The organism is Marisediminitalea oceani, from assembly GCF_003731635.1.
Lineage (GTDB): Bacteria > Pseudomonadota > Gammaproteobacteria > Enterobacterales > Alteromonadaceae > Alteromonas > Alteromonas oceani.
This window is the reverse complement of the sequence record NZ_RCUA01000012.1, coordinates 57,672-115,342: the sequence shown is the minus strand read 5'-3', so window position 1 is coordinate 115,342 and position 57,671 is coordinate 57,672. Positions and strand designations below refer to the sequence as shown.

Here is a 57,671-nt window from a genome sequence, read left to right as displayed (position 1 = left end):
AGACTTCCCCGGCTAAATCCAGATCGGTAACAGTTACCTCAAGTGTCTGACCTTCCGGTAAGGCTTCAGCCAGTTTATTAAAGTATTCATCCAGCGACTTAAATACGCGGTTACGAAAACTTTTGCGCGATTCGTTACTTGGTCTGACATCGGTATATGACTTGGGGTCTTGCCAGGTAATTTCGACTTTCGTCTCTGCCGCTTCAGCAGTGCTTTTTTGGGCCAGAGTGGCGCCAGAAAATACCATGAGCGCAGGTACCAATAGCCACGACGCTTTTATATTTCGCATTGTAGGGTCCCCCCGAAGGTGTGATTCGAAGTCAGAGTATATACGTACTCAGTTAACTATTAGAACAATAAACCGCCAAAAAGTTTAACGGTTTATCGTATCTTTGAGCCTATCAGTCTTCACCTGAACCGGGGATGAACAGGAGCAATCAGCTATTTTGCGTGTCGGTATTCAACACCGGTGAACGGCGAATCTCAGAGCAAAACGTGTGAAGCGTCACGCCGTGGATGTAAGGATTTCTGTCTGTATTTTCACAATAAGCATCATAGAATTGCAGCGTTCTGACTCGTGAGGACAGTACCGTATCGAGATAATCTTTCTGATAAGGACGCATTGCCGAATACTGCACTGCCAGACTGTCTTTAATTTCAGCCAGCTGCTGGCGCTCTTCACGCGTAGCGATCTCTTCCATCCAGTCACTCAGCGTAGCCTGAACGTCAGAAAATAAATACTGAACAAACGGTAGCTGTAATACCACTACCAAAATAGCGATTTCAATGATGACAGCGATTGAACGAAACATGCTTTATACTTCTCCCAAACTAGTGAGCCAAGTTTATCCCACGTCTAACCATTTAATAAGGTACGTGTTTTATACGTAGTTATTAAGTGTTATAGCTGTACTGGATAGTTCATTTTTTCGCCTGACCCGTTTGTCGCTGCCCAGGCACCAAGTGTGTACACCTAAAAAATACGTTACACTGTAGCTGCGGCGAATCAGACTGCGATTGATCTATATTAAGTAAAATTAATATATGACAGGTATACTGCTGCCGTAATCATGTTTAGCTTCAGTGAAGGTAGTCCCATGAACGACCAGATCCCGGTGAAAAATGTTACTCCGGTAAAAGTTCACAAACCCGAAAAACTCGACGAGTCAAAACGCTATACGGCGCGCGACCGAATCTATGTGCGGTCGGTTAAAGGCCCGCTGGAAAACTTCCGTCGATTCTTCGGCTTCTTTTTTATTGCCTTATTCGTTGCCATCCCCTGGATCCAGTATGACGGCCATCAGGCTGTGCTGCTGAATATTGTGGATCAGCGTTTTACGATTTTTTCACTGACCCTGTGGCCACAGGATCTGACGCTGCTGGCCTATATCTTTATTGTGTCTGCCTTCGCTCTGTTTTTTGTAACGACCTTTGCAGGCCGGGTTTGGTGTGGCTTTATGTGCCCGCAAACTACCTGGACTTACATCTACGTGTGGTTTGAAGAATTCTTCGAAGGTAACCGCAACAAGCGCATTAAGCTGGACGAACGCCCAATGGACTTCGATAAGTTCTGGCGCAAAGCAGCCAAGCATACCGCCTGGGTTCTGGTTGCATTGCTCACAGCGATGACCTTTGTTGGCTACTTCACACCGGTAGCTCAGTTGTACGTTGACTTTTTCACTTTTAATACCAGTTTCTGGGCCGGCTTCTCAATTATCTTCTTTACCGTGTGTACCTATGCTAACGCGGGCTGGATGCGCGAAATCATGTGTACCCACATGTGTCCATACGCCCGCTTCCAGTCAGCGATGTTTGATAAAGATACCTTTACCGTTTCTTATGATGCCAGCCGCGGTGAGCAGCGTGGCCCGCGTTCGCGTAAACTGGCCCATGAAGATTTAGCCGACAAGGGCCTCGGTGAATGTATCGACTGTAACCTGTGTGTGCAGGTTTGCCCTACCGGTATCGATATCCGTAACGGCTTGCAATATGAGTGCATCAACTGTGGTGCCTGTGTGGATGCTTGTAACGGCGTAATGGAAAAAATGAATTATCCCAAAGGGCTTATCAGTTTTACCTCAGAGCACGAACTGGCTGGCGGGACCACCCATATCGTTCGCCCTAAACTGGTGGGCTACCTGGTGGTACTGCTGGTAATGTGCGGTCTGCTGGTTGCAGATATTGTAACGAGAGTACCTCTGGAAGTGGATATTATTCGCGACCGTAACTCACTGTATCGCGAGAATATGAACGGCGACATTGAGAATGTGTACACCCTTAAAGTCCTCAATAAATCACAAACTGAGCACACTTATACAATTAAGGTAGAAGGTTTGGCGGAATACGAGTACATTGGCGAACAAGTTGTTACCGTGGGTGGCGGCGAGGTATACAGCCTGCCTGTATCAGTCGCAACTGACCCCTATAATCTGTCTGGCCGGGTTACCGAAATATACTTTAATGTTTCCACCACCGAAGCAGACGGTACTGTTGTAGAGGTTAGCGAGCCATCGAAATTCCTTTATCGATAAACAGGCCTTAATGTGAGTGACTTTACCTTTGCCGAACTGTCACCCGATATGATCCTTGCCGCACTGGAACAGTGCGGCATTTTTCCTCAATCAGGACTCTTAGCGCTTAACAGTTACGAAAACCGCGTCTACCAGTTTTTAAGTGATGAACAAAAGCGCTATGTAGTGAAGTTCTATCGCCCCCAGCGATGGAGTAACGAACAGATTCTGGAAGAGCATGCCTTCAGCCAGGCGCTTGCCGATGCTGAAATCCCGGTGGTTGCCCCCCTTGTCCATCAGGGCGAAACACTGCATTTTGCTGAGCAATATCGCTTTGCACTATTCAACTCTGTAGGCGGCCGTCAGTTTGAACTGGATAATCTCGATCATCTGGAGTGGATGGGCCGGTTTATTGGCCGCATGCATAAGGTAGCAAGCAGTGCGCCTTTCACGCACCGTCCGACCATGGATATTGAAAGCTATCTAACTATTCCACGGCAAAAACTGGCCAACAGTAAACTGTTACCGGAATCACTGCATACCGCTTTTTTCACCATTCTCGATCAGGTTATTGAGCTCACCAAAGAGTTATATCAACCGGGTAAACTGATTCGTCTGCACGGCGATTGCCACGCCGGAAATATTCTGTGGCGTGACGGTCCGATGTTTGTCGACCTGGATGACAGTCGCATGGGTCCGGCGGTTCAGGACTTATGGATGATGCTCAACGGCGACCGCGCGCAGCAGCAGATGCAGCTTGAAACACTAATAGAATCTTACGAGGAGTTCTGTGAGTTCGACAGTAAGGAACTGGCATTGTTGGAGCCATTGCGGGCCATGCGAATGGTGCATTACATGGCGTGGCTGTCTGACCGGTGGGAAGACCCAGCGTTCCCACGAGCCTTTCCCTGGTTTGCCGAACAGCGCTACTGGGAGCAGCAAATCCTGGCACTGAAAGAGCAGTTTGCTACATTGCAGGAGCCGCCATTATCTTTGGTGCCATACTAAGCACACCACCAACAAGCCGGAGAATTGTTCCTCCGGCTTTGTTTTTGTTGAGCGCTGAAGGTTAAAATGCCGATTACATCAGACTGACATGAACCAACAGCTTACTCGCCAACCGTTCTGAACAGGTTAGTTTGTGCTTCACTACTTGTTGTATACAGCAAAGCACCATGCTGAATATCAAAATGACCTGTTTGAGATCCAACCAGTACTTCCAGCTCGTTGGTAAGTCCATCGTACCTGTAGATCTGGCCTTCGTCTTTGCGGCTATACCAAAACCACTGCTCACCTCGCTTTCGTAGGTTCCACTGCCTGCCGTTAAGCAGCGCAGATCCAGGTATTTCCGAACGGCTTAATTCAATACGCGCATTGGAATAAAAAAGCCGGTTATCGACCGAATACCATAATGTATTTTGCTCGTTGGCGCTGTATTGAATGTACGACCATGTCGGCGCTTCTGCCGTAATTGCGTGGGTGATAAGATGATAGGTATAAACGCGCCAGCGCTCGCCTTCTTTAGCACTGAAGCTCAGCTCAGATGCAGATTTAAACGACACACCGCGAATTTCAGTTTGCGGAAAATCAACAATGGATATCTCGCCGGTAGTAGAGTCAATCAAGTGCAACTCGTTAAAGGTAAGCCCGGCTATATAGCGGTCGTCCGGAGACCAGTGTAAATCCAGGTAATGGCGACTGTCGGTAAACGCGGTGATTTTTCTGCGTTCTCCCGAGGCCAGATCGTATTTCCAGACCTGCTCTTTACCAGAAGCCATACTAATGTAGCCGATGACCTGATGATTAGTAGAGAATGTCGCCAGCAGCTCATCGACCGTATCGTTAGCAATACTGCCCACTTCACCACTCTCTAAATCAAGAATTTGAATGTCCGTGTGCTTATCGCCAGACAAAAATACGTAGTCAGCTCCATTGTTAAACCGGCGGGGTAAACTTATGCGGCGACTGCCTGAAAAGATAACCTGCTTATTGTTTCCCGCTAAATCATAACTAAGTAATTGATAAGCAGGATGTTCCCCCATGAGGATGACATTCTCTCCCGCATGATCCCAAATGCCACAACAGATATAAGCATCCTGTTTAAATAACAGATCGAGTTTGTTGGTTGTTAAATCCAGCGCATAAAAGCCCTCCCATTGTTGCTTATCTGGCGAGGAAATAAGCAACTTATCATTATGGGGGTGCAAATCAAACTGGCTGTTGCCAGATAAATAAAGGTCCGGCTGATTTAGGCGACGTTTACTTTGGGTTGTTAAATCCAGCTCATAGATAGAGTAAGGCGTTCCCGGACCAGCATTCTCACTGAACACCACTCGCTGATCATTATGGGTAAACAAGACTTTACCGTAACTGCCGGCCGGACAACGGTGGATAAGTCGCGGCTCACCTATGATTAAACCTTTTATCTCAACGATATAGTATTCACACCGCTGTGCTGATGCGGCGAGGTAAACCAGCTTGTCACCCTGTTTGCTCCAATCACCTGGCCCGGTATTCAACCCATCGGGGTGGTTTATTTCAGTGCTATTACCGTTGTGTAAGTCTTTGATCATCAGCCGTAAACGCTGTGCCTTAACCGACATAAACGCCATTCGACGCCCATCAGCGCTAAACGACGGAAAGACTTCATTACCATCCATAGAAGTGAGCGCGCGGGCAAACCTTGCTGACGGTTGCGGCGCTTGCCACACTTGCCAGAAGACCATTACCAAGATTACAACGAGAAGCACGGCAATAAAGGGAAGTTTCAGAAAGGACCAACCGGCCTCAGCAGTCTTTTCGTCGGTCTCAGGTCGCGTCACCTGCGCGCCATCAGGCATTAAAGATTGAGCATCATATTCATCAATCCTCGCTACCGGGGCCACAAACTTGTAGCCCTTCTTAGGAAATGTCGCAATAAACTTAGGTTGTCTGACATCGTCTGCAAAGGCGCGGCGCAATTTGGTGATCAGTCGGCTAACCGCATTGTCGGTGACAACCCGGCCCTGCCAGACCTGGTCAATCAGTTGATCAACACTAATGATTTCATTGGGGTGCCGACAAAAATAAGCCAACAGCTCTACCATCAAAGGTTCAAGCTGCAACATCTCAGAAGACGAAGAGAGCGTCTGCTGCTGTTCACAAAACTGATAATTGGCTATTTGCCAGCGCATGAGAGTGCCCTGCTTCACTGTTTGGCTAAAAATACCACGTTGGTTTGCATCGGATCATTATAAATCATCAAAAATCATCGTTTGGTCATGCGTTTTTTCCCTTTTTATTTAGGCTGTTACCCATCAAATAACGGTACCTGAACTAAAGGAGATCGACGTGTTAACGTTAGCGTGTTGTACCTTAAACCACATCAAAACCTGGCTTATTCTGGCGCTTTTCTACTTATTTGTGTTTGCCAGTATGACGCAGAGTAGCCTGGCAGCCGGCAATAACGCACCTACCCCAGCGGCTTTAACAGAAAGTGAACTCTCCAGCGAGAGTGCAGCAATCAGCCTGTTAAACAATACGGCTTTTAACCAGCAACTTGTGGCGCTTGCCACGAATTTGCCAGCTGACACAATCAATAGCCAGACACTATTTAACCGGGTTGCTTTGCTTTCCATATTAAATCAGCATCAGGTTTTACTCACTTTGCTGGATAGTGAAAAAAATGGCGTATCTTATAGTCATTATCGTTTATTTCACGAAGCTCTGAGGCAACATCCTAACGCGCCAAAGCCTGTTTTTGCCGACAAACTCAGGGAACATATCCAGCAACAAGTAAGTATACTCAGCAACGAGAGTTTATATCAGTTACAAGATTCGCTTGGCTGGTCAGTGCAAAGGGCGCTTGATTATGTCATTAACCTGTTAAAACAGTATCAGGCGCTCCCTTCTCTGGATGAAGAGCAAGTGATATCACTGGTTACCAACGTTCATCTCTACCATGTGCTGAAATCAGTGATCCCGGTAAGCAGTGAGATAATTGCCGCTGAAAACCAACACCGCTATCGCATCGAACCGGCCAGGCTGGTGAAGTTAGCCGGGGGCGTTGAGTTAACGCTCACCATCGTGCAGCCAAAACAATCAGCCACTACATTACCCACCGCAATGCAATTCACGATATACGCCGACGAGCGCTCACACCTTACTATGGCGATTCATGCTGCTTCCCACGGTTATGTTGGCGTTATAGCGAATTCCAGAGGGAAACGCCTTAGTAGCAACCCCATTACCCCCTGGGAACATGAAGGTGAAGACGCAGCAGCTGTCATTGAGTGGATTAGCCACCAGCCCTGGAGCAATGGTGACGTGGTGATGTACGGAGGCAGTTACAACGGTTTTACTCAGTGGGCCGCCGCTAAACACATGCCGAAAGCACTAAAAGCCATCGCCCCGTATGCAGCAGCCAGCCTGATCACCGGCCTGCCTTACGAAAACAACATTGTATTAACTGCCAATTATGAGTGGGCTTTTCATGTTACCAATAACAAGACTATGGATGACACCGTGTATGCCGACTGGGCCAAACGAAATGAGCTGCTGAGCCAGTTTTACCAAAGCGGGCTACCGATAACCAAATTGCCAGAACTCGACGGCACACCGAACCCTTGGTGGCAACGCTGGATGGCTCACCCTGACTTCGATGAGTACTACCAGTCGATGGTGCCGGTAGGAGAAGAGTATCGTCATATCACGATCCCGGTACTGACCGTGACCGGCTACTTCGATGGTGGGCAGATATCAGCGCTGGATTACATGAAGCGTCATCAGCAGTTTAACCCCGATGCCGATCACAGATTACTGATTGGCCCGTACTCCCACGGCACTGCACAGGGTAAGGTGTGGGAAAGCTTCAGTAATTACACACTCGATCCGGTGGCGCTCGACAAAGACACTGAAGAGCTTGTGTTTGGTTGGTTTGATCATTTGTTATTCAACAAGAAGATCCCAACACTACTCAGTCATCCGGTTAACTATCAGTTGATGGGCAGCAATCAGTGGCGGCATGCAGAATCACTCGCCGGGTTAAATTCCCGGGGCGTGCAGTATTATCTCGGTACCACTCAACAAGCAAATGGTCAGTACCGGTTACTCACCCGCCAGGAGCATCTGCCAGCCAGTATCGAAATGACGGTTGATATGGGCGATCGCACCACCCAAAGGAATGTCAGCCCCTGGCCATTGATTCAGGACAAGATCAACGATGAAACCGGCTTAGTGTATGTCACCGAAGCTTTTACATCACCAATGGAACTGGCCGGCGCTATAACCGGCAATATTGTGATAAGCACCAACAAACAGGATGTTGATATAGGCTATAACTTTAATGCCATATCGGCAGAAGGTGAGGTGTTTCACTTAAATACCTATCGCAGCAGGGCCAGCTATGCCCACTCTATGCAACAACGACAATTACTTACACCGGGAGAGAAAACGTCCCTGCCTATAGTGAATGCGCGGATGACGGCTAAGCTGCTTGAGCCAGGAAGCCGACTGGCGATCGTGCTAGACGTTAACAAAAATCAGGATGCCCAGGTGAATCATGGCTCCGGTAAGCCGGTTAATCACGAAAGCAGCGCCGATGCCGGTGAGCCGCTAACTATAAAATGGCACAATGACACGCAAATCATGCTGCCTTTAAAGCCCTGGCCCAATCAATGAAGGCGCATAAAGTCATAGGATCACAGCGCGGATCAGCTTGCATTTTTACGCACGGGGCTATTTATCCGATGGCGCTCCCGTTATAATCCCGACCGCTCAGGTGCCTGATGCACGTTCATCGGGATAATCGGGAAGTAAGTGAAAAGCTTACGCTGCCCCCGCAACGGTAATCACGTATTGCATGCACATGTTAATACGATTCCCCTACGCCACCGACTATCGGGAAGGCGGGAATTCATGCCACGGCATGACTGAAAGCCCGGAGACCGGCCTGCGCTGCGTCGGCAACTGCTCATAACGGGCCGGTTGCCACTTCTTATCCGTCTTAGCACTCGGCGGGAGTGCTGTTAAAAGAGCCTTTTATGAAAATTCGATCCCTTTCCTGTGCGGTAGCCCTTGCGTGCGCCGCGAACATTGCCTGTGCCCAGCAATCCTCGGTAGAAACCATTACTGTTACCGGTTCTCGTTTACCGGTTAGCCTGGACAAACTGGCGGCCTCAGTCTCAGTCCTCACCGAAGAAGATATTCAGGCTGCAGGTGCTACCCAGTTAACTGATTTATTACGCGGTATGCCCGGCGTGAGTCTGAGTCAGTCGGGTAGCCCTGGTTCACTAACCGAACTGCGTTTGCGTGGTAGCGAAACCAATCACCTGTTGGTATTGATCGACGGCGTGATTGTGAATGACCTCAGCCAGGGCGGTCTGGTAGATTTTGCCCACCTCACCGCAGATAACATTGCCAGAGTTGAATTGCTCCGTGGTGCACAAAGTGCACTGTGGGGCAGTGGTGCGGTGTCTGGTGTACTTAGCATCACAACTAAAGCGGGCAGTGAGAGTAATGACAACACGTCACTGAGTGCTGGTATTGGTAACGCCAGCACCTATCGTGCTTCCGTCTCAACACAGCAGTCGCTGGACAACCTGAGCGTGTCTCTGTACGCCAATCACTTTAATACCGATGGCGACAATGTGTCGCGTAGCGGCGGCGAAGATGATGGTTACCGCAATACCACCGCCGGTTTTGGACTGAACTGGCAGGCAACCGCCAGTAACACCTTTATGGCCGGTGCACGCATGGTTGATTATCGCAACGACTATGATGCAAGCGACTTCACTACCGGCCTGCCAGCCGATGCCGACAACGTTACCGATGGCGACCAGTTAACCTCCTACTTACAGTGGAACCTGGCTATCGCTGAGTTAGGCTATACCAGCGAACTTAAAGCCCAGTACCACAAGGATGATAACGACAACCTGACCAGCGGTTTTGACGCTGGTGGTACCACCGGAGAGCGTAAGCAGCTGAACTGGACTCAGTTTATCACTACCGACGTGGCCCAGTTTGCTATTGGCACTGAGTTACTTCGTCGCGAGTTCGAACAACGAGGACCATCTGACTGGGGCGATCCGAACTATCGTGGCGATGACAGCACCAGCAGTATTTTTGCAGAGTTAACCGGGCTGGGCACAGATGAGCTGACTACGCAGTTCAGTGTACGCTACGACGATAACGATCGCTTCGAAAAGGCCTGGAGTTATCGCGCCGGTGCACACTATGCCCTGAGCCGTCAGGTTAATGTTTTTGCCAGCATCAGCCAGGCTGTTAAAACACCAAACTTCACTGAGCTGTACGGCTATTATCCGGCCCAGTTTATTGGTAACCCTGATCTCAAGCCAGAACAAAGCAGGGAGTTTGAAGTGGGACTGCAAAGCCAGTTCAGCCGTCAGCTTTCAGCCGATTTCAGCGTATTTACTACGCGCCTGGAAAACGAAATCACCAGTGTATGGGACAGCGCCAGTGGCTTAAGCTCGGTGGCCAATGCCAGTCAGGATTCCCGCCGCGACGGCTTTGAAGCATCGCTGCAATGGGTTGCTGATACCTGGCAGTTCACTGCCCACTACAGCTATCTGGATGCCACCAGCGGTGATGGTGCCGATCAGGCGGTTGAACTGCGTCGCCCTAACCATACCGGCTCGGTGACCTACCGCCATTCATTAGCGGTTCAGGGTTTATCTGTTTATATCAAAGCAGATTACACCGGCGTGCGTCAGGATATCTTTTACCCGCCCACGTCATTCAGCGGCGAAGTTGTCAGTCTTGATCCGTACTGGCTAACCAGCATAAACGTGAACTATGACTGGAACCAACAGTGGCAGTTTGGGGTCCGAGTGGATAATGCATTGTCTGAAGACTATGAAGATATCATTGGCTACCGCGGTGCCCAGCGGCGTTTCCTGGTGCATACCAGCTATCGCTTTTAACCGTTAATCGCCGTTTAATTCGCCTGGTCGTCACTGACTAGGCGATTATGTAGCGGTATGATAATCTCAATGTTTATTTGAATTAGAAAGGAAAACACTCGAATGAAGAAGTTTGCTTTGTGGGTTGTACTAGCATTGCTGATTCCATTACAGGCCTCTGCCGCTGTTAAGTGGGAAGAAGGTAAACATTACGAAGAAATCGATAAGCCTTTAAGTGACTCGCCACAAGTCGTCGAGTTTTTCTCCTACTGGTGTCCGCACTGCTACCGCACAGAGCCATTCGTGGCCGATCTGAAAAAGTCGCTGGATGAAGGTGTTAAGTTCGAAAAAGTACACGTTAACTTCATGCCTTACGCCAGCCAGGAAGTGCAGGATGAAGTGACCACAGGTATGTTAATCGCAAAAGCACTGAAGCAGGAAGACAAGCTGAGCGCCGCAATCTTTAACTATATTCATAAACAACGTGCCACCATTACTGACATGAAAGACATCCGTAACATCTTTATTATCAACGGTGTGGATTCAGCAAAATTCGATAAGCTGGCTAAAAGCTTTGGCGTTAAATCAATGCTGGGCAAAAACAATAAAGTCGTAGAAGACTACCGCCGCGAAGTGCGCTCGGTGCCTACCTTCATTGTTAACGGTAAATACAAAGTACAGATTGGCCGTGACCTGACGCCAACTGAACGCCTGGAACTATTTAACTACCTGGCAGCCAAACGCGACTAAAAGCACTTTGCTCCTAATCAAGGGGTCTAATCAAGGTAATCAAGGGGTCAGAGTAATAATTTACTCTGACCCCTTGATTTTTTTAGGCCAGCTTGTCGGTTGCTACACGGTAGCGAGGATCTTCGTTAACGTTTATCTCAACGAATTTACCGGCCTTGTTAAGCAAGCTCTGGCATTCCTGACTAACGTGACGGATATGCAGTTTCTTTCCCGCCTGCTCGTATTTATCGGCCAGACCATCCAGCGCATCAATGCCTGATGAATCCCAGATCCGGCTGTTCTTAAAGTCGATAACCACATCTTCCGGGTCATTAGCCACGTCAAACAGCTCTTTGAAGTGACTTACGGAACCAAAGAATACCGGGCCACGCAGCTCGTAGACTTTCCAGCCATCGTCATCGATATGTGTTTTCGAATCAACGTAGCGAGCAGCTTTCCAGGCAAACACCAGCGCAGAAACGATTACCCCAACTACCACGGCAATGGCCAGGTCGGCAATAACGGTAACGGCGGTTACCAGGAACAAGACAAAAGCATCTTCCTTGTTAACGCCACGGATTATGCGGAACGATGCCCACTCGAAGGTGCCTATTACTACCACAAACATTACACCAACCAGTGCTGCCAGCGGGATCATCTCAATCAGCGGTGCAGCGAATAAAATAAAGCCCAGTAATACTACAGCTGCGGTGATGCCTGATAAGCGTCCGCGACCACCAGAGTTAATGTTAATCATGCTCTGGCCAATCATGGCACAACCACCCATACCACCAAAGAAACCGTTCACGGTGTTAGCAACACCCTGACCAATACACTCTTTATTGCCACGGCCACGAGTGTCGGTCATTTCATCAATCAGAGTGAGGGTTAACAGTGACTCAATCAGACCCACCAGACACAAAATGACCGAGGTTGGTAAGATAATCATCAGCGTATTCCAGTTAAATGGCACCATAGGAATAGCAAACGTTGGCAACTCGCCGGCAAGGGTGGCGCTGTCGCGTTGATCAACCGGCAGCATGTCGCGCACGAAGTCGATAACCGTGCGGGCTTCCAGATCCAGCCCGTGCACTAACAATGTAATAGTGATAATCGCCGCCAGCGATGCGGGGACTGCTTTGGTCAGTTTTGGCAATAAGTAGATGATTGCCATGGTTAATGCTACCAACCCCAGCATGATATAGAGCATAGTACCGCTCATCCACTCCTGGGTACCCAGCGCGCCAGTGACTTTAAACTGCCCCAACTGGGCCAGGAAAATCACAATAGCCAGCCCGTTCACAAAGCCCAGCATTACCGGGTAAGGCACCAGCCGAATAAACTTCCCTAAGCGAAATACACCGCACAATATTTGCAACAAACCGGCCAATAACACTGCGGCAAACAGATATTGGACGCCGTGTTCAGCGACCAGGGCAACCATAACAACTGCCATCGCGCCGGTTGCACCGGAAATCATGCCAGGACGGCCACCAATGGCAGAGGTAATCAGCCCCATCATAAAGGCCGCATAAAGGCCTATCATCGGCTCAACGCCGGCAACAAATGCAAAAGCAACGGCTTCGGGAACCAATGCCAGGGCAACGGTTATTCCTGAGAGCACGTCATTCTTTACGTTACTTTCTTTACTCGTGATGATATCAAACATTACTATCTCAGCACTGAGGTGGTTAAAAATCGGTCGGCGATCCTACCATTACCAGGCTCGTTTGTCCTTTAACAGTTTGTAAAAATCTGCCGCCCGATGCGATAAACGCTGTCAAAGCTGCCCCGTACAACATTGTCTGGGCCGGGTAAGCAGTTACCATAGTCGTTAACACCTCAGATAGTAAAAACTTCATGTCTCTCAATAACAAACAGCAAAAGACTCAGGCCATAATCAAAGCGGCTTGTCATTATTTTCTGCAGTACGGTTACAATGGCGCCACTACCGATCTGATCCAGAAAAAAGCCGGCGTTTCCAAAGCCACCTTATACAATCACTTTCCCACCAAAGAGAGTTTATTTGCCTCGGTGGTGAATACCCGGTGCAAACTCTTTATTGAACAGGTCAGAGCCATTAGTTTGCCCGATACACATTTTTCAGAATCGCTGTTTCGTATTGGTGAAGCGTACTTAACCTTATTACTGGCACCAGAGAATCAGGCCTTATTTCGCGCCATGGTTGCCGAAGCGCCACGCTTCCCGGGGCTTGCGAAAACTTTTTACGATGCCGGGCCCGCCAGTATCCTGCCGGTGATAGCTGAAGCAGTTAACCGTGCCCTGCAAAAACATGAGCTGGCTGATAACGGTTGCGAGCCGCTGCGTCTGGCGACCAATTTTATTACTGTTTTGCGGGGTAAATCGCAGATGTATTGTTTGCTGCATCCGGATTTTATCCCCGACCAGAACACTATTGCTGGGTGGGTTTCTGAAGCCGTGGATATCTTAATGAATCCGGTTCGCCTGCCGTAGGATTGCATTGTGAATTCGCTGCGCCTACACTTTGCAGCAAAAATAACGTCGAAACGTCAGTTATGGATATTAAAGAATACATCGACCAATTCCCGGAAATCGCCGATCGCGAACGTCATGAGCAGTTTACCTTGCTGGAGAAAGCCCGCGACACCAGTTTCAATCCCCCGGCAAAACGCCTGTTCCAAATGTATTGCTGGCTGTTACCGGTATTTATGATTTTTGGCCTGGGTGGTATTTTGTATTCGTTTTTTGGTTACGGCAGCTGGCTGCCCATAGCTGCATTATTGCTTGGCCTAATTATCTCCCGGCAAATGATTAATCAACGCCGCACCGCACTTATGCAGAAAGGACTACAGGAAGTACTCGCAACAGAGTCACCCTCTGCGACATCTGAGTAATTTTGGCTGTTACTGCTTCGATACCAGATTCATACATTCGCGTAAAAAGCGTTCAGCTACAAAGCTCAGCTGCGGAGCTGTAGCTCTTTCACTTTTTCACAACCTGATGCAAGGATTAATGCATTAACCTTGCCCGGTGCCCGCTAATTGGTGGTATGCTGTTGTTTCAAAATCGCTTTCACTGCCTTCTCGGGGTTCTCAACCGCTATGCAAGCATCCACCTTTGATTTTGCCATTACTGTTATTGGCCCGGTCCTCGTTTTACTTATCATGGGAAATGTATTACTGCGCGCCAAACTCATTAATGATGAGTTTGTGGCTAGCGGCTCAAAACTGGTTTTCACCGTGGCCCTGCCAGCCTTACTGTTTATCTCCATCAGTCAGGCTGATTTCAGTAAAGCGGCGAATCCGGTGCTTATCATTACCGGCTTAACCGGTACGCTGGGCTATTTTCTGGTGCTGATGTTAGCCAGTCATCTGATGGTACCGAATCGCCAGGCAACCGGGGTAGTCACCCAGGGCGGCTTCAGGGCCAATATGGGGATTATTGGTCTGGCCTACTGTGCACAGACCTACGGCAATGATGGCCTGGCGGCAGCCTCAGTTTATCTGGGCATGGTCACTATTTTGTTTAATGTATTATCGGTATTCATTCTCAATTTCTACCAGGAAGGCAAGCGCTCACTTACCTCACAGGTTAAAGGCATTGTGAAAAACCCGCTAATAATAGCCATTGTTATTGCATTACCGTTCTCATATTTCGACTGGCGTCTGCCTGTATTGCTAACCACCACCGGTGAATACTTCGCGCAACTTACCTTACCGCTGGCCCTGCTGTGTACCGGGGCCTCGTTGCAGTTCCGCTCATTCAGTGCAGACTGGTTTAATATTAGTCTTAGTTCGTTGAGTAAATGCGTGTTTTATCCGGCTGTGATGGTGGGAGTAGCCTATGCTGCCGGGCTGCGCGGTATGCCTTTGGGCATTGTTTTACTAATGACTATCGCACCCACTGCCGCTGCCAGTTACGTTATGGTACGCACGCTTGGCGGGGATTACCGACTGGCGGCCAGCATCATCGCCATCACCACGGTATTATCATTGCCCCTGACGATTGCGGCGTTCGATTTTCTGTCTGGTCAGGGGCTGCTTTAATCGTTAATACGCTTAACGGTAGTCAGCCGAGTTTGCTGCCGCCCAGACAAGCAGGCGAATCTGCCGAGGTCTGATTACGCTTTTGCCATTCGGCCGGGGTATAAGTGTGCAGAGCCAGGGCGTGTACCGGCCCTGCCAGTGCTTCAGCCACCAGCGCATTCACCTGACGGTGACGGGCAATGAGGCGAAGTCCCTCGAAGGCCTCACTGACAACGGTAACCTTAAAGTGACTTTGCGCGCCATCCGGCACATTATGCATGTAACTTTCATCCAGCACTTCAAGGTACTGTGGTGCGAGTTCATTAGTTAATTGCTGCTCTATAAAGGGTTTTACCTGCATCATTTATGGCTCACCTGCATCGGAGTTTTCAGCCCCGGGAATATATCGAAAGGTTAGATTAATTCTACCACCGATAGGTTTGCGCGTCTTGCTGAGTCCGTGATGATAGTGATGCTGCGTATCGCCAGCCATCACCAACAGGCTGCCGGGCTCCAGCATGAGTTCGCTGCGCTCGCCGCTGCGCAAATGCTTAAAACTAAAGCGCCGGATGCTGCCCAGTGAGATTGACGCTATCACCGGGCGCGGGCCGACTTCGGGTTCATCATCGGCGTGCATTCCCATTCCATCATTGCCATCGCGGTACCAGTTGGCCAAAACACAATTAAACGGCGTATTCAGTTCTGCGCTCAGTCGTTGCTGCAATTGCGTTAAACTGGCTGTCATGGGATGCGGTGGCATGCGTAAATTGGAATAGGTATATTCACAATGCGGGGCGCCGTGCCACGATTGTAAACGTGGAATTTTTACCTCTCGGCCGTACAATTTGATAGTATCCTGCCGCCAGGGTAATTCCTGCTGGAGTTGAAGGTACAGGTCTTGTGCCTGCATTGGCGATAGCCAGTCAGACTGATAACGAATATCGGCATCGGGCAGTGACACAGGCGCTAATGCCGCCGCCTGACTGGCAAATAAATTATATTGCATTATCGATAACACCGGGCAAACCACACATCATGAACACAGAGTTTACACTATCTGACCGCACATTGACGCTGATCCGCTATCCGGCTAAACATCAGCACAAGAGTCTGCAGGCCTGGGACAGCGCTGACGAACTGCTCATAGAGCATATCGCGCAGGAGTTACCGGCGTTATCAGGCAGCCAGCAGCCGTGGATAGTATTTAACGATGATTTCGGTGCGCTGGGATGTCGGTTTGCTGAAGAACAGCCGGTGTGGGTGTCTGACTCAAAGATTGCCGAACTTTCCTTTACTGAAAACCTGGCAACCAACCAACTGCCCGCAGTAACTATGCAGGACTGCCTCGCGCCTTTACCTAACTCACCGGCACTGGTTATCCTCAAAATCCCCCGTACCCTGGCACTACTGGAAAGTCAGTTACTGGCGCTGCGCAAAGTGGCCGGCCCGCAAACCGTTATCGTCGCCGGGGCAAAAGTAAAAACCGTGACTCGCTCTGTGCTGGCGTTGTTTGAAAAGCTTATTGGCCCCACTAAAACGTCACTGGCGAAAAAGAAATCCCGCCTGATTTTTTGTCAGCCGGATCCCGAAGTGCTCAGCCGCGAAATTAAAAATCCGTACCCCACAGTGTGGCCTTGCCGACTCCCCAATGGCCAAACGGTGCAGATCGCCAATCATGCCAACGTGTTTTCCCGCCAGTCGCTGGATATCGGTGCGCGTTTTCTACTCGAGCATATGCAGGTCAGCGACCATGACAACCTGCTCGACCTCGGCTGCGGTAACGGTGTATTAGGGCTTAACGCACTGAGTATGGCACCAAACGCTAAGGTCACCTTTGTGGATGAGTCATACATGGCGATTGCTTCGGCCCGCCTGAATGTTGAAAGCAATTTCCCGGAACAGATTGGCCAGTGCCGTTTTATAGCCAGTAACTGTCTGGAATCCTTACTCGACCAGCCAGCCCGCCCCAGCTTTACCAAAGTGCTGTGTAACCCGCCGTTTCACCAGCAAAATACCATTACTGACCATATTGCCTGGCAGATGTTTCATGACGCTTATGAACTGCTGGACAAAGGCGGTCATCTGATTGTGGTAGCCAACCGGCATCTGGATTATTACCATACCCTTAAACGCTTGTTTGGCGGCGTTACTACCCTTGCCAGTCAGAACAAGTTTGTTATTTTTAGTGCTGCAAAACGATAAGGATAACCCATGCTAAGAGCTCTGCTATTTTCACTGCTGATTTTTACTGTGTCTGCTCAGGCCGCCAAAAAAGAGGCGGATGACGGCTCTCAAATCCAACCTGATAATTACTACCCACGGGTTAAGCTGGAAACCACCATGGGTGATATTGTCATCGAGCTGGATCGTCGCCGTGCGCCCATCACAGTAAACAACTTTCTGCGTTATGTAGATAAGCGAAGTTTCGAAGGCACCATTTTCCAGCGCATTATCCCAGGTTATATCGTTCAGGGCGGTGGTTACACAGTGGATTACGAAGAGAAATCGTCTTATCCGGCCATCTTTAACGAGTCAGGCAACGGCCTGAAAAATACCATGTACTCGGTAGCCATGGCCCGCCAGAACGACCCGCATACCGCAACCCGTCAGTTTTTCTTTAATCTGGATGAAAACGATAATCTCGACCCGGGCAGTTCATGGGGCTATGCGGTCTTTGGAGCCGTAGTGGAAGGCTATGAAGTGGTTGATGCCATGGGCGAAGTAGAAACCGAATATAAAGCGACCATTGGTTTTGCCGATGCACCGGTAGAGCCAATTATCATCAATAAAGTAGAGCTGCTGCCACCTCAGTTTTGATCCACCTGAAGTTTTTCGGGTTTATAAGACAGCCAGTCACTGGCGAAGGTAATACAACTTTCGCCAGTGGCTTTAGAACTATACATGGCTTTATCCGCCAGACTCAACAGTTCCTGCTCATTGGTCGCATCGTCAGGAAAACAGGCCACACCGATGCTGGCACCTACCTCAACCAGCACCTCCTGAATAAGGTACGGTTTACAAATCGCATCCATAACTTTGTCCACCAGCGTCTTACACATATCATAAGAGTGTATATCAGTGATCAGCAGCGTAAACTCATCACCGCCAAGCCTTGCCACCGTGTCGGAATCCCTCACAGTTTGCTTCATTCTGACGGCAACACGCCCCAGCAATAAATCCCCAAACTTATGACCATAGCGGTCGTTAACGCCTTTAAATCCGTTGAGGTCGATAAACAACAGGGCGATTTTTTCATTGCGGCGCAGGGCGTGTTTTATTTCTACCGACAAGCGGTCATTAAACAGGTGGCGATTGGGTAAATCCGTTAACTGATCGTGATAAGCCAGCAACGTAAGTTCCTGCTGCTGGGCTTGTTGCTGGCTGTCATCAATAATGGTGTACACAGTTGCCGGACGGTTGCCGATCAAAACCTGGCTGACTTCTACCTGACAATGATACTGTTCGCCTACCTTTCGTACACCATACATTTCGCCTTCATGCTCATACAGTATCGAATTTACTCTGCGGCCTTGCAGCTCAGTCATAAGGTAACCGGTCATATTTTCCACGAGCTTGTTGGCCCTGATAATCTTACCGCTTTCATCGGCCACCAAAATACCGGCTGCAACCTGATTCATTATGTTGCCCACAAAATCCAGTGAGTGGTTTGCCTTACGCACTCGCAGTCGGTACATCAAAATTGCCAGGGAAAAGTTAATAATGGCCAGGAAAAAAGCCAGTCCCTGATAAAAGCGAATCGACATGGCTTCTGCCTGGGTTTCGTGCTCAAGCTCAACAGTCAGCTTATTCATTAAATCGAGTAAGCTGAGGTTCTTCCGCTGTGCCACATCGATGGCTTGCTGCAGAAGTAACTGGTCATACTCGCGGCCAATCAGTTGCCTGACTTTTTGTCTTAGCGGTGACCACTCCAGTAACGCCTGCTGCACTATTTGGGTGGTAGCAGCGCTAGTTAGGGGAGCTACTTCAATAACATTGTTCTCGGCCGAAAGTGTTCGCCCACCACGATGGAAGCTATCGAGAGTAAGGTCGAAACGCTTATAGGTTTCCCTGAGTTCTGCCAGCGCAGCACTGTACACTTCTTCGTTAGTGTAGGCGTTTTCCATCATCAGCAGGTTTTTCACCAGCCGCTGACTCAGCATCCGCTGCCTGCCGGAAAGGTTGATATTGATGGCGGCCGCTTCAATGCGATAAGACAGCCAGACATTGAGCGAGAGGGCAATAAAGTCGAACGTTAAAAACAACACCACCGCCAATAGCGTTAGCGTTCTGCCATAACGCTGGCTAATAAAGGTTAGTTTGCTTTTGATAGATGCAAATAAGCCCAAGACGTCCCTGCTCCCTGCTTAAATGAATATGAAAAGACATAGAATAATACTGACTAAAGTATAACATATACCTCGCAAATTAAAGCTGAATTGGCCTGTTCAGTCGAAGCCAGCAAGCAGACTACAAAGGGTGCAAAAAGAAATCGTGAGGCAGTTGCTGCGGCTGAAAAAGCTTTCCCATGCGTTTAAACCCCGCACGCTGCAGCACTGCCAGCGAAGCAAGGTTATCCGGCCGGCAAATAGCGCTGACCTGGCGCTCATTAGTATGAGAGGTAGCCCAGCTTAACACCAGGTTTACCGCTTCGGATGCATAGCCTTTGCCGCGCCCCCGGGGTAAAAAAGCATAGCCCAGATCAGGGCAAGTCAGAAAGGGGCGACGAATAAAGCCACACAATCCAATCCGCTGATCGCCCTTTGCTTCAATGGCTTCAACCAGCCATAAGCCATAACCTTTGGCAGCAAAGCTGTCACTGGCTACGGTTATATACTGGCTGGCCTGACCGTCGTCGTTAATACCGCGATCGCCGATAAACGTCAGCCATTGTTTGTCGTTAGTTACCGCCAGAATAAAATCCACATCATCCCGGCTCAGCCGTCGCAGCTTCAGCCGCTCAGACTCAATAATCATGACGGGTTATCCAGTAACTGATCAATCACTGCAAAGTAAGCCGGGTTGACCACTGCCGCCCGCGGGTAGCGGGGCGCTTCGCGATCGTTAACCCGGTGATGCTGCCAACCTGTGGTTGAGGCTATAAAACGCCGGGCGGCCGCTTCGCCGCCTAACTCCAGGCAACCGGCCAGACAGGTGTCGATATAGCTTTGATGGACCGGATAGTCGGCGCTTGAGGGCTCAACCTTTAACGACTCACAAATCCAGATATCGCGCAGTTTTAACCAATCAATCAATCGCTCGGTGAGGTCGTCAGCCAGTTCAAAGTTTAACTGGTCGATAGTCACCGGCGTAAAGCGGTAGTCCTGCTCCCGCTTTTGCAGCGCCGGATCAAGATGGGTAGGCACAAGCTGCGCATTCAGCCAGCCATCTTTTTTCTGATAGGCGCCAACGTAGGTTTGCAGTTCGGGTTCAGAGCGCGTGATCCAGCCCCGCTCGAAACCAAATACCTCAACCTCAACGCCATCGTGGGGAATCCCTGAATGACGACTCCGGGAATCGCCGTTCATCAGACTGCCATAGCCCAGCACAATATGGGGCTCAGAAATGGCCGTCATCCAACGTTCGAGCTGGGCTATGCTTTCCATCGCTTAGTACCTTAAAGGCCGCGCTGGCGGACAATCTCGTATAAACACACCCCGGTAGCCACCGACACATTTAAGCTGGATACACTGCCAGCCATGGGCAGTTTTACCAGTTCGTCACAGGTTTCGCGAGTTAACCGGCGCATGCCCTTGCCTTCGGCACCCATCACCAACGCCATAGGGCCGCTGAGCTTGCAATCATAAATCAGTTGTTCGGCTTCGCCGGCGGTACCAATTACCCAAACCCCTTTATCCTGCAGCTGTTTTAAGGTTCGCGACAGATTAGTGACCTGTATAAAAGGCACCACTTCAGCGGCACCACAAGCGACTTTGCGGGCCGTGCCGGTAAGCCCGCCAGACTTATCTTTAGGCACGATCAGCGCGTGGGCACCGGCCGCGTCGGCGGTACGCAGGCAAGCGCCTATATTGTGCGGATCGGTCACACCATCAAGCACCAGCAATAAGGGCACGGGGGTTGAATCCAGCAGCCGGTCCAAATCGCTTTCATCGAGCGTTTTGGCTGGCTTCGCCCGGGCCACGATGCCCTGGTGCTGCTCACCTTTAACCTTATCGTCGAGCACTTTACGGTTACAAAACTGCACCGCAACGCCAAATCGACGAGCCTGATTAACAATATTAATCAACCGCTCATCATCACGCCCTTTCAATACCCAGATTTCAATTAATCGTTCGGGTTCGTTTTCAATTACCGCCTGCATGGCGTGCAGGCCGTATAACCATTCTTGCTGTGCCATTAACCTTTGTTACCTTTTGCCGGTCGCCCCTTCTTGGAGCTACCGCGCTTATTAGCTGTACTGCCAGATTTTCCCGCTGGCTTACGTCGTGATTTACCTGATTTTTTCGCACCGCTTTTATCGCCGTCTTTAGCACTACGACGCTGGCGGCCAGCCGATTTTTCATCACCACTGCGCTTATTGACTACTTTGACCTTTTTACCGCCAGTGGAACGCAACCACTTATTATCGAGCACCAGATCGATTTTACGCTCATCCAGGTTCACTGCCGCTACTATTACTTCCAGCTGATCGCCTAAGCGGTACTGGCGCGCTCCGCTCTCGCCGCTCAGGGTTTGCTTCACTTCGTCGTAACGGTAGTAGTCATCGTCGAGGGAGGTAATATGTACCAGACCATCGATATGGTATTCGGTGATGCGCACGAAAATACCAAAGCCGGTCACCGAACTCACCACGCCTTCAAAGGTTTCACCCACGTGATCCTGCATAAACTCACATTTGAGCCAGTCGCTGACATCCCGGGTAGCATCATCGGCGCGGCGTTCAGTCATGGAGCATTGTTCGCCTAACTGCTCGACTTCCTCTTCACTGTAAGACTTGGCACCATGAACCGTCTGCCCTTGTTTTTTAAGGATCGATTTAAGCGTTCTGTGCACCACCAGATCCGGATACCGGCGAATCGGCGAGGTAAAGTGAGCGTAGGCATCCAGCGCCAGGCCAAAGTGACCAATGTTGTCGCCATCGTAGATAGCCTGCTTCATGGAACGCAGCAGCATGGTCTGGATCAGTTCCTGATCAGGGCGACCACGGGTTTTGCTGACCACCGCAGTAAAATCGGCCGGCGAGGCGCCCTCTACAATGCTGTGCGGGATCCCTACTTCGCCCAGATAAGAGGTAAACGCAGTCAGTCTGTCTGCATCAGGTTTGTCATGCACCCGAAACAGTGAATGCGCATTATTGTTTTCAATGTACAAGGCCGCACTCACGTTGGCCATGATCATACATTCTTCAATCAGCTTATGGGCATCATTACGCTCAATGGGCACGATGTTTTCAATCTTGCGCTGGGCATTGAAAACAAATTTACTTTCCTGAGTTTCAAACTCAATGGCACCGCGCTGAGCACGGGCTTTTTTAAGTGCGCGATACAGATCGTGTAAATGACGCAGGTGAGGCACAAATTCTTCATAACGCTGATGCAGCTCTTTGTTACCGCTTAAAATCTGCCACACTTTGCTGTAGGTAAAGCGAGCGTGAGAATTCATCACCGCTTCGTAAAACTGGTAATTCTCCAGTTTACCTGCCGGGCTGATGGTCATTTCACATACCATGCACAGCCGGTCAACCTCAGGATTCAGTGAGCATAAACCGTTCGATAACACTTCCGGCAACATGGGGATAACCTGCTCAGGAAAGTACACCGAGTTACCGCGCTCCAGCGCTTCGGCGTCCAGCGCACTGCCGGGCGTCACATACTGACTGACATCAGCAATGGCGACCCATAACTGCCAGCCCCCGTTATCCAGCGGCTCACAGAATACGGCGTCGTCGAAGTCTCTTGCGTCTTCACCGTCGATGGTTACCAGTGGTAACTGACGCAGGTCAACGCGGCCGGTTTTGTCTTCTTCCTTAACACTGTCGGTTAACCCTTCAATCTGACGGGTAACCCCTTTGGGCCACTGATGGGGAATATCGAAGGTGCGCAGGGCCATTTCAATTTCCATCCCCGGCGCCATATGCTCGCCGAGCACTTCAATAATCCGGCCAACCGGGCTAACGCGCCGACGGGGGCGCTGAGTAATTTCCACCACCACCACGTTGCCTTGTCTGGCACCGTGGGCGTGTTCTGGTGGAATAATGATCTCAAAGTTGATGCGGCTGTCATCAGGAATAACCACCCCCATGCCATGTTCGGTAAAATACCGGCCAACAATGGGCTCCTTACGGGGCTCTATCACCTGATTTATGTAGGCTTCGCGACGACCACGGCGGTCTGTACCGCTCTCACGGGCTTCCACCCTGTCGTCGTGCATAAACATTTGCATCTGCCCGGCACTGATAAACAAATCGCCGGAATTGTCATCGGGGCGCAGGAAACCGTAACCGTCACGGTGACCTATTATTCGCCCGCGGATGAGCTGTTCCTGTTGCAGAACGGCATACCGCTTTTGTTTGGTAAATTGAATTTGCCCCTCGCGCTCCATAGCACGCAGGCGTCGTTGAATGCCAATCCGGCTGTCTTCGTCCTGGGCATTTACGCTTTGGCAAATGTCCATAAAGGTCATGGGTTTGCCATACTCTTTAAGGGTTTCCAGCAAATATTCGCGGCTTGCTACCGGATTTTCGTACTTGGCTTTTTCCCGCTCGTAGTGCGGATCATCTGTCATATAAACTCTGTGGTTTGATGTATTGCTGCCAGTATAATACTAATCTGGCTCATTAAATACTCAATTGCGTATAAGAATTGTAGTGGCATCAGTATATAACGGACGACGCTATAAAAAAACGGTGGCAAAGGCCACCGTTTTTGATTGTGTTGCAGTAAAGCGCTTGTGGCTTATTGTTTTTTCATCGACTCGTGAAAGCCAGCCAGATCTTCAACCTGTGTGGCCCCTTTGATATCTGCAAAAGGTTGTTCCACAAAGCTGGTACCTCGCAGCTGTACAGAGATCCGCGCAGCGTTGTCGTTAAGCATAGTTTGCTGGTAAAACGCCTTAACATCTTCCAGGGTCACTTTCTCAACCGCGGCAATGAGTTTCTGCTTGCTGTCGAAGTCATACTTCTCACGATACCAGTCTGAAATAAACGGTACCACTTCGTCGCGCATATTTTTTGGCGCTTCTTTCAGCGCCACCAGTGCACTGGTTTTTAACTTGGCAAATTCGTCTTCAGTTAATGCGTTAAGCGCTTCCTGATACTCTGTTTTGAAGGTATCGAAGCGGGCCTGCATAGCAGCTACATCTTTAACCGGGGTCTGAATAAACATGGCAAAACCGGTATAGTCACCAATGCTGGTTGCCATACCGCCTACCGCGTAAGCCAGTTGCTCTTCGGTACGCAGCTTGTCAAAAGCAACGGTTCTGAAGTGGCCACGCAATACCGTGCCGGCAGCCCGGGTATCAAAACCTGGTGTTGGATGCACCATCACATCAATCAGCGCCACATCGGCAACGGTCAAATCCTGCTGCCAGACCAGAGTCTGTTCAGCCTGTGGCTGCCAGAATTCACGCATATCGTAATCTACGCTGGTACGATCATCCGGCAGAGCGCCTTTCACTAACGCTACCGCGTCGTCCAGATCAGCCTTGTCGTAGTTACCAAAGGCAAAAATACGTAACTGGTTTTCACTCAGCAGCGCCTGCATAAACGCCTGCATATCGGCAACCGTTAACGACTCAGCCGCGCTGATAAGGGCGTCAGTATTGAAGTTACCTTCACGGATCAGGTTGTTATACGCATCAAATGCCTGATAGAAGGGGAATTTTTTGCCCGCATTCTGCAAACCACGTACGTAGCGGTCGACTGCCTGGGCAAAGTTCTGCTGGTTAACGTCAACTACCAGTGCATCAAGGGCTTTAGTCAGTAGCTCTGGCTGTTTATCGGTAAAACCACCAATGGCCAGACTGATACCGTTACCATCGTTAAAGCGCAGCGACATGCCGGCAATGCTGGCCTCGGTCATCAGTGCGCTTTGCTGCAGGCTGTACAAGTCTTTCCACAGGGCCGTCATTACCGTAGCTTTAACATCTGACTCAGGCACACCTGAATTGATATAAACGGTCATTTCACCGCGCGGTTGCTCAGTAAATGCCTGACTCGGGAACGACCACACCTTAACGCCATTTTCATCAATCACCAGCTCAGGTTTTTCCTGTGGTGTTTGCGGCTTCAGGGTAAACTCTTCCGGTAGTAGCGTATTGACTGCCGGTAAATTCAGCGCGATTTGCGCAGGCTGCTGCCAGCTGGCAATTTCTTCGTCGCTGATGGTATCAACCTGATACTTTCCGTCGTAGAAGTGCAGTTGGCTGTCTGATGGCTCATTCTTGCTGATGTACCAGATGCGAACGCGCTCAGGCGTTAACTGTGCCAGTACCTCTTCGATAGCCTCAGCATCGAAGGATTCATAGTAATACGGCGAGGATACCGCAAACTTAGCCGGTACTTCCTGCATCGCTGCCGCCAGATTCGACACATAGCCAAATTCATCGGATTTCTGCAGGAAGCGGAAGCGGTTGTTCAGGCTGGTCTGAATTTCGCTGAAGTATTTAGCATCAACGCCTTTTTCACGGATCAGGTCGATGTACTGCATCACCACAGCCACTATGGCTTCGCGGTTTTGCATACCGGCATCGGTGAGGTCGATGTTGATGCTGAACGAACCGTAGTTACCATACATGTTCGGCGACGCAGAGGCAGACAGATTAGAAATCAGCCCCATGGCTTTTAACTGATAAGCCGGCGTACCAGGCATCTCTGAGCCAATCAGGTAAGTTAAGAACTGGTTAGGCTTAGTGGCAAACTCATCGCTGTTATCACTGATGGTGAAGTCGATGTTGAGTTTTTTAACGTCTTCATTGGGTACGTAATGAATTCGCTTGCCGCCTACTTTGGCAAAGTCGAGCTTATCGTCAACTGTCGGGTTATCGATGTTTTTGTTTTCAATATTGCCGAAGTACTCTTCTGCCAGCGCTTTCATTTCGTCCAGTGGACGGTTGCTGATCATCGCCAGCTTCATAATATTGGCCGAGTAGTAACGCTCGTAGAAGTTCACCGTTTCGGTGTGTAGTTTGCTGCCTTCCTTATCGCCGAGGGTTTCCAGGTTACCAATCAGGAAGCGATTGGCCGGATGGTCGCCCATCAGGCTGCGCGCCAGTTTAAACTGACCAAAGTAATCCATCTCGCGGCGCATGGACCATTCCGCATTGACCGCATTTTTCTCTTTGTCGGTATACTCCGGGTAAAGCTTGGGCGCTTTGAAGAAATCAGAAAAACGATCCAGCGCTTCACCGTAGGCATCGTTATTGATTTTAAACATGTAGTTGGTGATATCCAGCCACGTATAGGCATTGTGCTGGCCACCGTTAGCGGTCATAAACTCGGTGTACCCTTTGGTATCCGGGTAACGTTCAGTCCCTAAGAACAGCATATGTTCAAGATAGTGCGCCATACCCTGCTGTGACATCGGGTCGTGTAGCAAGCCTACACTCACGCTCAGTGATGCGGCCGATTTTTCGGCTGTCGGGTCAGACACCAGCATCACTTCTAATTGATTGGGTAAAGTAAAAGTATCGTACTGTCTGTCGTCGTTAGGCGATACCATTACGCTCTCTGGCGTAGCAACCGGACTGGCCGGCGCCTGAGCTTTTTCTGTGGCACATCCGCCAAGCAGTGCAGCGGAAACTACACCTGCAAGCAAAAGCTTTTTCATTAAAATGTTACCTTATGCAGCGTTAATAAAGTGAATTGAAACTTTCACACCGACCCGATTCCTGATAATGCAACTGTCGGAACGAATTTTCACGCAGCACACCATAAAGAAAAGCGCCGCAAGGCACCAGTCACCGGTTACACAGGATTGTAAACAAATATGTCAGCGATGCTACTGAACTGATATGCAGTTTTGTTTACCGCAATTCAGACATGCTGATCAATCAGGATGGCGTTGCCGTCGGGATCTTTCATGGCGATGCTGTCAGGCCCGGATGAGTCTGATTTAGTTTTCTTGGTCAGGATTACCCCGGCATCAGTCAGGGCAGATTCTATATCCTGCACCGACGTAAATGACTCCAGTGGATGGCAGTCCTGATCCCAACCGGGGTTGAAGGTCAGTATATTGCCTTCAAACATGCCCTGAAACAGTCCGATAACATTTTTTCCATTGCGCATTATCAGCCAGTTCTGATTAATGTCACCGCCAGACTCGCTAAAGCCCAGCTTCTCGTAAAATGCCTTAGAAGTATGGATATCTTTCACCGATAAGCTTACCGAAAATGCGCCGAGTTCCATATGCTGCCCTCACTGATTAGCCAAAGTGTAATGTTAACTATCGTCCAGCCCGAGCTAAATTGCAATGCATTACGATTGGCGACAGAAGGTAGGCAAGCGGGGCCAGTTAAGCTACAGTGAGCATTCTTTTTCTTTAGTTATTAAAGCGCCATGGACAGACGACATTTTATTAAACTTTCTTCTTTACTCGGCGGTACTCTTACTCTGTCGACCCAGTTAACCGGTTGTGCATCAGCCCCCGAAACCAAAGAATATTTCCCGGCCGTTGAATTTACTCACGGCGTAGCCAGTGGTGATCCAACTCCCAGTGCCGTGATCCTGTGGACCAGAGCGGTACCGGCAGACAATGACGACAGCGGTTATGTACGCTGGCAAATTGCCACCTCGCCGGACTTTACTTCACCGCTGCGAGACGGCGTGGCAAAAACCACGCGCAACAACGATTTTACGGTTAAAATTGATGTTCAGGACTTGCCCTCGGGAAGGTCGTTCTATTACCGCTTTTTTACCAGTGAAAACCGCTCCGTAACCGGTACCACCAGCACTCTGGCGACGGGTGTAATGGATAAGCTGAAGTTTGCTGTTTTTTCCTGCGCTAATTATCCGGCCGGTTACTTTAATGCCTATAAAGCAGCCGCAGAAGATAATGAAGTTGATGTAGTGCTGCACCTTGGCGATTACATTTATGAATACCCGAAAGGCGGCTATGCCACGGCCAACGCAGAATCCATAGGCCGCGACTTTATGCCGGGTAACGAAGGGGAGCTGCTAACGCTCAAGGATTACCGGTTGCGCTATGCAACCTACCGACAGGACAACGGGTTGCAATTACTGCATCAGCGTAAGCCCTTTATCGCTATTTGGGATGATCACGAAATTGCCAACGATACCTATATGTCGGGTGCACAGAACCACTCGGCCGACGAAGGCGATTTTTTTGCCCGGCGCACCGCAGCTATTCAGGCCTATTACGAATGGTTACCGATTCGTCCGCCCATGGGCTATGATAACCCGCAGATTTATCGCAGCTTTGAATTTGGCAATCTGGTAAACCTGTACATGCTTGATACGCGGGTAATTGGTCGTGAAAAGCAGCTTAACATGGCCGATTATAAGCAGGCCGATGGTCAGTTTGATGGCAAAGCATTTATGCAGGCGCTACATAATCCGGATCGCACATTGTTGGGCAGGGCCCAGTTTAACTGGCTGGCCGATGAAGTTAAGCAAAGCAGTGCCCGCTGGCAGGTGCTGGGGCAGCAGATCCTGATGGGTAAGATGCATTATCCTGCTGAGGTACTAACCAGCGAGCGTGAAGCCGTGGCAGGTGCTATTGAAGGTCTGCTTGGTCTGCTCAAAAAGCAACAGGCGGGCGCTACCCTGAGCAAAGTAGAACAGGCCCGTTTAGCCACCAAACTCCCTTACAATCTTGATGCCTGGGATGGTTATGCCGCAGAGCGTGACAAAGTACTCAGCATGTTCTCGGATGCGCAAAAATCGTTACTGGTAATTGCCGGGGATACCCATAATGGCTGGGTGAATAAGCTTACTAACAACCGCGGCGAGACCGTGGCTATGGAGTATGCGACGCCAAGCGTTTCGTCACCCGGCATGGAAGATTATCTGGGGCTAAACACAGCACAGGCTAAACGACTGGCCGATGCTTTGCCCCTGTTAATTGACGATCTCAGTTACTGCAATCTTCATGAGCGGGGCTACATGACCATGACATTTACCCTCTCCATGGTCACCACCCAGTGGCACTATGTAAGTAACATCAGCAACGAAAACTACACCGTTTTCACCCGCCACACCGAGCGGTTTGTCAATTAAGCACTTTACGCAAAGGGCCTCAACCGGCCCTTTGTTGATATCATGACAGACTCAACGAATATACATCTGCGCAAAATCCGGGATCCGGTATTCTGCACAAATCTGTTCAAAGCCTACACTTAACACCGAATAAATTTCATCCAGCGCACTTTTATCATTGGTGGTTTTCGCCAGCATATTAAGCAGCTGTTTGGCTTTATCAGGCTCTCCATAACAACCAAACTCCGATGCCACATGGATCTTCGCATAAATATCGCCTTCGTCGGCGGCTTGCTGGATCAGGCTTAAGCCGTTCTCGTTATAGGTAAGCCGACCCAGAATAAACTTCGCCCTCACATTACCGCGCTCTTCGCTGAGGTAAGACAAGACGCGCTTTGCTTTGTAGTCAGACTTTGGATAACGGGTGTAGCGGTTGCCACTTTTGTTTGGCAGCTGGCCGGCAAAAAAAGCAAAAGCGTGACGCATTGCTTCGTCGGTCGGCAGCGTATCAAGGTGGGCAGATGTCACCTCAATTGCCCGTGCCTCAAAGGCTTCACGCTCAGCCATCCGGTTTTCGTGATGGGATTGCGTGGCGCGGAAAATCTCAAAACCGGTTAAAGCGAATAAAGAAACGGTGAGGGTCAGGCAACACCCTGAAAGCGCCAGCGGCGTAGTTATAAACCAACGATTTCTCAGCCGCCTGCTACTGTCGTGTGGGGCTTCTTCGGTGAGGACGTAAAATGCCCGGTGCTGCTCGAAGGGAATAGTTAATCTGCCGATGTAGGCTGCCGACCAGGCGCCAACGCCGTACAGGCCCGCTAAAATAAAAGCCCGGACCGATTGGCCCTCACCGAGGCTGAGGCCAAACATAAAAGCCGCCACTACCACAGCAAGATGGGCCATAAATGCCATTACAGCGAAGGAAAGTTGATAACCACGGCCGTAGAACCGCACCACAATTCCAATTGCCGCGCCACTGAGTGCCAGCATAATCGGTGCGAAGCGGTCGTCATACAAATAAAGCCCGTACCATAGTACCAGAATGGGTACCGACCAGAATGCCACGGCCAGCGCCGCTTTTAATCCATGTTGCCCATTAAGCTTTGCTTCAACGGCATCGATTTCCTGTTGGTTTACCTGCACTGCCCTATTCCAAATATCATTTAATCCTATGATTTTGTTGAAGTATACAGGAAACCAACTACACTGCGGCAGTTTCTTTTACTGGCTCAAACCGGCATCGGGATTACGAATCGAGGGGAGTTCGTGCGGCCCTCACTGCCCGGGGATGCATAAGCTTTTCAAGCTCTTTCAGATAGGTAGCAATAGTTTGATGAGTTTGCTTATCTGCCGTAACGGCGTTGTACAACCACTGATAAGCATCCTGATAATCATAGGGAGAGCCGTAACCGTCGATAAACAGTTCGGCCAGTTGCATCTGAGCTTTGAGGTTTCCCAGTGCTGAGGCTTCGCGCAGAAATATCACCGCCCTTTTGCGGTCTTGCTGCACCAGCGTGCCTTTGCTGTAATAGCGACCAAGTTGCTCAAGTGCGGCCGGCAGTCCCTGGTCGGCGGCCTGACGCATAAAGTCAACGCCCCTTTCCGGATCGGCTTCAACACAAACCCCCCAGGCCAGCATATCGCCCCATAAAAACTGATAAGCAGGTACTTTGAGCACTTCAGCCCGGGCTTCAATATCCTGGTTTAACTGGCAGCGATCCATCACCACCCGGTTGAGATGCTCGTTACGGTTGATCATGTTGATCAGCTCGTCCTGAGTATAAAGCTGTACCGCTTTAATCTCCTGCGCCTGCACTGCGCTACCGACTCCCAGCCACAGGACTGAGAGCATCAGTAATAAACCACCTTTGTTCTGCATATCACATTCTTCCAGCTAACTCGTCGCCTCTTGGCGTTTTATCGGCCGCGGTTCGAAAAACCTAATTAATTATACAAACCATAACACATAGGTCCTGTACCAATCAGATTAGCTTCTAGCAAAACACACAGAGCTACTCAGATAGATTTTAAAGCCAAGCAAGCTTTAAAGGAATTATTCCGAACCTTAAGTTCAGTATAGCAACTACGAGATAATAGAACAGAGATTGGGCCATGCACGAAGTTAAGGCTCGGAAGAGAGAAATCAGCTAATGTGTGAAAAAGGAAATTAGTATCTGCGCCAGGTTCGTCGCAATTCGATTCACACAAAAAATGCTTGATATGCTGAAGCGAAACGCGGTTAGCCTGGCGCATGATGCAACACTAAGGCTGCATGATTATTTTATGAACGCTTTGCTTTACGAACAGCAATTCCAGCAATAGCCAGCGCTAGTAATGCAAAGGCCTGAGGCGCGGGAACAGGACTTACATCACCGGAGAGTACAAAATTATCAATTCCAGCATTATTACCAGGACCAGTCCCAGAAGCTGTAATTCGTAAAGTATATTCGGTGTCTTGCTGCAACAACACAGCTAAATTGTCAAAGCTGATGTTTTTCACAGGCTGAGAATTTGAACCATTTGCAGCAAAAATATTATTTTGCGCATAAGAAAAAATCGGGCCCAATGCTAAATCGTCAAACAGCTCAACTGTAAAATCCAAATCACGCTGTACGCCTTGTACGTTACCGCTATTATTAAAAATAATGGAATCAAATGAGACACTTGAAAGACTTACAGAAGCAAAGTCATTAGCCATCATGAAAGTAATGTCAGTGAACCAGTTGCCTTCATTGTGCAAGTTACGGTCTACAGCGAAACGGTCTTGTGCTGCTGCAGTATCGAAAAGTGAAAACGAATCTGACCCTGAATTTGCGGCTAATACTCCAGGTGCTATAACACCATTTGTAGTCCATGTTAGATCACTGGCTGTGTTACCGCTGACTGTACGGCCGTCGAAATCGGTTGAGAGAATAACCGTTGCGCTTGCCGCAGAACTGGCCAGAATACCAGTGACCAACAACGCACTTTTGCATAATTTTTTGAAGTTCATTACTACAGTTCCTTAACTACGGAGACACAGCTTTATTTAGTCTCACTTCTTGAACACGAACAAAATAGATAGCCTGCTGATTTACCATCCATAATCATCTGCCCAGAATTTATAGCACAGAACATGCCAAAAAATAAATTCAATATTTACAACCACTTGAAATCCCACTCAATTCAAAGTGTAAAGCATGCTGACACCCTAGAGCGGCTTTTGCTGCCTTTAGTTAACCAATTGAAAGCATCTAATTCATAGGTAAAAGTACTGTAGTGAAATTAACTCAGTAGGAACTCATATCCCGCCGCAAAACGCCCGAGTGAAACCTAATTAAATTTGATATTCATGGCGCTGTTAATGCGCCGCGTGTGCTCTACCACATCAATACCAAGATCGGTGAGATAGCCCCCGTCCACCTGGGTTATCAGGCCTTTGGAATACAGACGGGCTGCCGCCTCAACAATGGATTGGGTGGCATCGTGGTGAATTTTTAAACCCTGCATCAGACTTTCAGCAGGAAACTTCAGTAACAGGTTTAGCTCTTCGATGACATCGTGTGAAAAAGCCATAAGGACTCCAGGCAACTATTCTCTTTTATTTGTATAGCCAGTATGCGCTTGTTTAGCCAACAAGTCATGACGATATTTAGCGCTCACCAACCGGTTTTTAAAACCTTTCACTCAATGTTTATATAATACCCTTATTAACAAAAACGCAACCAGCGTATACCGCCTATGGCAAGAATACGCAGAATCGACGCCCGGGAGTGATCGGCTCAGGGTCTTTAATGGTATACTCCTGAAAATAATCCTGTTTTGATGGGTATCATAAAAACCCAAAGCACGCTGCTGGGATAGCCACAAACTATGAAGTATAAAGATTTACGCGACTTTATCAGTCAGTTAGAAAAAAACGGCGATTTAGTGCGCATTACCAAGCCAATCAGTACCAAACTGGAAATGACCGAAATAGCCGACCGTACCCTGCGTGCCGGCGGCCCTGCTCTGTTGTTTGAAAACCCGGTGGATTTTGACATTCCGGTATTAATGAACCTGTTTGGTACACCAGAGCGAGTGGCTCTGGGAATGGGGCAAAGCTCGGTAACAGCCCTGCGTGAAGTCGGAAAGCTGCTGGCCTATTTAAAGGAGCCAGAGCCGCCTAAAGGACTCAAGGATCTGTGGGAAAAACTCCCGGTTTTTAAGCAGGTCCTGAATATGCCTGCCAAGGAAGTGCGCAAGGCGCCTTGTCAGGAAGTAGTGTTAAGTGGCGATGAGGTTGATCTCACCCGCCTGCCTGTACAGCACTGCTGGCCGGGCGATGCTGCGCCGCTGATCACCTGGGGACTCACTGTCACCCGTGGCCCGCACAAGAAACGCCAGAACCTGGGTATCTACCGTCAGCAGGTGCTGGGTAAAAACAAACTCATTATGCGCTGGTTGTCGCACCGCGGCGGCGCGCTGGATTTTCGCGAGTGGTGTCAGACCCATCCCGGCGAACCTTATCCTGTTTCTGTAGCTTTAGGCGCCGATCCGGCCACTATACTTGGTGCGGTTACGCCGGTACCGGATACCCTTTCTGAATATGCCTTTGCCGGACTGTTACGCGGCGATAAAACCGAAGTGGTTAAGTCGGTGAGCAATGATTTGCAGGTACCTGCCAGTGCCGAATTTGTACTGGAAGGTTACATCGCGCAGGACGAAACAGCGCCGGAAGGACCCTATGGCGATCACACCGGCTACTATAACGAGGTAGACGAATTCCCGGTATTTACGGTGACTCATATCACTCACCGTAAGGATCCGATTTATCACTCAACCTACACCGGCCGTCCGCCGGATGAACCTGCTGTGCTTGGTGTGGCATTGAATGAAGTTTTTGTGCCCATCCTGCAAAAACAGTTCCCTGAGATTGTTGATTTTTATCTACCGCCGGAAGGCTGTTCCTATCGTATGGCGGTAGTAACGATGAAAAAACAGTATCCCGGACACGCTAAACGGGTGATGATGGGCGTTTGGTCGTTCTTACGTCAGTTTATGTACACCAAGTTTGTTGTGGTGTGCGATGACGATGTTAATGCGCGCGACTGGCAGGATGTGATTTGGGCGATTACTACCCGAATGGATCCCGCCCGTGATACAGTAATGATAGAAAACACGCCCATCGATTATCTTGATTTCGCCTCGCCGGTATCAGGGCTGGGTTCCAAAATGGGCCTGGATGCCACCAATAAAATGCCTGGCGAGACTGACCGGGAATGGGGCGAACCCATCGTTATGGAGCAAGCGGTAAAAGACCGGGTGGATGCAATCTGGGATGAACTCGGTATCATGAACAGCGCAAATTCCGGACAATAAAGTAAACCTACAAACATTAAGAGATTCTGAATACATGTCACAAATTAGATGCCAGGTTGAAGGTATAGCACCACTGACCAAGACGGTTTATCGGGTTGATCTGACCCCTGATGTTTCTCTCGACTTCCAATCGGGACAGTACGTTTTGGTACACATGGCTGAAGACGATAAACGTCCTTTCTCTATTGCCAATGCGGCGCACGACAACAACCGCCTGGAACTGCACATTGGTGCCGAACCGGGTAACAGCTATGCTGGCGAAGTGCTCGAACGCATGCGTCAGGAAAAAGCCATTTTCATCTCCGGCGGGCATGGCCAGGCCACCCTGCAAGACGGCGATACGCCAATGATTCTGGTGGCTGGCGGAACCGGCTTTTCTTACACCTATTCAATTTTAATGCAATCACTGAAGGTCAATCCAAACCGTGAAATCACCCTGTACTGGGGCGGCAAGCACCTTGAGGATCTGTATTATCACAAGGAACTGATTTCACTGGCTGCACACCATCCGCACCTGACCTACATTCCGGTAGTCGAAAACGCTGCCGATGACTGGGACGGTCGTAAGGGTTGGGTACACCATGCCGTGCTGGCAGATTACGCCGACCTGTCCGGCGTACAGGTCTATATTGCCGGGCGCTTCGACATGGCCAAGGTAGCCCGCGACGATTTCTTTGAGCGTGGCCTGACTAAAGAAAACCTGTTTGGCGACGCCTACGCGTTTATTTAATTTCATGCACCGACGGTGGTTATAATGAAAATAATACGTCCACTTACTTTACTGGCATTTAGCGCCACTCTGTCATTGCAGGCTGCCCAGCCTGAGTATGTTGATCAGCCGCAATTACATGATATTGCAGCCAATGTTTCTGCCCAGCGGATAGAACAGGATATTGAGAAGCTGGTAAGCTTTGGCACCCGCCACACACTCTCTGAAACTGAGTCTGAGACACGCGGCATTGGTGCCGCACGCCGCTGGATCAAAGCCGAGTTTGAGCGCATTTCTGCCGCCTGTGGCAATTGCCTGGAAGTGTATTACAGCTCTGCTACCATCAGTGGTGAAAAACGCATTCCTGATCCGGTTGAGGTCGTCAGTGTGATTGCTGTACAACGCGGTGTCAGCGATCCGGACCGCTATGTATTGATGTCGGGAGACATTGATTCGCGGGTATCTGATGTGATGGATGCCACTTCAGACTCTCCCGGCGCGAACGACAATGCCTCAGGAGTAGCCGGCACGCTGGAAGCTGCCCGCGTACTCAGCCAGTATCGTTTTAACGGCAGCATTGTTTATGCCGCACTGTCTGGTGAAGAGCAGGGCTTATTTGGCGGTAAAATTCTGGCTGAACAAGCCGCTAAAGATGGCTGGCGGTTAAAAGCCGTGCTGAATAACGACATGATTGGCAACATTGAAGGGATCAATGGCGTTATAAACAACACCACTGCCCGGATTTTTGCCGAAGGCACGCGTCAGACTGAAACTGACCGCGAAGCCACCATTCGTCGCTTTACCGGCGGTGAGGTAGACTCACCGAGTCGCAACCTGGCCCGTTATATTGATTTAGTCGCTGACCGCTATATTCCTAATCTGGATACCATGGTGGTTTACCGCCTCGACAGATTCGGCCGCGGTGGGCACCACCGTCCGTTTAACGACCTCGGCTTTCCTGGCGTTCGAATAATGGAAACCAACGAAAACTACGTGCGCCAGCACCAGGACTTGCGCGAAGAGAACGGTATCAAATACGGCGATACCATTGACGGGGTTAACTTTGATTACGCTGCTAAACTTACTGCACTGAATGCGGTAAGCCTGGCCAGTATGGCGTGGGCTCCCAATCCGCCTGCCGAGGTGAGCATTAAAGGAGCGGTAGAACCTTCTACTACCCTGAGTTGGCAGGCTTTGGACAAAGCCCAAAATCCGCATCTGGCCGGCTATAAGATTTACTGGCGCTACACCGACGCCCCGCAGTGGCAGTTTAGTCGATTTGTCGGCGATGTGACCGAATTTACCCTGGAGAACGTAGTGATAGATAACTATTTCTTCGGCGTAGCCAGTGTCAGTAAAGATGGCTTTGAGAGCCCGGTTGTGTTTCCGGGTGCGGCCGGAGCGTTTGGCGAGTAATGATTAAAGAGGTGTGGTTAATATGCAATTAAACGGTGTGGTGATTGGCCTTTTGTCAGCGTGGTTAATGGTATTAACCTTCTCTGCTGCGGCGCAATCGTCCATCACCCTGGTTGCTAACCCCTTACCCACACTGGTTAGCGAAGAGACCGACAATGCCAGGCTCAATCAACTGGTTGAGCAGGCATTCAGCGAGCTCGGCGTAGAAGTCACACTGGCAGTAGACCGCCCTGCTTTTTCTGGCAGCGGTTTGCTCACTGGCAAATATGATGGCGAATTTGCTCACCTTACCCTGCAGGAACAGCGGGACAACCTGCTCTACAGCAAAGCCTATCTACCCGCCCTGCTGTATGTCGCCAGCCGTAAATATCCACTCGACGAAGTCACCCAGTTTTCTCACATTCGCAATAGTCGGGTGGCAACCACCAACCGAATCGCCAACACGCCGGCAATGCGCAATATCAAGGCAGTATCCTGGGTGCGTAATCCGGCCCTTTTCGACATGTTCAGTCAACTGTCAGAAAAACGTGCAGATTATGTTTTTGAAGACTGGCTGGTAATCGCCGAATTTAACCGGATGCTTACTAACAATGGTGAAAAGCCTTTATATGTCTCACCTTATCCGTTGGTCAAATCAGCGGTAGCAATCAGCCTGCGCAAGGATTATCCCAATGCCCGACAGCTGCTGGATAAATTTGATAGTTACATTCACGATATCCAGCGCGATGGCCGTTTTAACCTTGCTATGGCAGTAGGCTGGACCAGCATGGATATCAATGGTGACGGCACAGCAGACTGGATAACCAGCGCGCAAATGCACCATGACGATGTACCGCCGATGTCGCAGAAGGGCGTGCTGCCACTGGATAAAACCAAACCAGGCGAAGCCTCTTTGTTTGTAATAAATGGTGAGCAATTCACTAGCTGGCCTGATGCCCAGGCAAAGCTTAACGACCAACCGGTACTGCCCCGCACCACTCTACTGGATCGCGAAGTCTACAAGCGCATGCTACAGCGTTGGTAAACGTTAAATCAGCCAGTTTATTGATATCCGGCAAGTCCTTCTTCTCGCTGCAGCGAGCCTACGCACAAACCTTTTGATGTAACGTAAGCCGGCGCCTGGCAAGAAGCCGGGCGAGAGTTACCCGTAATTTCGGTCAGACAAAGTTTATAAGTATTCACACACCACCCTGCGGTTTTCGCTTTTCTATGCGGGCCTTTGAACGGATCTGTATATGACCCATCACCTTCTGATGGATCGGATGGATGGGGCTCCACTAAGGCACCTTTTGTCTCGATGAACGACCGCCAGCAGTTCGACATCAATGTGTCGTCAAGAGACATGACGCTGTTTGCTACCAGCAGGTCAGAAAACTGAACACCATCAATGCTGGAAAGCAAGGGATGTATCTTAAAATCTAACTCAGGATTATGGCTCGAAGCGTTAAACCCGCCCGCAGCAGAAACTTCAAAGGTAATAGCATTTCCTTCTCCATAGATTCTGGTGGCTCTTAGCGACTGTTTTGTTGGATCAGGACTAATAAAAAACGAGCCATCAGCCAGCGAAAGCTCAAATGACGGTTTGTTGGAAAAGGCTGTATTAACAAACCGGCTCCAACTCCTGCCATCCATTCTGACCAGAATGTCCTGAGTAATTTGCTGGAAAACGGTTTGCCGCCTTTCCAGTGAATTGAGTAACTCGGTAGGATGATGTCGGCATGCGCTCTCTTCGCTCTTTGCGTGCTCGCTGGTAAGCGAGGTAGCTTTAGCTACACTGCCTGTGGCCAGATACGCTGATAGGATAAATGCCCCTAATTTCTTCACAAGAATTCCTTTTTATTATGAAGTTTAAACGCCAGTATCGGCAAAAGGGGCTATTTGTCAATCGATTAGCAATTTGAAAGCAGTACCTCAAAAAAGTCAGAAAGAAGGTTTACCACTGCGAGCCACGCCACTGACCAACCCACTCGCCGTTTTGCAGGATTTCTTCAACACTGCTGAAGGGGTCTGTAGTAGTAGCCATAAACAGCCGGAACTCGCCGCGACTGTCTTCAAACACGTAGGTCCCTTTGGCGTCGGGACCGGCAATGAGTTTTAGTCGGGTTGATACGCTTTGTTGCACTGTACCTTGTGAGTACGTTTGTGACATGGTGCTTGCCTTTATGATTGGTTCATTTTAACAGACCGTGCCTACTGCCAATTTCTTTCAACGTTAAAAAAATGACTGTAAGCCGGTTTGCGCACGGCCGAGTATCAGGCCATGAATATCGTAAGTTCCTTCGTAAGTATTCACTGTTTCCAGATTCAGCATGTGCCGCATAATGTGGTATTCGTCAGAGATCCCATTACCACCGTGCATATCCCGCGCTTTTCTGGCAATTTCCAGCGCTTTACCACAGTTATTGCGCTTTATCAGGGATATCATAGCCGGATCAAACTGCCCTGTATCGATCAATTGACCGACTCTGAGTGCCGCCTGTAAACCAAGCGTAATTTCGGTTTGCATATCTGCCAGTTTAGTTTGAAACAACTGAGTTTGCGCCAGTGGCTTGCCAAATTGTTTACGATCCAGACCATACTGCCGGGCCGCATGCCAGCAAAACTCAGCCGCGCCCATGGAGCCCCAGGCGATACCATAACGGGCCATATTCAAACAGCTGAAAGGCCCTTTCAGACCGCTTACCCCGGGCAGCCTATTTTGCTCAGGTACAAACACCTCGTCCATGACTATTTCGCCGGTGATAGAGGCTTTAAGCGACAACTTACCGCTAATTTCTGGTGTAGACAGCCCTTGCATACCGCGCTCAAGAATAAAGCCACAGATCGCATTATCCTGCGCCGTATTTTTAGCCCACACCACACAAATATCAGCAATAGGTGAATTGGTGATCCACATTTTGCTCCCACTGATACGGTAGCCACCAGCAACCGGTTCAGCCCGGGTTTCCATACTGGCCGGATCCGAGCCGGCATTGGGTTCGGTTAAACCAAAGCAACCAATCATCTCGCCACTGGCGAGCTCAGGCAGGTATTTTTGTTTTTGTTCTTCGCTGCCAAACTGATAAATAGGATGCATAACCAGTGAAGACTGCACGCTCATTGCGCTGCGATAACCGCTGTCTACCCGCTCGACTTCACGGGCAATCAGCCCATAGGCCACATAGCTCACACCGGCACAATCATAACCATTGATGGTGGCGCCCAGTAATCCCATGTCGCCAAACCGGCGCATAATATCAGGGTCAAACCGGCCCTCCCTGTTAGCGCTTAAAATACCTGGCTGCAGGGTTTCCTGGCAAAACTGATGGGCCGAGTCACGCAGCATACGCTCCTCATCACTCAGTTGAGCATCCAGCATTAACATATCCTGCCAATAAGGGTTAACCGACATCCTCATCTCCTGTTTATCGTATTTGTAGGGTCGCTGTAGTTAAGCTTTTATAGTTAGCTTTTATGGGCAGCATTATACACTTTACGGCCTGTAGCCTGGCTAAATCCCGCTTAAAGGCAGCGCCGTTGTGTACTTTATTTGTTCCATCGCAAAACTCGAGGTGACATCTCCCATGGGCATATTTTTGATCAGACGCTTATAGAAGTGATCAAAGCTTTGCATATCCGCCACCATCACCTTGAGCATGTAATCATACTCGCCGGACATCCGGTAAAACTCTACCACTTCCTCAAAAGCGCTACAGTGCCGGGCGAATTCGTTTAACCATTGCTCATCATGCCGGGCAGCTTTTACCTGCACAAAGACGGTAAGCTTTAAACCCAGCGCTTCGGCATCAAGCAGGGCAACTTTGCGGCTGATTGGCCCTTGCTGCTGCAGGCGCTGAATGCGGCGCCAGCAGGGTGTGGTGGTAAGCCCGACCTGCTCAGCAATTTCCTGTACAGCTATTTCACTGTCCCGTTGCAACAGGGCGAGTATTTTTTTATCGGTGGCATCCATAGAATTATTTTCTAATAAAATTTAATTATTGAGTTTTAATATTCACCAACCATGACATTTATCGAAACTTTTAGCAACGCTTTGCTTAGCTAACAGAGCATACTTTTAGTCTCTTTTCATTGCTCTACCGGATATCTGATATGTTTGATTCACCAGCGGCGTACTCTCAGCCTAACGCTTTTCGCCAGTGTATTACTGAAACTATTGGCAATACACCACTGGTGCGGCTCAACCGCTTACCTGAAATGCGGGGTACCCGGGCTACTGTGCTGGCCAAGCTGGAATATTTCAATCCAGCGGGTTCGATAAAAGACCGGGCCGCGCTCTCTATGCTGGAAGATTTGTTACGCCAGCATAACGGCAATGTCAGGCATATTATTGAAGCCACCTCTGGCAACAGCGGGGTGGCCTGTGCCTGGTTAGGCGCTGTATACGACATCCCGGTTACCATTGTTATGCCAGAACATATGTCCAGCGAACGACAATTAATGATCCGGCATTATGGCGCCAGTTTAGTTACCACGCCCCGGGGCGATGGCATGCCCGGTGCCATTGCTTACGCGGATGCTCTGTTAGGTGACATAAAAGGTGCGGTATCCATGGACCAGTTTGCCAATCCTGCCAATGCCGCCGCGCACCAGAGCACCACGGCGCGTGAAGTATGGCAACAAGCTAACGGACACGTTGAGGCGCTCGTTGCCTGTATGGGTACCGGCGGCACGATCACTGGCATGGCGCGCTTTCTGAAAGTCCACAACCCGGCAATTAAAATCATTGCAGCGGAGCCCAGCGCCTGCCCGTTGTTAAGCAAAGGCGAAGGGGGCGAACATGCTATTCAGGGCGTTAATCCAGGGCATATTCCAAAGGGCCTGGATCGCAGCCTGATTGATGAGGTGCTGACTGTAGATTGTCAGCAGGCGATTGAAACCGCCCGGCTACTGGCCCGAAAAGAAGGTATGGCGGCAGGCATATCATCCGGCGCCACTATTGCCGCAGCTCTGGCACTGGCTAGCAGGAAACAATTTCAGGGCAAAACCATTGTCGCCATACTGGCGGATAGCGCTGAGCGGTATTTTTCTACCAACCTGTTTGCGTAAGATTACTAGCCCAGCTTGTGCCACCATGGCAGGCTAAAATCAACATCCCCAGCGGGGATTTCAACGGCGTTGGGCCTGACAAACCCAAGCCACCAGGTATTAGCGATTTCTTTATCGAAAAACACCAGTTGCTGTTTTTCGCTGTATGCCTTATACGCATTAAAATACGCTTCGATTGGTAACATAGGGTGACTATGGTCAAACACCACGCGACCGCCGTGTGTTTTATATAAATGAGCATCTACAGCAAATTGCAGGGCGGCAAACTCGGCCAGTTCGTCGAGTTTCTCACCGTTTAACGACTCACTGCCAAAAGCCTCTTTAAACGAAGCAACAAATTCCGGTGCGGCCGTCAGGTTGTTGTTGGCAGCATAGTCGCGCACAAAGTGGTGCTCAACAAACTCAACAATCTTAGTGAAGTTCTGCAACTCCCGGCGCTCTGCGCCCATGGGATCCTCTTGCAGACTGGCCAGTTCTTCTTCAGTAGGCTTAAAGTCGCTTTCTGTCAGGGTATGGGAACCAACAGACACCACGGGCTTATCATCTGCCAAAGAAGGAGATAACTGAAAACAACAAATGAATAATAAGAAAAACTGAAAAACGCGCTTCATGGCCACTATGCTCTTTACACACATTCGCCATGCAGGACGTAAGCGTACCGCTCACAGCTAGTGTGATTGGTTTACCGGTAAACCACCAGAGTGATGGTTCAGAATAGAGAAGGCCCCTACCTTTCGGTAGGGGCCTCACAAATTATTTAGATGGCTTGTACGTTAGCCGCCTGCAGACCTTTTTGTCCTTGTTCAACTTCAAATTGAACTTTCTGACCTTCTACCAGGGTTTTATACCCATCGGAGATGATTGCACGAAAATGAACAAATACGTCTTTACCGCCGTCGTCCTGCGTTAAAAAGCCATAACCTTTTTCAGCATTAAACCACTTAACGGTACCAGTTACTTTAGACATGAAAACCTCAAAAAAACTCTGTAAAACCTTTGTGCCATGTGACACGAACTTGCTTCTTTAACTAGGGGTGACTCACGGCAAAACTATCAAACAGGTCATACAGCGCTAACTTCCATTAGCGTTTATAACTGCGCGACGTTAGTAACGAACGAAAGCACAACTATTTAAAGAACAATACCACTATAACCACACCCTGAGTAAATTGATACTAAAATCACCCAAACTCTTATAAATTCATTAAAAATTAATTTTAAGGTCATATAGAAATAACTGATTCGCCTGCAAAATTTGGCCCTTCAGTGAGCTTAAGAACTCAGCGACGGCCCTTCCACCAGGCCACAAACCAGCACCCACCACCCAGTAAAGCCAGCCCGGCCGACAGGCTCCAGTGAGCCGGATACAAGGGCAGAATCGCCGCCACAATAATGAGCGTAGCGCCCACAATGCTAAAGTGCAGAGCCTTCTGTGCCCGCTTTTGTTGCTGCAATAATGCGGCATTGGCCTGTTGCTGTTTTTCCGGGAAGTGTTTCACCTGTTTAAGCGTGTCATACAGCAAATCCGGCATATCCGGCAGCTTTTCGCTCCAGTACGGCAAGTTAGACTTCACCTTGGAAAACATTGCTCTTACACCAATTTGCTCGCGCATCCAGTTTTCCAGGAAAGGTTTGGCAGTCTGCCATAAATCAAGCTGCGGATACAGCTGGCGGCCGAGGCCTTCTATATAAAGCAGTGTTTTTTGCAGCAACACCAGTTGCGGCTGCACCACCATATTAAAACGCCGTGCGGTATTAAATAGCTGAACCAGCACATTACCAAACGAGATTTCGGCCAGCGGCTTTTGAAAAATAGGTTCGCAAACTGTGCGGATAGCCACCTCGAATTCATCGATATTGGTATCCGAGGGTACCCAGCCAGAATCGGCATGTAACTGCGCAACTTTCCGGTAGTCCCGATTGAAAAACGCAATAAAGTTTTCGGCCAGGTAACGCTTGTCTTCCTGGTTGAGGGTGCCGACAATGCCAAAGTCGATGGCAATGTACTGCGGATTTTGCGGGTTTTCCCGCGATACAAAGATATTGCCCGGATGCATGTCTGCGTGGAAAAAGCTGTCGCGGAATACCTGGGTAAAGAACACCTCAACGCCGCGCTCGGCGAGAATTCGCAGATTGGTATCCTGCTCTATCAGCGCTTCGATATTAGAAATAGGAATGCCGTAGATGCGCTCCATCACCAACACGTTTTTAGTACAGTAATCACTGTAAATACTGGGCACGTATAAGGCTTCGGAACCTTCAAAATTACGTCCTAACTGCATACCGTTCGCCGCTTCGCGGTTAAGGTCGAGTTCGTCCACGATAGTTTTTTCGTACTCTTTAACCACTTCAACCGGGCGCAAACGCTTACCATCAGGTAACCACTTCTGCAGCACCTTGGCAAAGGTCAGCATCAGTTCGGTATCGGCTTTAATGGTTTTGCGAATATCGGGGCGCAGTACTTTCACTACCACGTCGGTGTTGCAGTCTTTCAGTTTCGCTGCGTGCACCTGGGCAATACTGGCCGAGGCAAGAGGTGCTTCGCTAAACTCGCTGAACACCTGATCGAGAGAAGAAATGTTCAGCGCTTTAAGAATAATGGCCGTGGCGCGCTCACTGTCAAACGGTTTTACCCGATCCTGCAGCATGGCCAGCTCGTTGGCAATTTCCGGCGGCAATAAATCACGCCGGGTCGACAACATCTGACCAAATTTAATAAACACCGGTCCCAAAGCCTGTAATGCCAGGGTTAATCGGGCACCGGCATTTTTCTCTTTGTGCTGGTTACGGATCCAAAAGATACTCATGCGCATCAAGCGCACATACCAGGGCAACCACTTGGCAGGGATCAGTTCGTCCAGACCATGCTCGAGCATGACCCGGTTAATATGGTAAATCCTCAGTAACTGCATAGTTCCTACTGTTTGCTCCGTTCCAGTCGCTCAAGACGCGCTTCGAAACGTTCGGCATCATCACGCAGACTGCTCACCTGATCGGAAAAATGCATCACCGCCAGTTTATGGGCCGCCAGTTGTTTTTCATCGGTAAGCGCGCTACCCAGAATGGCCTCGGCTTTGCGGCCAGCTTTCTGCAGCTGCGCCTGGGCTTTGGCTGCTAAACCAAATAACTCGTGAGCGATCACATCGTTGGTTCGAATGGCCAGTTGCTCTTCCAAATCAATATTCAGTGACTGTAGTAAACCAGAAAACGCCTGAGCAATTGCCAGCTCGCCATTCACTTCCAGCTCACCGCTTTTAATCAACCGGGTTAACTGACTGGTGTCTCGAAGGCTGGGTAGAACACTCAAACGGGTTTTGATAACGCATTCATCATCGCCAGCCGGGCCCGGCGCATCGGCCAGAGCCAGCACATCAACCTTGCAGGAAAACACCAATGCAAAGCGCTGCTTAAGGTCGTCAAGCTCAACTACCAGTCGCTTGCCTTGCAGTTGGCTTAGCTTTGCCGCAGCGTCAGGATCAAGCGACAGCACTTTATTCAGTGCTGTTTCAATAGTGGCAGTAAGCAGAGGTAGCGCGGGCATTAAAATTTATAACCCCGGTGCAAGGCTACAATTCCACCGGTCAGATTCTGGTAATCGCAGTGTTCAAAGCCCGCATTCTCAAACATGGATTTAAGCGTATCCTGATCCGGGTGCATGCGAATAGACTCAGCCAGATACTGGTAACTCTCGCGGTCGTTAGCAACCAGTTGTCCCATGGTGGGCAGAATATTAAATGAATACCAGTCGTAGGTTTTCGACAGCATTTCGTTGGTGGGTTTGGAAAACTCCAGCACCAACAGGCGGCCACCGGGTTTCAGAATCCGGAAGATGGAGGCCAGCGCTTTATCTTTATCGGTAACATTACGCAGGCCAAAAGCCATGGTTACCAAATCAAAATGATTGTCCGGAAATGGCAGGGCTTCAGCATTTGCCTGCACATAGTCGACATTGCCAACTACGCCTTTATCACGCAATTTGTCACGACCAACCGATAGCATGGAATGGTTAATATCAGCCAAAACCACCTGACCAGTCGGACCAACCAATCGGGAAAACTTAGCAGCCAGATCTCCGGTACCACCAGCCAGATCGAGCACCTTATGGCCACTCTTAATACCACTACAGTCTATAGTGTAGCGTTTCCATAAACGATGAATGCCCATCGACATAAAGTCGTTCATGACATCGTATTTAGCTGCAACGGAATCAAAGACACCGGCTACCATAGACGCCTTTTTAGTCCGGTCGACTGTTTTAAAGCCGAAGTGCGTCGATTGTTCAGATGAACTGGTTTCTTCACTGTTTGGTGTTTGTTGTTCTGACATGGGTAAGTTCTTCTTTTTAGAGTCCGGGATCTCAACACCCTGAAAGCGCGAGAAAGAATGTTGAGCCGGCTGATGCAATGCGGCAAGTGTAACCAAAACCGTGGGCGCTTACCATCCTGTTCATGATGACTTGCCCGATGTTATTGACCGGGCGCAACAATGGCAGGTAACTCGGCCAGCGAGTCTAGCACCTTGTCCGGGTAATAAAGCTGAATGTCCTCGCCATGATTATATCCGTAGGGTAACGCGAAGACCGCACAACCAGCGGCTCTCGCCGCATGAATATCGGATTTTGAATCACCAATCATCAGCGCTTGCGACGGCTTACCACCCAGTTTATCTAACGCAAACAGCAAAGGATCCGGGTGAGGCTTTTTATGCGCGCAGGTATCACCGCTTACCACTACCGAAAAATAATGGTTCAGCCCTTTCTCTGCCAGTAAAGGCAAGGTAAATGCTTCGGCTTTGTTCGTCACGCAGGCAAGTTTATAACCGTTTGCCGTTAACCAATCCAGGGCCGGTATCACGCCCTCATAAACCGTACTGCGCTTGGCGTTATGCGCTTTATAAGCAGCCAGAAATGCTTGGTAGGCAGGGGTAAACAAGCGCTCGTCGGGTTGCTCGTCCATAGTGCCTGATACCGCGCGCTGCATAAGCTTCTCGATACCATTGCCCACCCAGCAGCGCACTGCGTCTACGCCGCGGGGCGGCAAACCTACCGCCTGCATGGCTATATCCACGCAATAGGCGAGGTCCGGCACGCTGTCTACCAGCGTGCCGTCGAGATCAAACAATATAAAGGGGTATTGCTTTTCTTCCATGACAGACGACCTTGTTAATTTAAACGCGGTTATCGCCGCAGCTGTAGGCCAAAATCTGACTCAGCTCCTGCAGACTACGGCCACTTTGGGCCTGCCAGTCAGCAAAGATATTGGCGATGGTGGTAAGGCTTTGCTTTGATGTCAGGCCGCCGCTGATCAGATCATAAGCCCGAAAATAACCTTCCACATCGCGGCTTAGCAGAAATGTGTCAATTCCCAACGCACGAAGTGCATAAGGACCAGTGTTGCCGCCCAATCGCGCTCCGTGCTTTTTTAGGTGAGTCCACAGGTCGATAACAGCTGCACCGGTAAACTGGCTGGCAAATTTACCAAAGCTTCCGTGCGACAAACGAATGTCATTGAGCATGAGCGCGTTGTCGCGGATCGTCATAACTTTTTTAAGGTTACGAACGATCCGTTTATCCGTGGCCCGCTGTTCGAGCATTTCATCAGACATCAACAGCACTTTTTCAACCTCAAAGTTAAAAAACAGCGCTTCAAATTCCGGCCACTTTTGCTCAATCACGCGCCACACAAAGCCTGACTGAAAGACTTTTTTAGTAAAGGCCGACAGCACCCGATCATCGCTCAAAGCCTTAACGCCAGCCGGCGTCAAAGGCTGACTAACCAGCGCTTCCAGCCCCCGCTCGCCGCCCTTTCGTTCAGCCGCCCGGGCATAGATAGCGGCAAATGATTCCGCCGCCATCAGGCACCTGTCGCCACAATGCCGTTATGGCGTAGCAGTGCGTCTACTTTAGGCTCGCGCCCTCTGAAGGCCACAAATAAATCCATTGGCTCACGGCTGCCGCCCATTTCAAGAATATTGTGCAGAAAGTCGGCGCCCGTTTGCGGATTGAAGATACCTTCTTCCTCGAACCGGCTGAACGCATCGGCAGACAACACTTCTGCCCATTTGTAGCTGTAGTAACCAGCTGCATAACCACCGGCAAAGATATGCCCAAAGCTATGCTGGAAACGATTGAACGAGGGCGGCTGGAGCACAGCTACTTCGTTGCGAACCTGCGAGAGAACCTGCTGAACATCCACATGCTCGCCGTCTTCCATATGGAGCAGGAAGTCGAACAGGCTGAACTCCAGTTGACGGATCATTTGCATGGCGGCCTGATAATCCCGGGCGGCCAGCATTTTATCCAATAATTCTTTAGGTAGCGGCTCGCCAGTTTCGTAGTGACCGGAGATAAAGCCCAGAGCCTCTTCCTGCCAGCACCAGTTTTCCAGGAACTGACTGGGTAATTCAACCGCATCCCAGGGTACGCCATTAATGCCTGATACCCCGGGCACTGACATTTGCGTAAGCATGTGATGAATACCATGACCAAATTCGTGGAATAAGGTTACCACTTCATCATGGGTAAACAGGGCTGGCTTATCGCCGACCGGCCCGTTGAAGTTACAGGTGAGGTACGCCACCGGTGTTTGCAGCTCGCCGGAGGCCTGAAAGCGGCGCACACGGCATTCATCCATCCAGGCACCGCCACGCTTTTTCGGGCGAGCGTAGAGGTCGAGGTAGAACTGACCTCGCAGGGTGTCGTCTTTGTCGGTAATAGAGAACAGGCGCACATCTTTATGCCAGGTATCGGCATTTTCGACTTCCGTAATAGTCAGGCCATAAAGTTTCTCTACCACCGTAAATAAACCGGCCAGCGCTTTGTTCTCCGGGAAATATGGCCGCAGTATTTCATCTGAAATACTGTAACGCTCCTGCTTCAGCTTCTCGCTGTAATAGGGTACGTCCCAGGCTTCAAGCTCGTCCATCTGGTGCTTTTCAGCAGCATAAGCCCGCACTTCGGCCAGCTCTTTTTCGGCCTGAGGTTTGGATTTCGCCGCTAAGTCGCGTAGAAAGCCCACTACCTGCGAGGTTGAATTGGCCATTTTGGTAGCCAGAGAACGCTCTGCATAACTGGCAAAGCCTAATAGCGATGCGATTTCTGAACGCAGGGCGAGGGTTTCATTAATAATCGCAGTGTTATCCCATTCACCAGCATTTGGCCCCTGATCGGATGCGCGGGTTGCATAAGCACGGTACATTTCCTCGCGCAGCGCACGGTTATCGGCATACAACATCACCGGCAGGTAGCTGGGAATATCCAGCGTGAATAACCAGCCCTGCAGATCTTTCTGGTGTGCAGCCTGTTGCGCAGCAGCAAGTGCCGACTCTGGCAAACCAGCCAGTTCTGACTCGTCGGTAATGTGTTTGGTCCAGCCCATGGTGGCATCCATCACATTATTGCTGAAGGTTGACGATAACTCAGATAAGCGAGCCTGAATCTGCGCAAAGCGCTGTTTTTTCTCGGGCGGCAGCGCCACACCAGACAAGGTAAAGTCGCGTAATGTGTTATCAATAACCTTACGCTGCGATTCATCCAGTTGCAGATATTCATCACTGTCGCGCAGGGCCTTGTATGCCTGGAACAACCCTTCATGCTGGCCCACCCAGGTGCCGTATTCTGACAACAGTGGCAAACAGGCATCGTGAGCTTCACGCAGCTCATCGCTGCTGACTACCGAATTCATATGCGACACCGGCGACCAGACTTTGCCCAGCACATCGTCTGCTTCATCGATTTTGCTTACCACATTAGCATAAGAATAATCACCACTGGCAACCACCGCCTCGATGGTTTGCTTACAGTCTTCAATTGCTTTGGTAACCGCAGGCTTCACCTGATCCGGGGTAATTTGAGAAAAACGTGGCAGGCCATCTACCTGTTCGAGTGCAAGTGTAGTCATAGTCGTTATTAGGATCCGTTGCCAAATTAATATTGCTTTAGTGATGGGGTTCACAGGCTAAAAAAACAAGCCCCGCAGCGAGCGGGGCCTGGACTTTTTACGTGATGGATTCAATTTGGTTCAGTCAGTGGCATTTCAGGCATTAGCGCTGCAATCCGCGCGAAAATAAATGCACTGCAACCGGGCCTAACTGATACTGACACGCTGCGTATTATCAACCGGATTAGCCGGACGTGGGATAAGAACCCGTAACACACCGTTGTTATACCGTGCTACCACATCAGCATTGTCGTTAACGGCAAAGGGTAAGGCGACAACCCGCCTGAAGCTGCCACTGCGACGTTCTCTGACATGAAAGCCTTCGTCTGTTGTGGATTCCTGTTCCTGCTTACGCATACCTGAAAGCACTAAACGGTCTTGCTGAACTTCCAGATGAATATCTTCTTTCTTCATGTCCGGCAAGTCTGCGGTTAACTCAAGGCCTTCTTTGGTTTCTTTTAAATCCAACGCCGGCATATAAACGTTATCACCAGCGGCGAAACCTGTCATGGCCGGAAAACCAGCAAAGAAATCATCAAAAACACGATCAATTTCGCCTTTTAATGCACCAGGGTGATTACGACCAAACACACTTGGAAATAAACTCATAACCCCTCCTTAATCGATACCGATAGTTCGCTAACCTGTCCTCAGGTACTTTTCCTTCATCGTTTTACGATGAGTGAATTTATTGCTCCCTGCATCATAAATATGGTTGGTCGGTGTAGGGTTTTCAAGCTGCCGCATGGTCAACTATTGCGCTATATCAAGCTTTTTAAGCCGCCGGGTTAACGTCCCTGTTGTGCCTTAAATTTGGCATAAAAAGGTTGTCTTATCATGAGCTTTTCAAATTCCTGGCGGGAGACTGCCGGGCTAAATATGTAGCCCTGGATCTTGTCGCAACGCATGGCCTGAAGACAGCGCAAATCCGCCTCTTCCTCAACGCCTTCAGCAACCACCTCAATACCCAGTTTCTTACAACTCAGAATCAGATTGTGAATAAACTCCTGGCGGTGACTATCGGTATGCAGGTTATCAATCATTACCTTGTCGAGCTTCAGGGTATCGATGGGCAATTTAGACAGGTACGAAAACGACGTAAAGCCAGCGCCAAAATCATCAACGGCAAGTCTCACTCCGAGTAACTTAAGTTGCCAAAGAAGCTCTTCAAGGTAGTGAGAGTTTTCAGCCAGCGCGGTTTCGGTTAGTTCCAGTTCAATAAATGAAGGAGGCAGATAATAGTGCTGCAGGCGTTCACCGATAAATTCCACAATGCGCGAAGATTGCAATTGTTTGGCCGAAATATTAATGGCAATACTGTCGAGCTCAGCACTAAAGCGTCTTAGTTCGCTGGCAACTTTAAACCCCTGATCCAGTACCCATTCGCCAATGGCTTCTATCTGACCGTCCAGCTCCGCCAGACGGACAAATTCTGAAGGAGGAACCCATCCCAGGCTGTGATGTTGCCAGCGCAGCAGCACTTCAGCACTATTAATCATCCCCGAGCTCAGCTGCACTTTGGGCTGATAGGCCAGCTTAAACTCCTGATTCCGCAATCCACTTTGCACCTCTGCGCTGAGCTGCTGCTGTCGACGGTACTGCGTAATAGTGGAGTTATCCAACTGCGAAATACTGATGCGATGACTGTCGCGAACGATGGTATCAACCAGGCTGCTGATCAGAATATCGTGGTCAAGCTGCGAATCCCTGAGGTTTCTAAACCCCACGCCTATGTGACAGAATATCGATGTCCCTTTAATTAAAAAGGTACGCTGCAACTGCTGGCGAATCTGGCAACACAGAGAGCGCGTTATTTCGATGGTGGATTCTTTAAGATACAGCGCAAACACTCCAGCCTGAGTGCGTTGTAGCAAGTGTGGCTGCGTGACCATATATTCCAGACGCTGGCCAATATAGGCTTCGGTATCCAGCGATGCAGCTTCCCCATGGGCCAGGCTGATGTCTGAAACGTTCATAAGCTTAATCAGCACCACCGACTCATAATCACGCAGATTTGGCTTATCATTTTCGTGATCAAAGTCGGCCAGTTGTTGCGCCGATGTTTTTTGTCCTCCCTCGCTGCACTGATTAAGCACTTTTACCACTTCATTACGCAAATCCTGGCGATTCCAGGGCTTGGTGAGATACTTTGTCAGCATACGCTGATTGAGTAATTCTACTGCCGCCTGTAAATCGCCTTCACCGCTGAGCATAAAGATGTGCGTATCGGGAGAGTATTGTTTAGCAAATCGCACCAGATCGACGCCATTCACGTCAGGCATCTTATGATCGGTGATTAACAGAGCGACATCCTGCTCGCGCAATACAGACATAGCTTTGCGACCAGAAGTGGTTGTAGTGATGCAGCAGTTAAGATCTTTAAGTTCACGTTTGAGGGCGTTGACCACGCCTTTTTCGTCATCTACCAGCAGTAAATTAAGTGCTTTTTCTGGACTAGCACTCTGGGTATCACAAGCCATGCTATCTACCTCTTTTATGATAACAATAATCCGATGTGCGATTCCTTGCAGACAGATAATTCATGTTGTTATCACAAATTAGCACAATGTCACTAATGTCGCAAATTATACATATTGCTTAATTGCCATATTTGATTAACAATGCTATAAATGGGTCTCGATGAAAACTTAAGCAACGAGGATCAACTGTGAAAACACTGACATCCGGCGAAATTGCCGAATATTGTGACGTTAATCTCCGAACGGTTATCCGATGGCTGGAAAGCGGCAAGTTAAAGGGCTTTAAATTACCTGGCCGTGGCAACAACCGGGTTCTGATCAACGATTTTATCGATTTTCTGGAACGCCATAATATGCCGATACCGGATAGCCTCAAGCCCGAGGCTTCTCCGCTCATCCTGATTGTTGATGATGAACTACCAGTGGCTAAATCCATCCAGCGGGTGGCGCGTCGCGCTGGTTACGACACGCTGATTGCTACCGGTGGTTTTCAGGCAGGCATGATGCTGAGCCAGCACTCACCGCGGGTAATGACCCTTGATTTAAGCATGCCCGGTATGGACGGCTACAGTGTATTGCAATACACCCGTGAACAGGAGTCACAGCGTGGTCTGAGAATTATTGTGATTTCAGCGCTCGACGATGCGAGCCTGGAAAAAGCTAAGGAACTTGGCGCCGACGCCACCCTTACCAAACCGTTTTCAAATCACGATCTGACTCAACTGTTTGAAGAATTCATGCAGGTATAAACGGTAAATCAAAGCGGAGAGCAATATGAAATTTGTGCTTGTTATCCTGGCTATTCTGGGGGCGACCGACGTATTTGCCGACTCAGGCAATCAGGCACCTGCCGAGAAGCCAGCACAATACACCTTCGGTGTAGTGCCCCAGCAATCTGCTTATCGACTTGCTCAGATGTGGACTCCCCTGCTCCAGCACCTTGCGCAGGAGACCGGTCTGTCATTAAGCTTTATCACTGCCAAAGACATCCCCAGTTTCGAGGATGAGTTAACCGCGGCAAATTATGATTTGGCTTACATGAACCCTTATCATTACGTTGTATTTCACAACAGGTCAGATTATCAGCCACTGGTGCGGGACTCAGAAAAAGGTCTGCGGGGGATTATCGTGACCCGTAAAGACAGCAATATTACCAACATTGAGCAATTACAGGGGGCAACCCTTGCTTTTCCAGCCCCGGCCGCTTTTGCAGCCAGTATTATTCCACGTGCCGAACTCAATCGTGCAGGCATAAGTATTAGTCCGCGTTATGTAAATTCTCACGATTCGGTCTATCTTAATGTTATTAAAGAACTCTTTCCGGCAGGGGGCGGCATTATCCGATCACTGGAAAGTTTACCGGCAACACAACGCTCACAACTTAAAATATTATGGCAAAGTAAAGCCTATACCAGTCATGCGATTGCTGCGCACAGCAGGGTTCCGCTTGCCCACCAGAAACTACTGACTGCCGCACTTGAAAAACTGGTAACCACCGAAAAAGGCAGAGCCTTACTCAAACAGTTGAATTTTAATCGACTTGATGCCGCCGAAGATAAAGACTGGAACGACATCCGCGCGTTAGGCATTAATTCGCTATCGAGACCGGATATCTGAGCCAGCATCATGCGCCTGTCATTACGTACCAAAACCATCGCCGGTACGGCGTTAATTGAAGCAACGCTGCTGCTTGTTCTGATTATAACGAGCCTGACGTTTATTAACGCATTAATCGAAGACAACGTGGTAAAGCGTGCACAAACCACAGCTAACCTGTTTTCGTCGATCACCCGGGGTCCTTTGCTTTCTCTCGACCTGGCTTCGCTTGAGGCATCGGTAGAAGAACTCATGAATAACCCGGATATCGTCTACGCCAGGGTGATCGACAGTCAGCAACGGGTGCTTGCTCAGCGTAGTCGTGAAGGTATCCCCGATAAGCCGTTTAGTCTGGATACTTCGGTTCAGGGGATTGACGACTCGGTTTATGACACCCGGGAACCGATTACTGTTGCCAACGAATACTTTGGCGAAGTACAAATTGGTATCGACGTGACCTCAGTGCAATCTTCGCTGCTGCAAATTCGCAACTGGATCATCGCTCTGGCGCTGCTGGAAATGGTACTGGTAGCGCTTTTTTCTTTTGGCTTAGGCACTTATCTGACCTCCCAGTTGCACTCTCTGCGTCAGGGGGCCAAAGACATGCTAAAAGCCATCCCCACGCAGAGCTACAGAAGTGTTTCGATCCCAATCAAAGGCCGTGACGAGCTCTCCGAACTGGCCCTGTCGTTTAATACCCTGGTTAATACACTGGCCGAAGAATATGAAAACAGAAGCGGTGCACAGGACGAACTGAGAGAGTTAAACCGCTCACTGGAAAACAAAGTTAAAGAGCGCACCCAGGCGTTGAGTGATAAAAACGCGGAACTGGAAAATGCCAACAAACACCTGAAAGAAACACAACAGCAACTATTGCAGGCGGAAAAAATGGCCTCAGTGGGTCAGTTAGCCGCTGGTGTAGCCCATGAAATCAATAATCCCATAGGCTTTGTCAGCAGTAACTTAAGCACATTAAAAGACTATTTATCACTGTTCCAAATTATGCTGGATATGGCGAAGAAGCTTCACAGCGATGAATCCATCGAGGCATTAAAAGCCCGGGTGGATGAACTTCAGGCATTTTATGCGCAGCATGATCTGGACTTTATCGGCGAAGATGTGGAGCCCCTGATCGAAGAGTCAGCAGAGGGGTTACAGCGAGTCAGTGAGATCGTTAAGGACCTGAAAATATTTTCCCGAGTCGACTCAGAGGAGTCACAACGGTACGACCTGAATCATTGCCTCAATACCACGCTATCGATGGTTAATAACAAGCTCAAGTATATCTGCAAGGTAGAAAAGCAATTCGCGGATTTGCCCAAGGTGTACTTTAATTTGGGCAAGTTAACTCAGGTCTTTACTAACCTGCTTATCAATGCCGGCCAGGCAATCGAAGCCACCGGTAAGCAGGGTGTAATCAGTATCTCAACAAAGCAGGAAGGCGACTTTGTGAAAGTCCGTATCCAGGACACCGGCTGTGGGATTAGTCAGGAAAATCTCGACAAGCTGTTTAATCCGTTTTTTACCACTAAACCTGAAGGGCAAGGCACCGGGCTGGGCTTGTCTATTACCTATGGGATTATTCAGGAGCATGGCGGCCAGATTCAGGTCTCTAGTACGCCAGGCGAAGGGAGTATCTTTGAACTAGCCTTGCCTGTAAACGGTCTGGATGACCACCAGCATACCGTAGCGCAACATTAGCGGTCAGGATCATCGAGGAACTACTATGCCGAACACCGAAGCTGCAACGCCAAGATACTCAGTACTTTGTGTTGATGATGAACAAAATATTTTACGCTCCATCAAGCGAGCGCTGTTTTCATTGAAAATCGATCTGACCCTGGCAGAGAGCGGTGAAGAAGCCCTGGCGATTATGGAGCAGAAAACCATCCATGTGGTCATTTCGGATATGAAGATGCCGCACATGACCGGCGCTGAGTTGCTCGAAAAAGTAGCCGCAAAATATCCGGACACATTCCGGGTGGTGCTAACCGGCTTTGCAGATATCGACGCCACCATCAAAGCTGTTAATCAGGGCCGTATTCATCGTTATCTGCAAAAACCCTGGGACAATCAGGAGCTGATTAATACCATCGAAGAAGGGCTCGAACGAATTAAGCTCAAAGACGAGAACGCCCGCCTGCAAAAGCTGACTCGCCTGCAAAATGCCAAGTTAAAAGAAGTTAACAAAGATTTAGAAAAAACAGTGCAAAAGCGCACGCGGCAAATCAAAGCAGCGCTTAACCGCATTGAAACCCGTAACCGCGCTCTGGAGCAGGTATTGTTTAATGTGATTTCCATTAATCCGGATATCGACGGCAAGTTTGCCATTGAAGTAAGTGAACTCACTAAAATGCTTGCCGCAAAACTTGGCTGCAGCCCGGATGAAAGAAAACTCTATAGTTACGCGAGCCTGATTGGCGAACTGGGATTATTAGGCTTACAACCGGAAAACTTCCGCCCGCCGTTTGCCAAACTGACTTATCAGCAGCAAAAAGATTACCTGTCGCAGACTCATCTGGCGAAGATGATTCTGGCACCGGCCGAACATATGCAGCCTATCAGTGAAATCATCGAGTTTCAGTTTGAGCACTACAACGGCAGCGGTTTATACCACAAAGTGGCCAAGGAAATTCCGCTGGGCGCGCGCATTCATGCCATCGCCCGCGACTACTGGCGTCTGGTTAGCGGCCGTTTGAGCTCACAACGTATGGAGCCAAGAAACGCCAAAGCTGAGCTCAAAAAACACCGCAACACCCGCTACGACGGCGAGGTTCTTGATTTACTGCTTACCGACCATGATATCGATAAGCCCAGCTTTATCGAAAATCACCTAACCAGTGAAGAGCTGGCGGCCGGTATGGTACTGGGCAACAACCTGTACAATGATAATCATATTCTGCTGCTACCCGCCGGCCATGTATTTTCAGAGGCGACCATCGCCAAACTGAAACAATACGAGCGTGAACACAAGCGTCACTTTGAAATTGTGATTGAAAATGAACAAAGCGAAGAAACTATCTAAGCAGGATTTTCTAGCGTTGTTTGTTCGTCAGGCATAGCGACAGCCATAGTAGCGCTGTCGCATTGCTTAGTTTTAGGTGGTCGGCAACTGCTCTTCCGGACGCAGCGTTAACACTTCGTAACCATCGGCTGTAACGGCAATGGTATGTTCCCATTGTGCCGATAATTTTCGATCGCGGGTAATCACCGTCCAGCCATCTTTTTTCAGTTTGGTTTTATGGGTGCCCTGATTAATCATGGGTTCGATGGTAAACACCATGCCCTCCCGCAAAACCAGTCCGGTACCAGGTGTTCCCACATGCAATATTTGCGGTTCTTCATGCATTTCGCGGCCGATGCCATGACCGCAATACTCCCTGACCACGCTGTAACCATGTTGCTCCGCATGCCGCTGTACGGCGTCACCGATATCGCCAACACGGGCTCCGGGCTTAACCGATTCAATACCTTTCCACATGGCTTCGTAGGTGACTTTTACCAGCCGGTGGGCCAGCGGTGAAACTTCACCAATACAGTACATTTTGCTGCTATCAGCAATGTAGCCATTTTTCTCCAGGGTAATGTCCAGATTAACAATATCCCCTTTACGCAGGGCTTTAGCCGCCGACGGCACGCCGTAGCAAATAACCTCGTTCACCGACGTGTTTAAGGCATATTCATAGCCGTACTGCCCTTTGCTGGCAGGGCGACTATTTAAGGTTTCAATAATATAGTGCTCCACAAATTCGTTGATCGCCATGGTGGTTACACCGGCAGTAACAAATTCATCCAGTGCACCAAACACACGCGCCAGCAACTGACCGGCCTCG

At 49.5% G+C, this 57,671-nt stretch carries 52 protein-coding genes and 1 riboswitch (2 of these 53 cut by a window edge); of the genes, 20 read left to right on the top strand and 32 right to left on the bottom strand.

Annotated features, from left to right (window positions below; translation table 11 throughout):
* Positions 1–289 carry the 5' portion of a DUF3016 domain-containing protein gene (locus D9T21_RS03930; RefSeq protein ID WP_105932767.1) on the bottom strand. Its footprint begins 248 nt before the window's first position, so the window shows 289 of its 537 coding nt (coding positions 1–289); its start codon is at positions 287–289; the stop codon falls past the left edge of the window.
* A gap of 148 nt (positions 290–437) precedes the next feature.
* A complete protein-coding gene (locus D9T21_RS03925) occupies positions 438–812 on the bottom strand; it encodes a hypothetical protein (RefSeq protein ID WP_105932768.1) in 375 nt (124 codons plus the stop codon).
* Between the two features lie 285 nt (positions 813–1,097).
* On the opposite strand from D9T21_RS03925, the gene ccoG reads away from it, so the two are divergent.
* Positions 1,098–2,531, top strand: a complete 1,434-nt coding sequence (gene ccoG / locus D9T21_RS03920; protein ID WP_123323820.1) for a cytochrome c oxidase accessory protein CcoG — start codon at positions 1,098–1,100, stop codon at positions 2,529–2,531.
* Between the two features lie 12 nt (positions 2,532–2,543).
* Positions 2,544–3,518, top strand: a complete 975-nt coding sequence (locus D9T21_RS03915) for a serine/threonine protein kinase (RefSeq protein WP_123323819.1) — start codon at positions 2,544–2,546, stop codon at positions 3,516–3,518.
* Positions 3,519–3,619: 101 nt separating this feature from the next.
* On the opposite strand, the gene D9T21_RS03910 is transcribed toward D9T21_RS03915, so the two are convergent.
* Positions 3,620–5,683, bottom strand: a complete 2,064-nt coding sequence (locus D9T21_RS03910; protein WP_123323818.1) for a winged helix-turn-helix domain-containing protein — start codon at positions 5,681–5,683, stop codon at positions 3,620–3,622.
* Between the two features lie 157 nt (positions 5,684–5,840).
* Between D9T21_RS03910 and D9T21_RS03905 the strand changes: the two genes are divergently transcribed.
* The 3 genes from D9T21_RS03905 to D9T21_RS03895 all read left to right on the top strand — a co-directional run bounded on the left by D9T21_RS03905 (position 5,841) and on the right by D9T21_RS03895 (position 11,158).
* Positions 5,841–8,168: a CocE/NonD family hydrolase gene (locus D9T21_RS03905; protein WP_123323817.1), complete on the top strand. Its 2,328-nt coding sequence runs from the start codon at positions 5,841–5,843 to the stop codon at positions 8,166–8,168.
* 81 nt (positions 8,169–8,249) lie between these two features.
* A riboswitch (cobalamin riboswitch) is annotated at positions 8,250–8,457 on the top strand.
* A gap of 73 nt (positions 8,458–8,530) precedes the next feature.
* Positions 8,531–10,429, top strand: a complete 1,899-nt coding sequence (locus tag D9T21_RS03900; protein WP_123323864.1) for a TonB-dependent receptor plug domain-containing protein — start codon at positions 8,531–8,533, stop codon at positions 10,427–10,429.
* A gap of 102 nt (positions 10,430–10,531) precedes the next feature.
* On the top strand, positions 10,532–11,158 hold the full coding sequence (locus D9T21_RS03895; protein ID WP_123323816.1) for a thiol:disulfide interchange protein DsbA/DsbL: 627 nt from the start codon (positions 10,532–10,534) through the stop codon (positions 11,156–11,158).
* A gap of 82 nt (positions 11,159–11,240) precedes the next feature.
* Here the strand turns inward: D9T21_RS03895 and D9T21_RS03890 are convergent, their stop codons facing one another.
* The gene (locus D9T21_RS03890) at positions 11,241–12,806 is read right to left on the bottom strand and encodes a SulP family inorganic anion transporter (RefSeq protein WP_123323815.1); all 1,566 of its coding nucleotides are present in this window, start codon (positions 12,804–12,806) and stop codon (positions 11,241–11,243) included.
* 191 nt (positions 12,807–12,997) lie between these two features.
* Here D9T21_RS03890 and D9T21_RS03885 point away from each other — a divergent pair, with 191 nt between their 5' ends.
* The 3 genes from D9T21_RS03885 to D9T21_RS03875 all read left to right on the top strand — a co-directional run bounded on the left by D9T21_RS03885 (position 12,998) and on the right by D9T21_RS03875 (position 15,165).
* Complete coding sequence (locus D9T21_RS03885) at positions 12,998–13,612, top strand: TetR/AcrR family transcriptional regulator (protein ID WP_123323814.1); 615 nt, start codon at positions 12,998–13,000, stop codon at positions 13,610–13,612.
* Positions 13,613–13,674: 62 nt separating this feature from the next.
* Positions 13,675–14,013: a MerC domain-containing protein gene (locus tag D9T21_RS03880; RefSeq protein WP_123323813.1), complete on the top strand. Its 339-nt coding sequence runs from the start codon at positions 13,675–13,677 to the stop codon at positions 14,011–14,013.
* A gap of 207 nt (positions 14,014–14,220) precedes the next feature.
* A complete protein-coding gene (locus D9T21_RS03875) occupies positions 14,221–15,165 on the top strand; it encodes an AEC family transporter (protein WP_123323812.1) in 945 nt (314 codons plus the stop codon).
* 22 nt (positions 15,166–15,187) lie between these two features.
* On the opposite strand, the gene D9T21_RS03870 is transcribed toward D9T21_RS03875, so the two are convergent.
* Together D9T21_RS03870 and D9T21_RS03865 are read right to left on the bottom strand one after the other, a co-directional pair.
* Complete coding sequence (locus D9T21_RS03870; RefSeq protein WP_123323863.1) at positions 15,188–15,505, bottom strand: BolA family protein; 318 nt, start codon at positions 15,503–15,505, stop codon at positions 15,188–15,190.
* 3 nt (positions 15,506–15,508) lie between these two features.
* Entirely contained in the window at positions 15,509–16,150 is a 642-nt protein-coding gene (locus D9T21_RS03865; RefSeq protein WP_123323811.1) for an alpha-ketoglutarate-dependent dioxygenase AlkB family protein, read from the bottom strand.
* 29 nt (positions 16,151–16,179) lie between these two features.
* Between D9T21_RS03865 and D9T21_RS03860 the strand changes: the two genes are divergently transcribed.
* Positions 16,180–17,346, top strand: a complete 1,167-nt coding sequence (locus tag D9T21_RS03860) for a methyltransferase (protein ID WP_123323862.1) — start codon at positions 16,180–16,182, stop codon at positions 17,344–17,346.
* 9 nt (positions 17,347–17,355) lie between these two features.
* On the top strand, positions 17,356–17,961 hold the full coding sequence (locus D9T21_RS03855; RefSeq protein ID WP_123323810.1) for a peptidylprolyl isomerase: 606 nt from the start codon (positions 17,356–17,358) through the stop codon (positions 17,959–17,961).
* Here the strand turns inward: D9T21_RS03855 and D9T21_RS03850 are convergent.
* The 7 genes from D9T21_RS03850 to D9T21_RS03820 form a co-directional block, all read right to left on the bottom strand.
* On the bottom strand, positions 17,952–19,490 hold the full coding sequence (locus tag D9T21_RS03850; RefSeq protein ID WP_123323809.1) for a diguanylate cyclase domain-containing protein: 1,539 nt from the start codon (positions 19,488–19,490) through the stop codon (positions 17,952–17,954). The genes D9T21_RS03855 and D9T21_RS03850 overlap by 10 nt on opposite strands.
* 121 nt (positions 19,491–19,611) lie before the next feature.
* On the bottom strand, positions 19,612–20,118 hold the full coding sequence (locus D9T21_RS03845; RefSeq protein WP_123323808.1) for a GNAT family N-acetyltransferase: 507 nt from the start codon (positions 20,116–20,118) through the stop codon (positions 19,612–19,614).
* Positions 20,115–20,747, bottom strand: a complete 633-nt coding sequence (locus D9T21_RS03840; RefSeq protein WP_241155612.1) for a gamma-glutamylcyclotransferase — start codon at positions 20,745–20,747, stop codon at positions 20,115–20,117. Before D9T21_RS03840 ends, D9T21_RS03845 begins: the two co-directional genes overlap by 4 nt.
* An 11-nt stretch (positions 20,748–20,758) precedes the next feature.
* Entirely contained in the window at positions 20,759–21,499 is a 741-nt protein-coding gene (gene rlmB / locus D9T21_RS03835) for a 23S rRNA (guanosine(2251)-2'-O)-methyltransferase RlmB (protein ID WP_105932787.1), read from the bottom strand.
* A complete protein-coding gene (gene rnr / locus D9T21_RS03830; protein WP_123323807.1) occupies positions 21,499–23,886 on the bottom strand; it encodes a ribonuclease R in 2,388 nt (795 codons plus the stop codon). The genes rlmB and rnr overlap by 1 nt, the downstream gene beginning before the upstream one ends.
* A gap of 170 nt (positions 23,887–24,056) precedes the next feature.
* Positions 24,057–26,927, bottom strand: coding sequence for an insulinase family protein (locus tag D9T21_RS03825; protein ID WP_123323806.1), 2,871 nt, complete (start codon positions 26,925–26,927; stop codon positions 24,057–24,059).
* Between the two features lie 206 nt (positions 26,928–27,133).
* Positions 27,134–27,505 carry a VOC family protein gene (locus tag D9T21_RS03820; RefSeq protein WP_123323805.1) on the bottom strand — a complete coding sequence of 124 codons (372 nt, stop codon included), beginning with the start codon at positions 27,503–27,505 and terminating at the stop codon, positions 27,134–27,136.
* A gap of 150 nt (positions 27,506–27,655) precedes the next feature.
* On the opposite strand from D9T21_RS03820, the gene D9T21_RS03815 reads away from it, so the two are divergent.
* Positions 27,656–29,335, top strand: a complete 1,680-nt coding sequence (locus D9T21_RS03815; RefSeq protein ID WP_123323804.1) for an alkaline phosphatase D family protein — start codon at positions 27,656–27,658, stop codon at positions 29,333–29,335.
* Positions 29,336–29,386: 51 nt separating this feature from the next.
* Here D9T21_RS03815 and D9T21_RS03810 read toward each other — a convergent pair whose 3' ends face one another.
* The 4 genes from D9T21_RS03810 to D9T21_RS03795 all read right to left on the bottom strand — a co-directional run bounded on the left by D9T21_RS03810 (position 29,387) and on the right by D9T21_RS03795 (position 32,869).
* The gene (locus D9T21_RS03810; protein ID WP_123323803.1) at positions 29,387–30,457 is read right to left on the bottom strand and encodes a hypothetical protein; all 1,071 of its coding nucleotides are present in this window, start codon (positions 30,455–30,457) and stop codon (positions 29,387–29,389) included.
* A gap of 103 nt (positions 30,458–30,560) precedes the next feature.
* Positions 30,561–31,166, bottom strand: coding sequence for a tetratricopeptide repeat protein (locus D9T21_RS03805; protein ID WP_241155616.1), 606 nt, complete (start codon positions 31,164–31,166; stop codon positions 30,561–30,563).
* Between the two features lie 429 nt (positions 31,167–31,595).
* Positions 31,596–32,306, bottom strand: a complete 711-nt coding sequence (locus D9T21_RS03800; protein ID WP_123323801.1) for a hypothetical protein — start codon at positions 32,304–32,306, stop codon at positions 31,596–31,598.
* Positions 32,307–32,626: 320 nt separating this feature from the next.
* Positions 32,627–32,869, bottom strand: a complete 243-nt coding sequence (locus tag D9T21_RS03795; protein WP_105932794.1) for a TIGR02647 family protein — start codon at positions 32,867–32,869, stop codon at positions 32,627–32,629.
* A gap of 297 nt (positions 32,870–33,166) precedes the next feature.
* Between D9T21_RS03795 and ubiD the strand changes: the two genes are divergently transcribed.
* Genes ubiD through D9T21_RS03775 form a run of 4 tightly spaced genes read left to right on the top strand, consistent with a single transcriptional unit; the run spans position 33,167 to position 37,803 of the window.
* Complete coding sequence (gene ubiD / locus D9T21_RS03790; protein WP_123323800.1) at positions 33,167–34,654, top strand: 4-hydroxy-3-polyprenylbenzoate decarboxylase; 1,488 nt, start codon at positions 33,167–33,169, stop codon at positions 34,652–34,654.
* A gap of 34 nt (positions 34,655–34,688) precedes the next feature.
* Positions 34,689–35,384 carry an NAD(P)H-flavin reductase gene (fre, locus tag D9T21_RS03785; protein WP_105932796.1) on the top strand — a complete coding sequence of 232 codons (696 nt, stop codon included), beginning with the start codon at positions 34,689–34,691 and terminating at the stop codon, positions 35,382–35,384.
* 24 nt (positions 35,385–35,408) lie between these two features.
* Positions 35,409–36,779 carry a M28 family metallopeptidase gene (locus tag D9T21_RS03780; RefSeq protein ID WP_123323799.1) on the top strand — a complete coding sequence of 457 codons (1,371 nt, stop codon included), beginning with the start codon at positions 35,409–35,411 and terminating at the stop codon, positions 36,777–36,779.
* Between the two features lie 22 nt (positions 36,780–36,801).
* Positions 36,802–37,803, top strand: a complete 1,002-nt coding sequence (locus D9T21_RS03775) for a substrate-binding periplasmic protein (RefSeq protein ID WP_123323798.1) — start codon at positions 36,802–36,804, stop codon at positions 37,801–37,803.
* A gap of 17 nt (positions 37,804–37,820) precedes the next feature.
* Here the strand turns inward: D9T21_RS03775 and D9T21_RS03770 are convergent, their stop codons facing one another.
* The 4 genes from D9T21_RS03770 to D9T21_RS03755 all read right to left on the bottom strand — a co-directional run bounded on the left by D9T21_RS03770 (position 37,821) and on the right by D9T21_RS03755 (position 40,728).
* A complete protein-coding gene (locus D9T21_RS03770) occupies positions 37,821–38,603 on the bottom strand; it encodes a hypothetical protein (protein ID WP_123323797.1) in 783 nt (260 codons plus the stop codon).
* 109 nt (positions 38,604–38,712) lie between these two features.
* Positions 38,713–38,928 (bottom strand): hypothetical protein, encoded by a 216-nt coding sequence (locus tag D9T21_RS03765; RefSeq protein WP_123323796.1) that lies wholly within the window; start codon positions 38,926–38,928, stop codon positions 38,713–38,715.
* A 63-nt stretch (positions 38,929–38,991) separates the two neighbouring features.
* Positions 38,992–40,170 carry an acyl-CoA dehydrogenase gene (locus D9T21_RS03760; protein WP_123323795.1) on the bottom strand — a complete coding sequence of 393 codons (1,179 nt, stop codon included), beginning with the start codon at positions 40,168–40,170 and terminating at the stop codon, positions 38,992–38,994.
* A 99-nt stretch (positions 40,171–40,269) separates the two neighbouring features.
* The gene (locus tag D9T21_RS03755) at positions 40,270–40,728 is read right to left on the bottom strand and encodes an Lrp/AsnC family transcriptional regulator (RefSeq protein WP_123323794.1); all 459 of its coding nucleotides are present in this window, start codon (positions 40,726–40,728) and stop codon (positions 40,270–40,272) included.
* Between the two features lie 140 nt (positions 40,729–40,868).
* Between D9T21_RS03755 and D9T21_RS03750 the strand changes: the two genes are divergently transcribed.
* Positions 40,869–41,825 (top strand): PLP-dependent cysteine synthase family protein, encoded by a 957-nt coding sequence (locus D9T21_RS03750; RefSeq protein ID WP_123323793.1) that lies wholly within the window; start codon positions 40,869–40,871, stop codon positions 41,823–41,825.
* A gap of 5 nt (positions 41,826–41,830) precedes the next feature.
* Here the strand turns inward: D9T21_RS03750 and D9T21_RS03745 are convergent, their stop codons facing one another.
* From D9T21_RS03745 to D9T21_RS03700, 10 genes are all read right to left on the bottom strand, one after another.
* The gene (locus tag D9T21_RS03745; RefSeq protein WP_123323792.1) at positions 41,831–42,436 is read right to left on the bottom strand and encodes a hypothetical protein; all 606 of its coding nucleotides are present in this window, start codon (positions 42,434–42,436) and stop codon (positions 41,831–41,833) included.
* A gap of 146 nt (positions 42,437–42,582) precedes the next feature.
* Entirely contained in the window at positions 42,583–42,792 is a 210-nt protein-coding gene (gene cspE / locus D9T21_RS03740; protein WP_105932863.1) for a transcription antiterminator/RNA stability regulator CspE, read from the bottom strand.
* Between the two features lie 313 nt (positions 42,793–43,105).
* A complete protein-coding gene (ubiB, locus tag D9T21_RS03735) occupies positions 43,106–44,737 on the bottom strand; it encodes a ubiquinone biosynthesis regulatory protein kinase UbiB (protein ID WP_123323791.1) in 1,632 nt (543 codons plus the stop codon).
* 5 nt (positions 44,738–44,742) lie between these two features.
* Positions 44,743–45,366 carry a ubiquinone biosynthesis accessory factor UbiJ gene (locus D9T21_RS03730; protein ID WP_123323790.1) on the bottom strand — a complete coding sequence of 208 codons (624 nt, stop codon included), beginning with the start codon at positions 45,364–45,366 and terminating at the stop codon, positions 44,743–44,745.
* Positions 45,366–46,151 carry a bifunctional demethylmenaquinone methyltransferase/2-methoxy-6-polyprenyl-1,4-benzoquinol methylase UbiE gene (gene ubiE, locus D9T21_RS03725; protein WP_123323860.1) on the bottom strand — a complete coding sequence of 262 codons (786 nt, stop codon included), beginning with the start codon at positions 46,149–46,151 and terminating at the stop codon, positions 45,366–45,368. Before ubiE ends, D9T21_RS03730 begins: the two co-directional genes overlap by 1 nt.
* A gap of 140 nt (positions 46,152–46,291) precedes the next feature.
* Complete coding sequence (locus D9T21_RS03720; protein WP_123323789.1) at positions 46,292–46,972, bottom strand: phosphoglycolate phosphatase; 681 nt, start codon at positions 46,970–46,972, stop codon at positions 46,292–46,294.
* A gap of 19 nt (positions 46,973–46,991) precedes the next feature.
* The gene (locus tag D9T21_RS03715; RefSeq protein ID WP_123323788.1) at positions 46,992–47,678 is read right to left on the bottom strand and encodes a DNA-3-methyladenine glycosylase I; all 687 of its coding nucleotides are present in this window, start codon (positions 47,676–47,678) and stop codon (positions 46,992–46,994) included.
* Positions 47,678–49,723 carry an oligopeptidase A gene (gene prlC / locus D9T21_RS03710; RefSeq protein ID WP_123323787.1) on the bottom strand — a complete coding sequence of 682 codons (2,046 nt, stop codon included), beginning with the start codon at positions 49,721–49,723 and terminating at the stop codon, positions 47,678–47,680. The genes D9T21_RS03715 and prlC overlap by 1 nt, the downstream gene beginning before the upstream one ends.
* A 186-nt stretch (positions 49,724–49,909) precedes the next feature.
* The gene (locus D9T21_RS03705) at positions 49,910–50,371 is read right to left on the bottom strand and encodes an Hsp20/alpha crystallin family protein (protein ID WP_123323786.1); all 462 of its coding nucleotides are present in this window, start codon (positions 50,369–50,371) and stop codon (positions 49,910–49,912) included.
* Positions 50,372–50,550: 179 nt separating this feature from the next.
* Positions 50,551–52,242, bottom strand: coding sequence for an EAL domain-containing protein (locus D9T21_RS03700; RefSeq protein ID WP_123323785.1), 1,692 nt, complete (start codon positions 52,240–52,242; stop codon positions 50,551–50,553).
* 188 nt (positions 52,243–52,430) lie between these two features.
* Between D9T21_RS03700 and D9T21_RS03695 the strand changes: the two genes are divergently transcribed.
* Genes D9T21_RS03695 through nosR form a run of 4 tightly spaced genes read left to right on the top strand, consistent with a single transcriptional unit; the run spans position 52,431 to position 56,863 of the window.
* Positions 52,431–52,991: a response regulator gene (locus D9T21_RS03695; RefSeq protein ID WP_105932812.1), complete on the top strand. Its 561-nt coding sequence runs from the start codon at positions 52,431–52,433 to the stop codon at positions 52,989–52,991.
* 25 nt (positions 52,992–53,016) lie between these two features.
* Entirely contained in the window at positions 53,017–53,859 is an 843-nt protein-coding gene (locus D9T21_RS03690) for a phosphate/phosphite/phosphonate ABC transporter substrate-binding protein (protein ID WP_123323784.1), read from the top strand.
* 9 nt (positions 53,860–53,868) lie between these two features.
* On the top strand, positions 53,869–55,539 hold the full coding sequence (locus tag D9T21_RS03685) for an ATP-binding protein (RefSeq protein WP_123323783.1): 1,671 nt from the start codon (positions 53,869–53,871) through the stop codon (positions 55,537–55,539).
* A 25-nt stretch (positions 55,540–55,564) separates the two neighbouring features.
* A complete protein-coding gene (nosR, locus tag D9T21_RS03680; protein WP_123323782.1) occupies positions 55,565–56,863 on the top strand; it encodes a response regulator c-di-GMP phosphodiesterase, NosR family in 1,299 nt (432 codons plus the stop codon).
* 72 nt (positions 56,864–56,935) lie between these two features.
* Here the strand turns inward: nosR and map are convergent, their stop codons facing one another.
* A protein-coding gene (map, locus tag D9T21_RS03675; RefSeq protein WP_123323781.1) for a type I methionyl aminopeptidase crosses the window boundary here: on the bottom strand, positions 56,936–57,671 show its 3' portion. The gene runs 47 nt beyond the window's last position; only the last 736 of its 783 coding nucleotides appear in the window; its start codon lies beyond the right edge, outside the window; it ends in the stop codon at positions 56,936–56,938.

What these genes read in the sequence shown, in the direction of transcription:
- D9T21_RS03925 (WP_105932768.1), bottom strand. Translation starts at nt 812, where the DNA reads ATGTTTCGTTCAATCGCTGTCATCATTGAAATCGCTATTTTGGTAGTG.
- ccoG (WP_123323820.1), top strand. Translation starts at nt 1,098, where the DNA reads ATGAACGACCAGATCCCGGTGAAAAATGTTACTCCGGTAAAAGTTCAC.
- D9T21_RS03910 (WP_123323818.1), bottom strand. Translation starts at nt 5,683, where the DNA reads ATGCGCTGGCAAATAGCCAATTATCAGTTTTGTGAACAGCAGCAGACG.
- D9T21_RS03900 (WP_123323864.1), top strand. Translation starts at nt 8,531, where the DNA reads ATGAAAATTCGATCCCTTTCCTGTGCGGTAGCCCTTGCGTGCGCCGCG.
- D9T21_RS03895 (WP_123323816.1), top strand. Translation starts at nt 10,532, where the DNA reads ATGAAGAAGTTTGCTTTGTGGGTTGTACTAGCATTGCTGATTCCATTA.
- D9T21_RS03890 (WP_123323815.1), bottom strand. Translation starts at nt 12,806, where the DNA reads ATGTTTGATATCATCACGAGTAAAGAAAGTAACGTAAAGAATGACGTG.
- D9T21_RS03885 (WP_123323814.1), top strand. Translation starts at nt 12,998, where the DNA reads ATGTCTCTCAATAACAAACAGCAAAAGACTCAGGCCATAATCAAAGCG.
- D9T21_RS03880 (WP_123323813.1), top strand. Translation starts at nt 13,675, where the DNA reads ATGGATATTAAAGAATACATCGACCAATTCCCGGAAATCGCCGATCGC.
- D9T21_RS03875 (WP_123323812.1), top strand. Translation starts at nt 14,221, where the DNA reads ATGCAAGCATCCACCTTTGATTTTGCCATTACTGTTATTGGCCCGGTC.
- D9T21_RS03870 (WP_123323863.1), bottom strand. Translation starts at nt 15,505, where the DNA reads ATGCAGGTAAAACCCTTTATAGAGCAGCAATTAACTAATGAACTCGCA.
- D9T21_RS03865 (WP_123323811.1), bottom strand. Translation starts at nt 16,150, where the DNA reads ATGCAATATAATTTATTTGCCAGTCAGGCGGCGGCATTAGCGCCTGTG.
- D9T21_RS03860 (WP_123323862.1), top strand. Translation starts at nt 16,180, where the DNA reads ATGAACACAGAGTTTACACTATCTGACCGCACATTGACGCTGATCCGC.
- D9T21_RS03855 (WP_123323810.1), top strand. Translation starts at nt 17,356, where the DNA reads ATGCTAAGAGCTCTGCTATTTTCACTGCTGATTTTTACTGTGTCTGCT.
- D9T21_RS03845 (WP_123323808.1), bottom strand. Translation starts at nt 20,118, where the DNA reads ATGATTATTGAGTCTGAGCGGCTGAAGCTGCGACGGCTGAGCCGGGAT.
- D9T21_RS03840 (WP_241155612.1), bottom strand. Translation starts at nt 20,747, where the DNA reads ATGGAAAGCATAGCCCAGCTCGAACGTTGGATGACGGCCATTTCTGAG.
- rlmB (WP_105932787.1), bottom strand. Translation starts at nt 21,499, where the DNA reads ATGGCACAGCAAGAATGGTTATACGGCCTGCACGCCATGCAGGCGGTA.
- rnr (WP_123323807.1), bottom strand. Translation starts at nt 23,886, where the DNA reads ATGACAGATGATCCGCACTACGAGCGGGAAAAAGCCAAGTACGAAAAT.
- D9T21_RS03825 (WP_123323806.1), bottom strand. Translation starts at nt 26,927, where the DNA reads ATGAAAAAGCTTTTGCTTGCAGGTGTAGTTTCCGCTGCACTGCTTGGC.
- D9T21_RS03820 (WP_123323805.1), bottom strand. Translation starts at nt 27,505, where the DNA reads ATGGAACTCGGCGCATTTTCGGTAAGCTTATCGGTGAAAGATATCCAT.
- D9T21_RS03815 (WP_123323804.1), top strand. Translation starts at nt 27,656, where the DNA reads ATGGACAGACGACATTTTATTAAACTTTCTTCTTTACTCGGCGGTACT.
- D9T21_RS03805 (WP_241155616.1), bottom strand. Translation starts at nt 31,166, where the DNA reads ATGCTCTCAGTCCTGTGGCTGGGAGTCGGTAGCGCAGTGCAGGCGCAG.
- D9T21_RS03800 (WP_123323801.1), bottom strand. Translation starts at nt 32,306, where the DNA reads ATGAACTTCAAAAAATTATGCAAAAGTGCGTTGTTGGTCACTGGTATT.
- D9T21_RS03795 (WP_105932794.1), bottom strand. Translation starts at nt 32,869, where the DNA reads ATGGCTTTTTCACACGATGTCATCGAAGAGCTAAACCTGTTACTGAAG.
- ubiD (WP_123323800.1), top strand. Translation starts at nt 33,167, where the DNA reads ATGAAGTATAAAGATTTACGCGACTTTATCAGTCAGTTAGAAAAAAAC.
- fre (WP_105932796.1), top strand. Translation starts at nt 34,689, where the DNA reads ATGTCACAAATTAGATGCCAGGTTGAAGGTATAGCACCACTGACCAAG.
- D9T21_RS03780 (WP_123323799.1), top strand. Translation starts at nt 35,409, where the DNA reads ATGAAAATAATACGTCCACTTACTTTACTGGCATTTAGCGCCACTCTG.
- D9T21_RS03775 (WP_123323798.1), top strand. Translation starts at nt 36,802, where the DNA reads ATGCAATTAAACGGTGTGGTGATTGGCCTTTTGTCAGCGTGGTTAATG.
- D9T21_RS03765 (WP_123323796.1), bottom strand. Translation starts at nt 38,928, where the DNA reads ATGTCACAAACGTACTCACAAGGTACAGTGCAACAAAGCGTATCAACC.
- D9T21_RS03760 (WP_123323795.1), bottom strand. Translation starts at nt 40,170, where the DNA reads ATGTCGGTTAACCCTTATTGGCAGGATATGTTAATGCTGGATGCTCAA.
- D9T21_RS03755 (WP_123323794.1), bottom strand. Translation starts at nt 40,728, where the DNA reads ATGGATGCCACCGATAAAAAAATACTCGCCCTGTTGCAACGGGACAGT.
- D9T21_RS03750 (WP_123323793.1), top strand. Translation starts at nt 40,869, where the DNA reads ATGTTTGATTCACCAGCGGCGTACTCTCAGCCTAACGCTTTTCGCCAG.
- D9T21_RS03745 (WP_123323792.1), bottom strand. Translation starts at nt 42,436, where the DNA reads ATGAAGCGCGTTTTTCAGTTTTTCTTATTATTCATTTGTTGTTTTCAG.
- cspE (WP_105932863.1), bottom strand. Translation starts at nt 42,792, where the DNA reads ATGTCTAAAGTAACTGGTACCGTTAAGTGGTTTAATGCTGAAAAAGGT.
- ubiB (WP_123323791.1), bottom strand. Translation starts at nt 44,737, where the DNA reads ATGCAGTTACTGAGGATTTACCATATTAACCGGGTCATGCTCGAGCAT.
- D9T21_RS03730 (WP_123323790.1), bottom strand. Translation starts at nt 45,366, where the DNA reads ATGCCCGCGCTACCTCTGCTTACTGCCACTATTGAAACAGCACTGAAT.
- ubiE (WP_123323860.1), bottom strand. Translation starts at nt 46,151, where the DNA reads ATGTCAGAACAACAAACACCAAACAGTGAAGAAACCAGTTCATCTGAA.
- D9T21_RS03720 (WP_123323789.1), bottom strand. Translation starts at nt 46,972, where the DNA reads ATGGAAGAAAAGCAATACCCCTTTATATTGTTTGATCTCGACGGCACG.
- D9T21_RS03715 (WP_123323788.1), bottom strand. Translation starts at nt 47,678, where the DNA reads ATGGCGGCGGAATCATTTGCCGCTATCTATGCCCGGGCGGCTGAACGA.
- prlC (WP_123323787.1), bottom strand. Translation starts at nt 49,723, where the DNA reads ATGACTACACTTGCACTCGAACAGGTAGATGGCCTGCCACGTTTTTCT.
- D9T21_RS03705 (WP_123323786.1), bottom strand. Translation starts at nt 50,371, where the DNA reads ATGAGTTTATTTCCAAGTGTGTTTGGTCGTAATCACCCTGGTGCATTA.
- D9T21_RS03700 (WP_123323785.1), bottom strand. Translation starts at nt 52,242, where the DNA reads ATGGCTTGTGATACCCAGAGTGCTAGTCCAGAAAAAGCACTTAATTTA.
- D9T21_RS03690 (WP_123323784.1), top strand. Translation starts at nt 53,017, where the DNA reads ATGAAATTTGTGCTTGTTATCCTGGCTATTCTGGGGGCGACCGACGTA.
- D9T21_RS03685 (WP_123323783.1), top strand. Translation starts at nt 53,869, where the DNA reads ATGCGCCTGTCATTACGTACCAAAACCATCGCCGGTACGGCGTTAATT.
- nosR (WP_123323782.1), top strand. Translation starts at nt 55,565, where the DNA reads ATGCCGAACACCGAAGCTGCAACGCCAAGATACTCAGTACTTTGTGTT.